We start from the raw sequence: 56,807 nt of genomic DNA, 5'->3' as shown, positions 1-56,807 counted from the left end.
TGCGGGCTATGAAGGCGGCCACTGGGATCACGGCAATTTCTTCTACAATCGCACCGTGAACAATCTCGGGGGTGCGCGGATCACCAACGTCTACGAGAAGAACGTCACGGTCAATCAGACCACGATCAACAACGTCAGCTACAATGGCGGCCGCGGCGGCATCGAGGTGCGGCCGACCCCGGCCGAGCGCGCGGTCGCCAAGGAGCAGCACTTCGCGCCGACGCCGTTGCAGCGCAAGCAGGTCGAGACCGCGAGCCAGGATCCGAGCCTGTTCAAGCGTGCCAATAACGGCGTGCCGGCCGTCGGCGCGACGGCGCGGCCCGGCGAGTTGAAGGGACCAGGCGTGGTCCGCGCGCGGCCGGCCGGCGAGGCGGTGCCTGCCACCGCTGCAAAGCCGGCTCCCGCAGAGCCGGCGCGGCCGGGCGCTCCAGGTGCACCGGCACCGGCTGAATCGCACGCGCTTCCGGTCCCCGGGAAGGAGGCTCCGGCGGTGCACCCGCAAGCTCAGGAGAACAAACCGGCGGTCGAGGAGAAGCGCGCAGCGCCTGCGCCCGAGACCAAGGTCGAGCCGCGGTCTGCGCCGACTGAGTCCCATGCGCTACCGGTTCCCGGCAAGGAAGTTCCGGCGGCGCATCCTTCAGCTCAGGAGAACAGGCCAGTCGAGGAAAAGCGCGCAGCTCCTGCCGCCGAGCCGAAGGCCGAGCCGCGTCCCGCAACGGAAGCGGCGCATCCCGCCGTGCAGGAGAAGCGACCCGAGGAGGTCCGCAAGGAAGAGCCGCGGGCCGAGCCCCGACCGGAGCCTGCCGCAAGGTCGGCAGCGCGGCCGGAAACGGCTGCACGCCCTGAGCCACATCCGCAGCCGGCGGCACGGCCGGAGCCGCACGTTCAGGCCGCACCGCATGTCCAGGCGCCGCCGCATGCCGCTCCTCATCCCGCAGAGGAGAAGCGGCCGGAGCATTAGGGTCGGATCGCGCTCCGCTGGCCCGTTCCGGCGGAGCGCGGTATCTTCTCTGCCCGCGCGCAAGCGATTATCGCTGGAGGTCGGTCATGGCACAGAGTCACGGTGGCAGCGGACAACTTGACGATGGAAAGCCTCGCCTCAGCGAGGATGATATGCAGCGCGCCCTGCTAGGTCCGCGGGGTGTGCCCGGCAAGGCGGATACCGCCAAGATGACGCCGCAGCAGCAAAAGAACATGCCGAACTATCTGGATCCCGGACATACGTCTTAACGCGGCAGTGACATGTGCGTGCTGCGCCGCCCAGCGCCGGGCGGCGCGTCAGCGCACTTGCAAATCGCCTGCTTTTGCGCCCTCATGACTGCAGGTGCACTCACGGTGTTGCGGAGCAGGTTGTGAGAAATCCGTACGAGATTCTTGGCGTTGCGCCCGCGGCATCTGCGGCCGATATCCAGAAGGCCTATCGCAAGCTCGCGAAGAAACTGCATCCGGATCTCAATCCGGGTGACAAGGCGGCCGAAGAGAAATTCAAGGAAGTCGCCGCGGCGAACGATCTGCTCTCGGATCCCGACAAGCGCAAGCGCTTCGACGCCGGCGAGATCGACGCTGATGGCACCGAGCGGCCGCAGCATCGCTACTATCGCGATTTCGCCACCGCGGGCGAGGGCCATCCCTATGCCGACAGTTCCGGCTACGCCGACTATATGGACCAGGACGACGCATTCGCCGAGCTGCTCCGGCGCAGCGAGCAGGCGCGTGCCAACCGGCGCGGCCGCGATCTGCATTACAGCCTTGCGATCGACTTCGCGGAATCGATCACCGGCGCAAGCAAGCGCCTGACGCTGCCCGATGGCGGCACGCTCGACGTGACGATCCCGGCGGGCCTCGTCGACGGACAAATCATTCGCCTGCGCGGCAAGGGCATGCCGGGCAGCGGCAAGGGCGGTCCCGGCGATGCGCTGATCGAGGTCGAGGTGCGCCCCGATCCGCGCTTCACCCGCGACGGTGACGACATCTCGCTGGAGTTGCCGATCTCGCTGTCCGAGGCCGTGCTCGGCGGCAAGGTCAACGTTCCGACGCCGACCGGCGCCGTGACCATGACGGTGCCGAAGGGCTCCAACACCGGCACCACGATGCGGTTGCGCGGCAAGGGCGCGCCCAAGGTCGGCGGCGGACACGGCGATGAGTTCGTCAAGCTCAAAGTGGTCCTGCCCAAGGGACCCGATCCGGCGCTCGAGGCCTTTGTGTCGAACTGGGATCGCAAGGCGTTCAATCCGCGCGACGATGGTGCATCATGAACAAGCAGCAATTCCTCATCGATGCGGGTCTCGAGGTGCAGACCCTGGAGTTCTGGATCGAGCAGCAATGGCTGGTTCCGGAGGAGACCGCGCAGGAGATCAGCTTCTCCGCCGCCGACGTGGCGCGTGCGCATCTGATCCGGGATCTAAAGGGCGATTTCGGCGTCAACGACGAGGGGATCGACGTCATCCTGCATCTGGTGGATCAGTTGCACGGGCTGCGCCGTGCGTTCGAAGAGTTGCACAGGGATATCGCGTCACCGCCGCGCTAGCTGTCTCGCGAACTGGGAGACCATCATGACGGACAAGCCGATGCCGCTGGCCCATGGCGAGATCGACGTTCTGATCTTGCAGGCACTGGTGCGCAAGCTGATCGCGAAGGGCGTGCTGACACAAGACGACGTCCGCTCGATGCTGTTCGAGGCTGCCAAGAATCTCGATCTGGTCGGCAGCGAGCTGACAACGGAAGCGGCCAACATCATCGTGCAGGAAGATCTGGCGCCGGCGTTCCTTGGCGGCTAGAGCATGATCCGGAAAAGTGGAAGCCGGTTTTCCGAAAAGATCATGCTCAAACAAAGAGTCTCTCAGGTCTGACCGCCGCGGGTGGATACCAGCCGGATCTGCGTGATCTGGTCGGCATTGCCGGCGAGATAGGCCTGCGCGTCGCGCACCAGCCGCTCCACTGCGGCGGCGTCGTAGCCCGGATGGCGGGTGTTCAGATGCAAGTCGGTCTCGATCTGCATCGCATTGGTGGTGCCGTCCTTGCCGATCTCGATCGAGAACGACACCAGCGAAACGTGCGGGCTCTTGAATGCCATGTCCTGATCTCCATTGATCCCGCGCACGGCGCGGGCCCACCCCTTCGACCGGTCCTTATGTCAGGCTGCCGAATCTTCCCGGGTCGCCTGCGCATGATGCGGGGCAACAGCCGGATGTCTCCGGTCGAGCTCCTCGATCATGCCTCGAGCGATCTCGCGCTCGCCCATGATGACGATGTCGGCCCCGAGCCCTTTCAGGTGATCGACTTCCGCGTCGGAATGCGCGCGCGCGATGATCTGGATCGCGGGATTGGCGGCGCGCGCCTGCTCGACGATCTGTCCGGCCTCGAACGCTTCGGGGATCGCGATCACCAGCGATCGCGCGCCGGCCGGATTGGTCGCACGCAGTACGCTGGCGCGCACGGCGTTGCCCATCAGGGCTTCGATGCCGCGCTGCTTGAGCTTTGCGACCATGTCGTCGGACGCCTCGACCGCGAGGAACGGCGCGTTGCGCTGATGCAGGGCGTCGCCGACGATGCTGCCGACCCGGCCGTAGCCGACCAGGATGGTGTGATTCTGCAAGTTGGTGACCGGGATCGGCTCGGCGGTTGCGGCGGTCGGCGAGGCGGCCTGCGGCTGCTCCAGCCGCGACGTCAGCCAGTCGACCACCGCGAACACCAGCGGGTTGAGCATGATCGAGAAGATCGCGCCCGCCAGGATCAGATCGCGGCCCGCCTTCGGCAGCAGGTTGAGCGCGACGCCGAGCTCAGCGAGGATGAAGGAGAATTCGCCGATCTGGGCGAGGCTCGCCGAGATCATCAGGGCGGTTGCCATCGGGTGACGGAACAGCACGACGATCAACAGGGCGGCGAGCGACTTGCCGACCACGATGACGAACAGCGTCGCGACGAACGGCCAGGGCTCGCGCACCACGCTGAGCGGATCGAACAGCATGCCGACGGAGACGAAGAACAGCACCGCGAAGGCGTCGCGCAGCGGCAAGGTCTCCTGGGCGGCGCGCTGGCTCAGCGGCGATTCGCGCAGCATCATGCCGGCGAAGAACGCGCCTAGCGCCAACGAGACCCCGAACAGCTTGGTCGCGCCGAACGCGATGCAGAGCGCGATCGCGAGCACCGTCAGCCGGAACAGCTCACGCGAGCCGGTATGCGCGATGTAGTGCAGCACCCATGGGATCAGTCGGCGTCCGACCACCAGCATCAGCGCGATGAACAAGGCGATCTTGATCAGCGTCAGCACCAGAACGCCGGTCAGGCCGAGTCCGAAGCGGGCGGCAAGCGGGTCGGAGGTGACCGCCGCACCATCGCCGCCGCCCTGGAAGCTCGCCACCGCCGGGAACAGCACCAGCGCCAGCACCATCGCGAGGTCCTCGACGATCAGCCAGCCGACCGCGATCTTGCCGCGCTCGGTGTCCATCAGTCGGCGCTCCTGCAGCGCGCGCAACAGCACGACGGTACTTGCGACCGACAATGCCAATCCGAACACCAGGCCGGCGCCGACGGTCCAGCCCATCAGCAAGGCGAGAGCGAGGCCCATCAGCGTCGCGACCGTGATCTGCGCGACCGCGCCGGGCACCGCGATCTTGCGCACCGACAGCAGGTCGTTCAGCGAGAAATGCAGGCCGACGCCGAACATCAGCAGGATGATACCGAGCTCCGCGAGCTCGGTTGCCAGCGCCTGATCGGCGACGAAGCCGGGCGTGAATGGCCCGACGGCGACGCCCGCGAGCAGATAACCGACCAGTGGCGGAACCCGGAAGCGCTGGGCGATGGTCCCGAAGACGAAAGCCAATCCGAGGCCCGCGACGACAGTCGCGATCAGAGGTGTGTCATGCGGCATTTCGCCTTGTCGCACAGCGTGGTTGGCGGTGCACCGCGACCATTTGAGGCGCGGCATCGCACCACGGAACTGTGATCTATTGCTCATGACGTGAGCATATGATCTCATGCCGGGATGGATCCGCGGCTCCCGGACACCGATCTGGTCATCTTCGACTGCGACGGCGTGCTCGTCGACAGCGAGGCATTGAGCTGCCGCTGTCTCGCCGAGGCGATGGTCCGGGCCGGCATCGCGATGACCACCGAGCGGGCGCTAGAACTCTTTCTCGGGCGCAGCACCTCCGCCCTGCTTGAGTATTGCCGTGACGTGGGCGAGCCGTTGCCGGCGAATTTCCTACCCGATCTGGCGGTCCAGGTCCGCGAGACGTTCAGCTCCCAGCTCAAGCCGATCGCGGGCGTCGCGGCGGTGCTCGCACAACTGCGGCTGCCGTATTGCGTCGCCTCGTCGAGTGACCTCGCGCGGGTGAAATACTCGCTGGAGCTGACTGGTCTTGCCGCAAGCTTTGGGCCGCGGCTCTACACAGCGCAGATGGTCAGGCACGGCAAGCCGGCGCCGGATCTGTTCCTGCATGCGGCGAGCGCAATGGGCGCCGACCCCGGCCGCACGCTTGTGATCGAGGACAGCGTCAGCGGGGTGACCGCGGCGAAGGCCGCGGGCATGAAAGTGTGGGGATTCGTCGGCGGCACCCACTATCGGTCGGCGGACGGCAATGCTCTGCTGCGGCAGGCCGGAGCGGATCGAATCTTCGCCGCGATGACGGATTTCTGGATCAAAGGCTGACACGGACGATGGCTGCGCCCGACAACGAAAAGTCTCGCCTCGACGACGCGGCGCGCGCCGGCTGGCTGTATTTCATCGCCGGCCACACCCAGGATGAAATTGCAAAGATGCTTCAGGTGTCGCGTGCCTCGGCGCAGCGCCTGGTGTCGCTGTGTTTGGCCGAGCGGCTGATCACGTTTCGTCTCGAACATCCCATTGCGGCCTGCATGGAGCTCGCCTCGCGGCTGAAGGCGCGGTTCGACCTAGTGCATTGCGACGTGGTGCCGACCGACCCGGCGGCGCCGCTGTCGAATGCGGGGATTGCTGAGCGCAGCGCCAATCTGCTGGAGACGACGCTGCGCTCGGTGACGCCGGTCATCGTTGCGCTCGGCACCGGCCGCGCGGTGCGCGCCGCGGTCGAGCGGGTCTCGCCGATCGAGCGGCCCGACCACCAGATCGTCTCGCTGGTGGGCAACATCTCCGCCGACGGCTCGGCGAGCTTTTACGACACGGTGGGTCGGCTTGCCGACCGCACCGGCGCACGACATTACCCGATGCCGCTGCCGTTCCTGATGTCGAGCGAGGACGAGCGCAACCGCATGGTGCGCATCGACCCGATCGCGCGGGTGAGGGCGGTCGCCGCCAAGGCCGATCTCAGGCTGATCGGGATAGGCCAGATGGACCAGAAGGCCCAGGTCCATGTCGACGGCTTCGTCACCCGCGAGGAGCTCTTGGAGATGATGCGGCTCGGCGCGGTCGGTGAGGTGACCGGCTGGGCCTATGACGCCAAGGGCCGCCTGATCAAGGGTGGCACCAACAAGCGGCTGACCAGCATTCCGCCGCAGATCCCTGCGGTCTCGACCACGATCGCGGCCGCCGTCGGCATCGCCAAGGTGCCGTCGATCAAGGCCGCACTGGCGGGCCGGGTGATCAACGGCCTGATCACCGATGAGGCCACGGCGCGCGCGGTGCTGGATCGCTAGGGCTGGATAGTTCGAGTCGAGCAGCGCGCCGCTTCACCTCGCCCCGCTTGCGGTCGGAATGCATCGCCAGATGGCATTCCGGGTGAGGGGGACTCTCCACGTACTCGTCTGCTTTCGTATGCGCGGAGAAAGCCCCTCACCCCAGCCCTCTCCCCGTAAGAACGGGGCGAGGGGGCGCAGTCCCGTCGCGGTCACCAATCGCTCTCTTCGCTCCTGCAAAAACTCCATTCCAGCGTGCCGCGGAACCCGCAATCGTGCGGGACGGCGCAGCCGCGCGCTTGACAAAATTTGGCGACAGGATGAACATACGCTCAACACGTGGGCATATGCTCAACGTGGCATAAGGGAGGTCACCTTGAAAAACGTCCTTTGCGCCGTTGCGGGCGCGGCCAGTCTTTTGATCTCTGCCCCCTCGATCGCCCAGACCACGCTGACGGTTGCGACCGTCAACAATGGCGACATGATCCGCATGCAGGGGCTCACCAGCGAATTCACCGCGAAGAATCCCGACATCACCGTGAAATGGGTGACGCTCGAGGAAAACGTGCTGCGCCAGCGCGTGACCACCGATATCGCCACCAAGGGCGGCCAGTTCGACGTGCTCACCATCGGCACCTATGAGGTGCCGATCTGGGCCAAGAAGAGCTGGCTGGTGCCGCTCGACAAGCTCGGCGCCGATTACGACGTCAATGACCTGCTGCCGAAGATCAGGGACGCGGTCTCGGTCGACGGCAAGCTCTATGCCGCGCCGTTCTACGGCGAGAGCTCGATGGTGATGTACCGCACCGACCTGTTCGACAAGGTCGGCCTGAAGATGCCGGAGAGCCCGACCTGGGACTTCGTCATCGACGCCGCCAAGAAGCTGACCGACAAGTCGGCCGGCGTCTATGGCATCTGCCTGCGCGGCAAGGCCGGCTGGGGCGAGAACATGGCGTTCCTGACCGCGATGTCCAATTCGTTCGGCGCGCGCTGGTTCGACGAGAAGTGGGAGCCGCAGTTCAATTCGCCGGAATGGAAGAAGACGCTCACGACCTATGTCGACCTGATGAAGCAGGCCGGCCCTCCCGGCGCCTCCTCGAACGGCTTCAACGAGAACCTCGCTTTGTTCAACGCCGGCAAATGCGCGATGTGGATCGACGCCACGGTGGCGGCGTCGTTCGTGACCAACCCGGCGCAGTCCACGGTCGCTGGCAAGGTCGGCTTTGCGCTGGCGCCGAACACCGGTCTTGGCAAGAACGCCAATTGGCTGTGGGCGTGGAGCCTGGCGATCCCCGCCGGCTCGAAGAAGGTTGAAGCGGCCGAGAAGTTCATCGCCTGGGCGACCAGCAAGGATTATTCCAAGCTCGTCGCGTCCAAGGAAGGCTGGTCCAACGTGCCTCCGGGAACACGGACCTCGCTGTACCAGAATCCCGAATATCTGAAGGCGGCGCCGTTCGCCAAGATGACCTTGGCCTCAATCGATGCGGCTGATCCGAGCCACCCGACCGTGAAGCCGGTGCCCTATGTCGGCGTGCAGTATGCGGCGATCCCCGAATTCCAGGGCATCGGCACCCAGGTCGGCCAGCAATTCTCGGCCGCGCTGTCCGGCTCGACCACAGTCGATGCTGCGCTGTCAGCTGCGCAGTCCGCCACCGAGCGCGAGATGAAGCGCGCAGGCTACATCAAGTAGTCCACGCGATCCGATCGCCAGGGCGTGTCAAAACGCCCTGGCCGCCGACCAGCTTAGACCTCCCGAGCTGGATCACTTGCGACCATCCTGTCCCGCAGCGGGATGGTCGCTCCTTTCCTTAGAGAAGGAGGCGGGGATGGCGACCCAGCAGACCCAACTGCTCGCACGCACGCTGCTCACGCCCGCGGTGGCGCTGCTGTTCATCTGGATGATCGTGCCGCTGGCGCTCACGATCTATTTCGCGACCCTGCATTACAATCTGCTCGATCCGGGCTCCGAATCCTTCGTCGGGCTGGAGAACTTCCGCTACTTCCTGACCGATCCGGCGTTCCTCGCCTCGCTGCAGAACACGCTGGTGCTGGTCGGCTCGGTGCTCGCGATCACGATCGTCTTCGGCGTGCCGCTGGCGCTATTGCTCGACCAGCAGGTGGTCGGGCTCTCGATCGTCCGCCTGATGGTGATCGCGCCGTTCTTCGTGATGCCGACGGTGAGCGCGCTGGTCTGGAAGAACCTGCTGATGCATCCGGTGTCCGGCCTGTTCGCCTGGATCGCGCATCTGTTCGGCCTGCCGGCGATCGACTGGTTCAACGACGCGCCGCTGTTCTCGGTGATCCTGATCATCTCCTGGCAGTGGCTGCCGTTCGCGACCCTGATCCTCCTGACCGCGCTGCAATCGCTCGACGAGGAGCAGAAGGAGGCGGCCGAGATGGACGGCGCAAGCGCGATCTCGACCTTCATCTACATCACACTGCCGCACCTGGCGCGCCCGATCACCGTGGTGATCCTGATCGAGACCATCTTCCTGCTCACGGTGTTCGCGGAGATATTCGTCACCACCGGCGGCGGCCCCGGCCTGCAGACCACCAACATCGCCTTCCTGATCTATTCGCAGGCGCTGATCCAGTACGACGTCGGCAGCGCCTCGGCGGGCGGTCTGGTTGCGGTGGTGCTCGCCAACATCGTCGCGTTCTTCCTCGTTCGTATCGTCGGCCGGAATCTGGAGGCGTAACGTCATGGCACGGATGGTCACGACACGACGCAAGGTGATCTCGACGGCGGCGGCCTGGCTGGTCGGCTTCCTGATCTTCTTCCCGATCCTCTGGATGGTGCTGGCGAGCTTCAAGACCGAGCTCGAGGCGTTTGCGATCCCGCCGTCATTCCTGTTCTTCCACTGGACCACGGAGAACTACGTCACCGTGCAGGAGCGCAGCGATTATTTCCACCACGCGCTCAACTCGATCATCATCGCCGGCGGTTCGACCTTGATCGCGATGCTGATCGCGATCCCGGCGGCGTGGTCGATGGCGTTCTCGCCGACCAAGCGCACCAAGGACGTGCTGCTCTGGATGCTCTCCACCAAGATGATGCCGCCGGTCGGCGTGCTGGTGCCGATCTACCTGATCTTCCGCTCCGTCGGCCTGCTCGACACCCGCACCGGCCTGGTCTTCATCCTGTGCCTCGGCAACCTGCCGATCGTGATCTGGATGCTGTTCACCTATTTCAAGGAGATCCCGAAGGACATCCTCGAGGCGGCGCGGATGGACGGCGCCACGATCGGGCGCGAGCTGATCTACGTGCTGACGCCGATGGCCGTGCCGGGCCTGGCCTCGACGCTGCTGCTCAACCTGATCCTGGCCTGGAACGAGGCGTTCTGGACCCTCAATCTGTCGACGCTCGAGGCCGCGCCGCTCACCGTGTTCATCGCATCCTATTCGAGCCCCGAAGGATTGTTCTGGGCGAAACTGTCGGCGGCGTCGACGCTCGCGATCGCGCCCATTCTCGTGCTCGGCTGGTTCAGTCAGCGGCAGCTCGTCCGCGGCCTGACCTTCGGCGCGGTCAAGTAGCAGAAAGGCTTTTCCATGGGTCAGATTACGCTGCAGGGTGTGCAAAAATCATTCGGGCCGGTCCACATCATCAAGGGCGCCGACCTTGACATCGCCGACGGCTCCTTCGTCGTGTTCGTCGGTCCGTCCGGCTGCGGCAAGACAACGTTGCTGCGGCTGATCGCGGGGCTGGAGGACGTCACCGGCGGCGCCATCCTGATCGACGGCCGCAATGTGGTCGACGTGCCGCCGGCCAAGCGCGGGCTGTCGATGGTGTTCCAGTCCTACGCGCTCTATCCGCATATGAGCGTGCGCGGCAACATCGCATTCGGCCTGAAGATGGCGGGCATCGCCAAGGACGAGATCAACCGCAAGGTCGAGGCCGCCGCGGCCACGCTCAACCTGACGCCCTATCTCGAGCGCAAGCCGCGTGAACTGTCCGGCGGCCAGCGCCAGCGCGTCGCGATCGGGCGCGCGATCGTGCGCGAGCCGAAGGCGTTCCTGTTCGACGAGCCGCTGTCGAACCTCGACGCCGCGCTGCGGGTGCAGATGCGGCTCGAGGTGACGCGCTTGCAGAAACAGCTCGGCACCACGGCGATCTACGTCACCCACGACCAGGTCGAGGCGATGACCATGGCCGACAAGATCGTGGTGCTGAACGGCGGCAAGATCGAGCAATACGGCTCGCCGCTTGAGCTCTATGAGAAGCCGGCAAATTTATTTGTCGCCGGTTTCATCGGCTCGCCGAAGATGAACTTCGTCACCGGCGACCTCGCCAAGCAGCAGGGCGCGACCACCATTGGCGTGCGGCCCGAGCATCTGAAGGTCGAGCGCGACGGGCAGGGCGGCTGGCACGGCACCGTCTCGGTCGCCGAGCATCTCGGCAGCGACACCTTCCTCTATGTCGATGCCGGGCCGCAGGGCATGCTGACCGCGCGCTATGTCGGCGAGCTCGACCTGCATCCGGGCGACAAGGTGTCGCTGATCCCGGATCCGGCGCGCATCCATCGTTTCGACGACAGCGGTAAATCGATCCGCGCCTAGGGCATGATCCGGACCCGGAGGGCCGCGTCAGCGAAAAATATGAAGCGGTTTTCCGAACAGATCATGCCCAAAAAAAGAAGCACGGACGATCTCCGCCGTCGATCTCGCTCTGGCCGGGGCGGCACACCCGCGACATGCGGGCTCTAGGCAAAGGAAGAAGAAAATGTATCTCGAGAAATTCAAGCTCGGCGGCAAGACCGCCATCATCACCGGCGCCGGTCAGGGCATCGGGCTCGCCTGCGCCGAAGCACTGGCGGAAGCCGGCGCCAAGGTCATCATCGGCGACCGCGACGCCAAGGTTGCCAATGACGCGCAGGCGGCGCTGAAGGCGAAGGGTTTTGACGCCGATATCGCGCTGATGGATGTGACGGATTCCGGCCGCGTCGCCGCGGTCGCCGACGAACTGGTGCGCAAATATGGCAAGGTCGACATCCTGGTCAACAATGCCGGCATCGCCCGCAGCGAGACGCCGGCCGAGACCGTAACCGACGAGCACTGGCTCAACGTCATCGACGTGAACCTCAACGGCACCTTCTGGTGCTGCCGCGCCTTCGGCAATCACATGCTGAAGGCCAAATCCGGCACCATCGTCAATGTCGGCTCGATGTCCGGCTTCATCGTCAACAAGCCGCAGGAGCAGTGCTTCTACAATGCCTCCAAGGCCGCGGTGCACCATCTCACCAAATCGCTCGCGGCCGAATGGGGCGCCCGCGGGGTCCGCGTCAACGCGGTGGCGCCGACCTATATCGAGACGCCGCTGAATGCCTTTGTGAAGAACAGCCCCAAAATGTACGACGCCTGGATCGGTGGAACTCCGATGGCCCGGATGGGGCAGGTCGACGAGATCGCCTCCGTGGTCCTGTTCCTGGCCTCCGAGGCGGCGAGCCTGATGACCGGAAGCATCGTCCTGGTCGATGGCGGTTACACTTGCTGGTAGGCTCGCGCCGACGCATGATCCGGAAAAGTGGGGACCGGTTTTCCGGATCATGCTGACACAGAAGTAAGGGCGCGATGACGTTTCGAAGACACGTCGTCACGCTCCGACGGAGCGGACATGCGGCAAGCTTATATCGGGGTGGACGTCGGAAGCACCAGCGCCCGCGCCGGCGTCTTCGACGAGGCCGGCAAGCTGTTGGGCTCGGCCCGGCATCCGATCCGGGTCTGGCACGAGGGTGGCGATATCGTCGAGCAATCCTCCGATGACATCTGGGTGGCCTGCGTCGCCTCCGTCCGTAGTGCGATGCAGGAGGCCGCGGTTGCAGCCGAACACGTCAAGGGCATCGGATTTGACGCGACCTGCTCGCTGGTCGTGCTCGATCGGGCAGGCCGGCCGCTGACCGTCAGCCCGTCCGGCGATCCCGCGCGCAATGTCGTGGTCTGGATGGATCACCGCGCGATGGACGAGACCGAATTCGTCAACGCGACCGGCGACAAGGTGTTGCGCTATGTCGGCGGCGCCATCTCGCCGGAGATGGAGATCCCGAAGATCCTCTGGCTGAAGCGGCATCTGCCGGCGACCTTCGACGCCGCTGGGCACTTCTTTGATCTCGCCGACTATCTCTCGTTCCGCGCCAGTGGCTCGCTGGCGCGCTCGACCTGCACGGTCACCTGCAAATGGACCTATGTCGCGGGCGATGGCGGCTGGAGCGAGCCCTTCCTCCAGCGCGTCGGGCTCGATGCGCTCGCCGCTGATCGCTTTGCCCGCATCGGCAACGAGATCGTGCCGCCCGGCTCGCCACTCGGCCGCGGGCTGTCCGAGGATGCCGCGCGCGATCTCGCCCTGATGCCGGGGACAGCGGTCGGCGCCTCGCTGATCGATGCCCATGCCGGCGGCGTCGGCGCGATCGGCGGGCGTGATGGTTCGGGCGCCGAGGTCGATGTCTGCCAGCGGCTGGCCTACATCATGGGAACGTCGGCCTGCATCATGGCGACCACCGTCGAGCCCTGCTTCGTGCCCGGCGTCTGGGGCCCGTATTTCGAAGGCATGGTGCCGGGCTTCTGGCTGAACGAGGGCGGCCAGTCCGCCGCCGGCGCCGCGATCGATCATCTGCTCAAGTCGCACCCGGCGCATGCCGAGGTCTCGGCCGCGGCCAAGACCGATGGCGTCGACGTCATCGAATACCTCGAGAAGCGCATTCTGGCGCGCAGCGGCAGCGCCGGCGCGGCCGCGCTGCTCGCGCGCAACGTTCACGTGCTGCCGGAATTCCTCGGCAACCGCTCGCCCTATGCCGATCCGGGCTCGCGCGCGGTGATCGCGGGGCTCGATCTCGACGCCGACGTGTCGGCGCTGGAGCGGCTGTTCGTCGCCGGCCTGTGCGGGCTGGCCTATGGCCTTGCCGACGTCATCGAGGCCTTGCAGGCCCATGGCGTCGACGGCAAGACCATCGTGATCGGCGGCGGCGCCAGCCGCAGTCCATTGGTCCGCCAGATCATGGCCGACACGACGGGCTACACGGTGGCGTTGCCGCAAACCCAAGAACCCGTATTGCTCGGCGCCGCGATGCTGGGCGCGGTCGCCAGCGGCGCGCATAATTCGATCAACGCGGCGATGGCCGGCATGTCGGCGCTCGGGCGGCTGAGCGAACCGACCAAGCCCGAGCTTGCCGATTTCCACCGCCGGAAGCGCGGCGTGCACAGGATGCTGCGGCAGCTCGATCACGACAGCCGCGAGGCGATGAAGCAGGCGCCCGGCGAGGCGCCGACTTAAGGTGTTTGTTCTATGCTGCTGAGTTGCGGAGATGCGCTGATCGATTTCCTGCCGTCGCGGACGGCGGATGGACGCGAGGCCCTGACGCCCGCGGTCGGCGGATCCTGCCTCAACATCGCAATCGGCAGCGCCCGGCTCGACGTTCCCACCGGCTTTGTCGGCGGCATCTCGACCGACACGTTCGGCCGGATGATCGCCGATCACGCCACGGCGTCAGGTGTCGATCTCGACCGCGCGGTACGCAGTGATCAACAGGCGACGCTGGCATTTGCTCGTGTGACAGGAACCGAGACGCAATACGCCTTCTATGATGCTGACACCGCATCCCGGAACTGGACCTACCGGCGCGAGACGGTCGCGCTTGACGGCGTGACGTGCGTCCACACCGGCTCGACCACGCTGGTCCATGACAAGGGAGCGGCCGAGACGCTGGCCTTCATCGACGACGCGCATTCCAATGTGACGATTGCGCTCGATCCGAACTGCCGGCCGAATTTGGTCAAGGATAAGGGCGCCTATCGCACACGCATGCTGGCGTTCTGCGGCAAGGCGGACATCGTGAAAATGTCCGACGTCGATTTTGCGTACCTCTTCAGTGATGAGACCTATGCGGCACGGGCCGAGGCGCTGCTGTCGGGTGGCGCATCGCTCGTCGTCATCACGCGCGGCAATGATGGCGCCTTGGCTTGGCATCGCGAGGCAGGATCGCTTGAGGTCAAGGCACCGGTGGTGACGGTCGTGGATACGATCGGTGCCGGGGACAGCTTTCAGGCGGCGCTGCTCGCAGCGTTGCATCGGCTGGACCGGATCGCGCGGCAGCGGCTGCGCGAGGTCTCCGCGGCCGAGCTCACCCGCGCGCTGTCCTTCGCCTGCACATGCGCCGCCTTCACCTGCACCCGCGCCGGCGCCGATCCGCCGCGCAGCCGGGAGTTGCCCGCAGGCACCTGGTAAGCCATGCGCCCGGAGCGATGGACTTGCTCCACGAGGCACGGCACGATGTCGTCATCGAAGACCGATGCGAGCCCGTGCCGGAATGAGCGACGACCTGTGCCTGCTATCAGCCGTTGAACTTCGCGCCCGGATCGCCCGCAAGGACGTGTCTCCCGTCGAGGTCACGGCTGCGGTGCTGGCCCGTGCCGAGCGGCTGCAGCCCGAACTGAACTGCTTCATCACGCTGTGCGGCGACGAAGCGATGGCGCAAGCCAAAATCGCCGAGCGTCAGGTCATGGCCGGCGAGCCACTCGGTCTGCTGCACGGCATCCCCTTCACCGTGAAGGACATCGTCAGCACCAGCGGCGTGCGCACGACGTTCGGCGCGGTGCCGTACAAGGACAACGTGCCGGACCATGATGCCGTGGCGGTGGCCAGGCTTCGTGCGCAGGGCGGCATATTGATCGGCAAGACCACGACGCCGGAGTTCGGCAGCAAGTGCCTGACCGACTCGCCGCTGTTCGGCCGCACCCGCAATGCGTGGAGCGCCGAGCGCTCGAGCGGCGGCTCCAGCGGCGGCGCGGCGGTCGCGGTCGCAAGCGGCATCGCGCCGCTGGCGGTTGCGACCGACGGCGGCGGCTCGACCCGGATTCCCGCGGCCTGCAATGGCGTGGTCGGGATCAAGCAGAGCAACGGCGTGATTCCGCACAGCCAGGTGCAGGATGCCTTCGGCAACCAGACCTATGTCACGCCGACCACGCGCACCGTCGCCGACACCGCGCTGATGATGCAGGCGATGGCGGGCGAGGATCCGTCCGATCCCTGGTCGATCGGCGTGTCGGTGCCCGCCTATCTCGCCGTTGCCGCGCCGCGCGGCGATCTCCGCGGCAGGCGGGTGCTGTTCTGCCTGTCGCCGCCGGGGCGGCCGGTGACCGCGGATGTCGCAGCAGCGTTCCGGTCGAGCCTCGACCGGCTGGCCGGCCTCGGCGCCGAGCTCGAGGAGTTCTCCGGCGAGGGCTTTGACATCGAGCCGATCTGGCGCGCCATCAATCACACCGTCTGGCGCACCCGGTTCGAGACACTGGCGGCCGATCATCCCAACGATCTCAGCCCAACCTTCCTGAAACAGCTCGCGCTTGCCGCCAAGGTGAGCGGTGTCGATTACCAGCAGGCAATGTTCGACCGCACCGCGCTGTTTCGCCGGGTGCAGTCGCTGCTCGCGCGCGGCGACCTCCTGGCGATGCCGACCCTGACCCGCACGGCGCTGCCGATCGACCAGGATCTGTTCGGCAGCATCGATATCGATGGGCAGAGCTTCGACAGCGTGCGGCCGCACTGGTTTCCCTGGACCATGCTGTTCAACATGACCGGACATCCCGCAGTCAGTATCCCCGCAGGCTTCGGCCGCGACGGCCTGCCGATCGGCCTGCATCTGGTCGGCCGCTTCCGGGCCGATGCGGAACTGCTGCGTGTCGCGGCGCTGTTCGAAGAAGCGAGCGATTTGCTGGGCCGTTGGCCGGCTGTCGCGTCGTGAACGGCGCGGCGAAGGGCTTGCATTCGCGCGCGAACATGGTGAAACCTGCGCTTCGTTCCTTACTCCTCGGGCGCGCATGAGCGTATTCTTCCTGCGGCGGATCCTGACCCTGGTGGCGACGCTGTTCGCGGCCTCGCTGATCATTTTCCTGGTGCTCGACGCGCTGCCCGGCAATGCCGCCCAGATGCTGATGGGTGCCGACGCCTCGCCGGATGCGGTGCGCGCGCTCACCGTGAAGCTCGGGCTCGACCAGCCGTTGACGGTCCGCTATCTGCTCTGGCTCAAGGGCATGGCAATCGGTGACCTCGGCAACAGCTATGTCTACGGTACGCCGGTCGCCGGCCTGATCGCGGAGCGGCTGGTGCTGACGATCCCGCTCGCGATCATGTCGATGCTGATTACGGTGGTGCTGGCGCTTGCCGCGGGCATCTACACCGCCGCCAACCACAACAAGCTCGGCGACGTCGGCGTGATGTCGCTCACCCAGATCGGCATCGCGCTGCCGAACTTCTGGTTCGCGATCCTCCTGATCCTGCTGTTCTCGGTGAAGCTGCAATTGCTGTCGGCCGGCGGCTTCGCCGGCTGGGATGACGGCATCTGGCCGGGGATCCGCTCGCTGCTGCTGCCGGCGATCTCGCTTGCCGTGGTGCAGGCCGCGATCCTTGCCCGCGTCACGCGCTCGGCGGTCCTTGAGGTGCTGCGCGAAGACTTCGTGCGTACCGCACGCGCCAAAGGGCTCGGCAAGCGCGAGGTGCTGTGGCGCCACGTGCTGCGCAACGCCATGATCCCGGTGATGACGGTGATGGGCCTGCAATTCGCCAACCTGTTGGCCGGCACCATCGTGATCGAGAACGTGTTCTACCTGCCGGGTCTTGGCCGGTTGATCTTCCAATCGATCGCCAACCGCGACTTGATCGTGGTACGCAACTGCGTGATGCTGCTGGCGGCGATGGTCGTGATCGTCAATTTCGTGGTCGATGTGCTCTACGCCTTGATCGATCCGCGCATCAAGGTGTCCAACCTGTGAGCGCGCCGCTGACCGCATCCGCCGGCACGCCGGCCATCGTGCCGGGCGCGAGGCCCGCGACCGGGTTCTGGCGCCGCGCGCTGCGCCATCGCAGCTTCGTGCTCGGCGCGGTGCTCAGCCTGCTGGTGCTCGGTGCGGCGATGTTGTCGCTGGTCTGGACGCCGTGGTCGGCTTACGACATCGATGTCGCCTCGAAACTGCATCCGCCGTCGGCGGCGCACTGGCTCGGCACCGATGCACTCGGCCGCGATATCGTCTCGCTGCTTTTGGTCGGCGCGCGCTCCACCATCCTGGTCGGCGTCATCGCCGTTGGCATCGGCCTCACCTTCGGTGTCTGCCTCGGCCTGATCGCAGCAGCCCGCAAGGGCTGGACCGAGGAGCTCATCATGCGGCTGAGCGACTTCACCTTCGCGTTTCCCGCGGTGCTGTCGGCGATCATGCTGGCCGCCGTCGCCGGTCCCGGCATGCTGACCTCGATCACTGCGATCGGCATCTTCCAGATCCCGACCTTCATCCGCGTTACCCGCGGCTCGGCCAATGCGATCTGGGCTCGCGAATTCGTGCTGGCAGCGCGCGCCGCGGGCAAGGGCTCGTTCCGGATCACCGTCGAGCACGTGCTGCCGAACATCCTGTCGATCCTGATCGTGCAGGCGACGATCCAGTTCGCGCTCGCGATCCTCGCCGAGGCCGCTCTGTCCTATCTCGGGCTCGGCACCCAGCCGCCGCAGCCTTCCTGGGGCCGCATGCTCAACGATGCGCAGACGCTGCTGTTCCAGTCGCCGATGCTCGCGGTCTATCCCGGTGCTGCGATCGCGATCGCGGTGCTCGGGCTCAATCTGCTCGGCGATGGCTTGCGCGATCTGCTCGATCCGCGCCTGGCGCGGGAGCGTTGAGCATGAGCGAGGCCCCGCTGATCGAGGTGAAGGATTTGGGCGTTCGGCTCAACACCAGCCGCGGCCCGGCGCAGGCGGTACGCGGCGTCAGCTTTGCGCTGCGCCGCGGCGAGACACTGGGGCTGGTCGGCGAATCCGGCTGCGGCAAGTCGGTCACCGCGCTGGCCCTGATGGGGCTGCTGCCGGACAGTGCCGTGATCAGCGGCAGCATCCGGCTCGATGGCTCGGAGCTGGTCGGCTTGCCGGATAAGGCCTATTGCAAGCTGCGCGGCAACCGCATCAGCATGATCTTCCAGGAACCGATGACCGCGCTCAATCCGATGCACACGATCGGGCATCAGGTCGCCGAGCCCTTGCTGCGCCACACCGGCGTCTCGGCCGCGCAAGCGCGGCAAGAGGCGATGGCCTTGCTCGATCGCGTCGGGTTGCCTGATGCAGCCAAGCGTATCGATGCCTATCCGCACCAGTTTTCCGGCGGCCAGCGCCAACGCATCACGATCGCGATGGCGCTGGCCTGCCAGCCCGATGTGCTGATCGCGGACGAACCGACCACCGCCCTCGACGTCACGATCCAGGGCCAGATCCTCGATCTGATCGCCGGCCTGGTCGAGGAGCGCGGCATGGCGATGATCCTGATCTCGCACGATCTCGGCGTGATCGCCGAGAATGTCGCGCGCATGATGGTGATGTATGGCGGCACCGTCGTCGAAAGCGGCGAGACCAACACCGTATTCACGCGGATGGGCCATCCCTATACGCAGGGCTTGTTCCGCGCCCGCCCACGGCTCGGCGCGCGCAAGGGGACGCGGCTCAAGACCATCGCCGGCACGGTGCCGGAGCTTGCCGATCTGCCGGCTGGGTGCACCTTCGCCGATCGCTGCGCGATCGTGGAGCGCCGTTGCCGCGCGGCTCTGCCGGCCGTGGTCGATGTCGGCGCCGGCCATGGCGTGCGCTGCATCCGGACCGATATCTCGATGGCTGCCGGAGGCGTCGGCGCATGACGGCAGCAACCGTATCCGCAGTGCCGCTGCTCGAGGTCATCGATCTCGCGCAACGCTACACGCTGCCGCGTGAGAGCCTGTTCAAGCCCGCAACACAGGTGCATGCGCTCAACGGCGTCACGGCGCGGGTGATGCCGGGCAAGAGCCTCGGCGTCGTCGGCGAATCCGGCTCGGGCAAATCGACCTTTGCGCGGCTGGTGATGGCGCTGGAGCGGCCGTCGTCGGGGCAGGTCGTCATGCTGGGCAGCGACCTCAACCAGCTGCCGCCCGATGAGCTGCGCCGCGCCCGCCGCCATTTCCAGATGGTGTTCCAGGATCCCTATGGCTCGCTCGATCCGCGACAGACCATTGCGCGGATCGTCGCCGAGCCGCTGACGGCGCTCGGGCGCATCGATCGCGCCGGCCTGCGCGAGCGCGTCGCCATTGTGCTGCGCCAGGTCGGGCTGCGCGATGCCGACATGGACAAGTTCCCGCACGAGTTCTCCGGCGGCCAGCGCCAGCGCATCGCTATTGCGCGCGCGCTGATCACGCAGCCGAAGCTGATCGTCGCCGACGAGCCGGTCTCGGCACTCGACGTCTCCGTGCAGGCGCAGGTGCTCAACCTGATGCAGGACCTGCAGGACGAGTTCGGCCTGAGCTACATCCTGATCAGCCACGACCTCGCGGTGGTCGATCTGCTCTGCGACGAGATCGCGGTGATTTATCTCGGGCGGATCGTCGAGCAGGCGCGGGCTGCCGATCTGTTCGCGCACGCTGCCCATCCCTATACGCGCGCGCTGCTCGATGCGGTCCCGCGAGCGCGCCCCGGTGGCGGCAGGCGTCGCCGCGGCGCCCAGGCGATCGGCTCGCAGGCGTCGGTGACGGCTGGCTGCCCTTATGCGCCGCGCTGCCCGCTCGCCGATCGGCATTGTCGCGAAACCGCGCCTGCGCTACGCACGATAGGAGACGGCCATCTCGCGGCCTGCCATCACGCGGAAGCTGTGATGGCGCTGCCGCCAGTGGTCGCGGAGGCCGGTTAGTGTTTTGTGTCGGGCTGGCCTAGATTGAGCAAAGAACACGTCCGGGGAGCAGAGCAATGTTGAGGAAATTGTGCGTTATCGCGGCGGTTGCCGCGCTCGCCGCAGCGCCGCTGCCGAGCTTCGCGCAAGGCAAGAAGGACAGCGTCGTGATGGGCATGACGCTGGAGCCGCCGGGGCTCGATCCGACCAACGCGGCGGCCGCGGCCATCGCCGAGGTCACGCTCTACAACGTCTACGAGACGCTGACCAAGATCAACGAAGATGGCTCGGTGTCGCCGCTGCTCGCCGAGAGCTGGCAGGCCTCGCCCGATCTCAAGACCTACACGTTCAAGCTGCGCAAGGGCGTCAAATTCCACAATGGCGAGCCATTCGATTCCGCGGCGGTGAAGTTCTCCTACGAGCGCGCCGCAGCGCCGGCCTCGACCAACAAGGACCGCAGCCTGTATCAGGCGTTCGCGTCGGTGACGGCGCCCGATGCGGACACCATCGTCATTGCACTCAAATATTCCGAGCCGAACCTGCCGTTCCTGCTCGGCCAGGCGTCGGGTTCGATCGTCGAACCGAAGAGCGCGCCGACCGATGTGACGCAGCCGGTCGGCACCGGGCCCTATACGCTCGGCAGCTGGACCAAGGGCTCGTCGATCACGCTGGTGAAATGGCCTGATTATCGCAACGCCGCCGCGATCAAGCTTGCCAAGGTGACGATTCGTTTCATCGGCGATCCCGCAGCCCAGGTTGCGGCGCTGCTGTCGGGCGATGTCGATGCGTTTCCCAGGGTGGGCGCGGCGCGCAGCCTGGCGCAGTTCAAGGCCGATCCGCGCTTCAGCGTCCTGATCGGCGGCTCCAAGGCCAAGACCATCGTCGGCATCAACGAGCGCAAGAAACCGCTCGACGATGTGCGGGTTCGCCGCGCCATCCTGGCCGCGATCGACCGCAAGGCGATGATCGACGGCGCGGTCGACGGTTTCGGCACGCCGATCGGCAGCTTCTACACCCCGGGCTCGCTCGGCTATGTCGATACCACCGGCATCAATCCCTACGATCCGGAGCTCGCCAAGAAGCTGCTGACGGAGGCCGGCGTCAAGACGCCACTCGAGCTCAGTCTGAGGCTGCCGCCGCCGGCCTACGCCCGGCAGGGCGGCGAGATCCTCGCCGCGCAACTCGCCAAGGTCGGCATCATTGCCAGGATCGAGAACGTGGAATGGGCGCAGTGGCTGTCGCAGGTCTTCACCGGCCCGCACAACTACGACCTCACTATCGTCTCGCATGTCGAGCCGTTCGATCTCGTGAAGCTGACCGAACCGGACTACTATCTCGGCTACAAGTCCGAGGCATTCAACGCGCTGTACCAGCAGATCATGGCGACGCCCGACGAGGCTGGCCGCGCAAAACTGCTCGGCGACGCACAGCGCATGCTGGCGACCGACGCGGTGGCCGGCTTCCTGTTCCAGCCGCAATGGATCACGATCGCCAGCAAGAAGCTGAAGGGCGTGTGGAAGGACGTCCCGCAATTCGAGAACGACTTTTCGGCCTTGTCCTGGGAGTAGACGGTCGCCGGCGGAGGTCGATGGCCTCTGCCGGCGCTGCTCCACGCGCGATGTCGTCGCTTGACGCTTAGTCTCATTTTGCTTGCTGCGCCTGCGAAGGCGAATGTCGCCCGCGATGCGTGAAAGCTGCGGAAGCGCCCGATATCGCTTGGATTGATGCCAGCCCGCGTTTGCCGCATTGGGCCGCGCGGCCGCCTCCGGTTGCGGCTTCGCATTCAGCGCATCGGTTGTCTTTGTGAAAGACGGCGCTAACATGGAACCCATCCATCGATACCTGTCGTTGTTCTTTTTTTGATCATCTATTGCAGCGCAACCAAGCCACGCGACGGTTGCGCGCTCGCTACGGCGGCCAGGCCTCGAAGGGGAAGTAGCAAACACCCATCCCTGACATCGCAACCAAGAAATAACGGGGGAAGACATGTATGTGAAAGGGCTTGCGGCATTTGCCGCCGCGGTCGGCGTGGGCCTGTTGTCGGGCGCCGCCATCGCACAGGAAGTCAAGCAGGAGAAGCAGTCGGTCCTCGGTAACGCCAATGTATCGCCGGTGACCCAGGAGCAGCTCAACGCCGCCGACAAGAACAGCAAGGACTTTCTGCTCACCAACGGCAATTACGCGCAGACCCGGTTTTATCCAGGCAAGCAGATCAGCCGCGACAATGTGAAGAACCTGCACGTCGCCTGGATCTTCCAGACCGACGTCAAGGAGTCGCTCGAGACATCGCCGATCGTCGTCGACGGCGTGATGTATGTCACGACCTCGTTCAGCCATGTCTATGCGCTCGACGCCAAGACCGGCCAGCAGCTCTGGCACTACGCCCACAAGATGGGCCCGATCACCGTCTATTGCTGCGGTCCGAACAATCGCGGCGTTCAGGTGCTCGGCGACCGGGTCTATCTGGCGACGCTGGATTCCAAGCTGCTGGCACTGAATGCCAAGACCGGAGAGGTGGTGTGGACCACCAACATCGCCGATCCCGAGCTCGGCTACAGCGAGACGATGGCGCCGACCGTGGTCAAGGACAAGGTGCTGATCGGCACCAATGGCGGCGAATACGGCATCCGCGGCTTCGTACGTGCCTATGACGCCAAGACCGGCAAGCAGCTGTGGAATTTCAACACCATTCCGGAGAATTCGGTCGGCGTCTGGGCGACCAAGGACGCCACCGGCCGCGACATGCATCGCAATATCCAGGCCGAGAAGGATATGCTCGCCAAGATCGGCGATCCCTATGCCAAGCTCGGCGGCGGCGTGTGGCAGAACCCGTCGATCGATCTCGCGACCAACCGGATCTACTTCGTGGTCGGCAATCCGTCGCCCGACCTCGACGGTTCGAACCGGCCCGGCGACAATCTCTACACCAACTCGTTGGTCTCGCTCGATCTCGACACCGGCAAGTATGTCTGCCACTTCCAGTACATCGCCCATGACGTCTGGGATCTCGACGCGGTCAGCCCGACGGTGCTGGTCGACGTCAAGGACAAGGGCGGCAAGACGATCCCCGGCGTCATCCATGCCGGCAAGACCGGGCACATCTATGTGCACGATCGCAAGGACTGCAGCCTGATCCGCTTCTCCGAGGCGATGGTGCCGCAGGAGAACATGTGGGTGCTGCCGACCAAGGAAGGCGCGCGCATGCTGCCCGGCGCCAATGGCGGCGTCGAATGGTCGCCGATCGCGACCGATCCGGGACAGGAGCTGGCCTACGCCATCAACCTGCACCAGCCGATGACCTACCACGTCGAAAGCTCGGCCTATCCAAACGGCAAGCTGTGGCTGGGCGGCGCCTTCAAGGTGATCCCGAGCGAGAAGCAGTCGGGCAACATCACCGCGGTGAACTACAACAACGGCAAGATCAAATGGCAGGTCAATACGCCCGAGCCGATGATCGGTGGCATCCTCGCCACCGCCGGCGGCCTCGTGTTCACCGGCGAAGGCAACGGCAAGTTCGCGGCTTACAACTCGTCGAACGGCAAGGAATTGTGGAGCTTCCGCGCCGGCGCCGGCGTCAACGCGCCGCCGTCGAGCTACATGATCGGCGGCAAGCAATATGTCGTGGTCGGTGCGGGCGGCAATACCCAGCTCGACTACAAACGCGGCAACAACATCATCGCCTTCACGCTCGACTGAGCGAGAGACAAATAAAGGTGGGGAAGCGGGACCGGTATGGTCCCGCTTCTGTTTCTTCGGATGAGCGATCAGGCCGCGTCACTGCGAGCGCAGCGAAGCAATCCATCGCGCCGCATATGTGGAAGGATGGATTGCTGCGTCGCTGTCGCTCCTCGCAATGACGATTGCGCTTCAGGATGAGTGGATGTCTTGTAAATTATTGATCTGCGCTACCGCGCTGCTGCTGTTGCTCGCGGCCGAGGCGTGCGCCGAGACGATCGAGGACAAGGTTGCGGTCTGCGCCGGCTGTCACGGTGCGGACGGCAAGCCGGTCGACAAGACCATTCCGACGATCTGGGGGCAGCAGGCCGGCTATCTCTACATCCAGCTCCGCGATTTCAAGCGCGGCGATCGAAAGAGCGACATCATGCAGCCGATCGCGACGCAGTTCGAGCGCGACGACATGCTGGCGATCGCCGAATATTTTTCGCAGAAGCCGTGGCCCGACCTCGGCCAGCCGCGCGCGCCGAAGGACGTCGCGGCGAAGGCGATGACGGCCAGCGCGTCGGTCGGCTGCCCGGCCTGCCATCTCGATCGCTTTCAGGGTGACGGCACGGTGCCGCGGCTCGCCGGGATGGGACGCGACTACCTCGCCAAGACCATCGCCGATTTCCGCAGCCGCGCGCGCGGCAACAATCCCGGCATGTCCGATCTGATGCTGGCGACGTCGCCCGACGACCTCGCCGCGCTGGTGGAGTATCTGGCGGGGCTGTGAGCGGCGTCCTAACGTCGCCCCGCGTGCGGGGAGAGGTCGGATCGCATCGTGAGATGCGATCCCGGTGAGGGGGAGTCTCCGCAAACGCATCTCCTGCTGAGTGCGCGGTGACAGCCCCTCACCCCAGCGCTCTCCCCGTAAGAACGGGGCGAGGGAGCGCAGCACCGCCGCTGTTCAAACCGGTTCTATTGTTTCTCACCGCGGCGACAGCTCTTCGCGCAGCGCCGACAGGATGGTGAGGTCGGCGGCATGCTTGCCGGTCTTGTCGGCCAGCGAAGCATCGGCGCCATGGGCCAGCAGGGTCTTTGCGATCGCCGGATGATTGCCTTCCGCGGCGATCATCAGCGCGGTGCGGCCGCGCGCGTCGCGATCGTCGATGCTGGCGCCGGAGTCCAGCAGATACGAGACCACCTCGAGCGCTTGCGTCTCCGGCACGGCCTCGTCCGGCCCGGCGGCCCACATCAACAGCGTCAGATCGTTGGCGTAGCGCGTGTTGACGTCGATCTCGCGCGCGAGCAGCTGCTTGACGATGCCGAGCTGGCCGGCGGCGGCGGCATACACGATAGGCGGCTTGCCGGTGTCGTCAGCCTTGCGGCCGTCGGCGCCGTGCGCCAGCAGCAGGCGCACCACCATGTCCCGGCCGGCATACGCGGCGGCCGCAATGGGGGAGGCACCGCTGCGCCCGGTGAGGTTGACGTCGGCGCCGCGGTCGATCAGCCGCTGCACGATCGCGACATGGCCGCGCTCGGCGGCAAGATACAGCGCGGTCGATCCCGCGAGGTTGCGGGCATCGACCGGCGCGCCGCGCGCCAGCAGCAGATCGACCATGTCGAGATGGCCGGAGCGGGCGGCGTGACTCAGCGGCTTGGCGCCGAGCCGGTCCCGCGCGTCGACCGAGGCGCCGTGGTCGAGCAGATCGGTGGCGAGGTTGACGCAGTCGGCATTGGCGGCCGCGAACAAGGTCAGCGAGATCTCGATTGCGCTGAGCTGGGCCTTGTCGGTCTCATACTTGCGGATCAGCTCGCGGCACCGCGCCGGGTCGGGCGCGGCAAAGCTGCCGTGGACGTGGCCTGCGACAAGCAGCGCGGCGAGGGCGATGCGACGAACCAAGACAAGTCCTCCGGATGGCCTGCCGAGCGCATCGCCATTCGGATCGAGCCTCGCATGAACCTTTGTTATTGCCAAGCCGCGCGGGGTAGTCCTGCCGCTAGCCACTCTGTCCGGTGCTGGCATTGGCAACGGCGCGCGCGACGTTGGCGATCACCTCGTTGCACGTCTCCATCGGCGCGCTGGCCCCGGTCAAGTAGACCGTCACAATGATCGGCTTGCGGCCGGGCGGCCAGAACACGCCGATATCGTTATAGGTGCCGCGCTCGCCGGTGCCGGTCTTGTCGCCGACCCGCCAGCCGCGCGGCAAGCCGGCGCGCAACCGCGTGTCGCCGGTCTTGTTGGCGACCATCCAGTCCAGGAGCCGCTCACGCGAGGCTGCCTGCAACACATCGCCGAGCACCACGCGTTGCAGATCCTTCAGCATCGCGACCGGGCTCGTGGTGTCGCGCGGATCGCCGGGCACGGCTTCGTTCAACGCGACTTCCCAGCGGTCCAGCCGGCTGACATTGTCGCCGATGGTGCGGAAGAAGCTGGTGAAGCCGGCCGGTCCGCCGATCTCGCGCAGCAGCAAATTGGCGGCGGTATTGTCGCTGAGCGTGATGGCGGCCTCGCAGAGTTCGGACAGCGTCATGCTCGATCCGACGTGTTGTTTGGCCACGGGCGCGTAGGCCAAGATGTCCTTGGCCTCAACCTGAACGCGCTGATCGAGGCTGGATTCGCCACGGTCGACCCGGTGCAGCACGGCGGCCGAGGCCAGCGCCTTGAAGGTGCTGCACATCGGGAACCGTTCGTCGCCGCGCTGGCTTACGCGCAACCCCGTCTCCGTGTCGAGCACAGCGATGCCGAGCCGGCCGGTGGTCGCCAGCTCGATGCGCGCAAATTCCTGCTGCAGCCCTCGCGCCGCCCCGCTTGCTCCCGCCGCGGCGCTCTGTTCTGCCGCAGCGCTTGGCCGCGGCAGGGTGCACGATGCCGCAAGGCCCAGCGCGCGCCATCCAAATGTCCGTCTCGTCAGCATGTCTAACCTCCCGTTGGCGGCGCGAACCTGCCGAACCGCGTGACGGCCGACAAACAATCATTTATACAACGAGGCATGAGAAAAACTTGGTCATGATGCCGTGCGCCGGCATCTCCCGCTGAACGCGTTGCGCGCCTTCGAGGCCTCCGCGCGGCTGCTCAGCTTCACTCGCGCGGGGATGGAGCTGCGCGTGACGCAGACCGCGATCAGCCATCAGGTCAAGCAGCTCGAGGATACGCTCGGCGCAAGCTTGTTTCGCCGGCTGCCGCGCGGATTGGTGCTGACCGACGAGGGGCTGGCGCTGCTGCCGGTGCTGACCGACGCGCTCGATCGGATCGGCGCTGCCATCGACCGCATCGAGGCCAAGGGTACGCGCGAGGTCGTCACCGTCGGCTGCGTCACGACGTTCGCGACCGGATGGCTGCTGCAACGGGTCGATCGCTTCAAGCGCGCGTATCCCTATATCGACCTGCGCCTGCTCACCAACAACAACCGCGTCGACATCGCGGGCGACGGGCTCGATCTCGCGCTGCGGTTCGGCGACGGCTCCTGGCACGGCACCGAGGCGATCCATCTGCTGTCGGCGCCGCTGTCGCCGGTGTGCTGCCCCGATGTCGCGGGCCGGCTGCGCAAGCCCTCCGATCTCGCGCAGGAATTCCTGCTGCGCTCCTACCGCGCCGAGGAATGGCCGTTGTGGTTTGCGGTCGCCGGCGCGCCGTGTCCGAAGATCCAGGGTCCGATCTTCGACAGTTCGGTGGCGATGGCCGAGGCCGCCGCACGCGGCGTCGGCGTTGGATTAGTGCCGATCGCGATGTTCAACAACGAACTCGTGTCCGGCCGGCTGATGCGGCCGTTCGCGGCCGAGGTCCCGGCGGGCTCGTACTGGTTGACCTGGCTGAAGTCGCGCGAGGTGACGCCGGGCATGCGTGCGTTTCGCGACTGGCTGCTCGAGACGTTGCGGGCGGAGGCGAGTGAGGGGGAGGAGGTAGGAGGTGAACTTCCTTCACGACCGAAGGCAAACACCAAGGCCAAACCGAAGGCCACGACGAAGGCCGCGAAGAAGCGGAGGCGTTAGCCTTCCGAGTAATGCTCTCTAACACCGTCATCCTGAGGAGCCGCGAAGCGGCGTCTCGAAGGATGCACGGCCCGGCCGGTTGCCGTCGACCCTTCGAGGCGCTGCGCGCTCCTCAGGGTGACGGTGAGGAAGTGGAATGCACGGCAAATCGATGCAGTGCTCGCCGTTGTCCTGCAGTGCGATCCATCCTACGCCAGATGGCACGCCACAAAATGCCCGTTGCTGCCTTCGCGCAGCTCCGGCGCGGATTGGCGGCAGCGCTCTTCGGCGATCGGGCAGCGGGTGTGGAAGTGGCAGCCCTTGGGTGGATTCATCGGGCTCGGCACGTCGCCCTTCAGGCGGATGCGGTCGCGCTTCGCCTTGGGGTCGGCCACCGGCACCGCCGAAAGCAGCGCCTTGGTGTAGGGATGCTGCGGGTTGCGGTAAAGATCGCTGGCCTTGGCGAGCTCGACGATGCGGCCGAGATACATCACCGCGACGCGGTCGGAGATGTGCTCGACGACCGAGAGATCGTGAGCGACGAAAAGATAGGTGAGGTTCAACTCCGCCTGCAGGTCTTCCAGCAGGTTGATCACCTGGGCCTGGATCGAGACGTCGAGCGCCGAGACCGGCTCGTCGCACACGATCAGCTTCGGCTCCAGCGTCAGTGCGCGAGCGATCGCGATGCGCTGGCGCTGGCCGCCGGAGAATTCGTGCGGGTAGCGCCGCATGTGCTCGGCCTTCAGCCCGACCTTGACGAGCAGGCTTGCGACGCGGTCTTCGCGCTCGCTGGCCGAACTCACGAGATTATGGATGATGAAGGGCTCGCCGAGGATCGCGCCGACCGTCATGCGCGGGTTGAGCGAGGCGAACGGGTCCTGGAACACCAGCTGCATGTTGCGCCGCATGGCGCGCAAATCGCCGCCGCCGAGACCCGTCACGCTCTGGCCGTCGAATACGACATCGCCGGAGGTCGGCTCGATCAGCCGCAGCACGCAGCGGCCGGTGGTCGACTTGCCGCAGCCGGATTCGCCAACCAGCCCCAGCGTCTCGCCGCGGTTGACCGAGAACGACACGCCATCGACCGCATAGACCTGGCCGACCTCGCGCGACAGCAGGCCGCCCAGCACCGGAAAGTGCTTCTTCAGATTGGACACGCGCAGTAGCGGTTCGCTCATGACGCGTCTCCGAGGTGGCAGGCGATGCGATGGCCGGGCGCAATCTCGCGCAGTCGCGGCTCCTCTTCGGTGCAGATGCTCATGGCGTGCTTGCAGCGGGGCGCAAACCGGCAGCCGGGCGGCGGGTTGATCAGGATCGGCACCGAGCCGCCGATCGCCTCCAGCCTCGTCTTGTGCTCGGCATCGAGATCGATGCGCGGGATCGAGCGGATCAGGCCCCGGGTGTAAGGATGGCCGGGATTGCCGAACAGCTCGTCGACCGGCGCCTCTTCCACCACCTTGCCGGCATACATCACGACGACACGTTGCGCGGTCTCGGCGACCACGCCCATTGCGTGCGTGATCAGCATCACCGCCATGCCGAAGCGTTCCTTCATGTCCTGCAAGAGGTCGAGGATCTGCGCCTGGATGGTGACGTCGAGCGCGGTGGTCGGCTCGTCCGCGATCACGAGCTTGGGCCGGCAGGCCAGCGCCATCGCGATCATCACGCGCTGGCGCATGCCGCCGGAGAACTGGTGCGGATAATGATGCACGCGGCCCGCAGCATTGGGGATCTGCACCAGCTTCAGCATCTCGATGGTGCGTTCCAGCGCCTGCTTCTTGGTCACCGCCTCGTGGCGGCGCAGGCTCTCGGAGATCTGCTCGCCGATCGTCAGCACCGGGTTGAGCGAGGTCATCGGCTCCTGGAAGATGAAGCCGATCTCCTTGGCCCTGATGTCGTCGAGCTCGTGGCTGGTCAGCGGCACCAGGTCGCGGCCTTCGAAGATGATCTCGCCTGCGACGATCCTGCCCGGCGGCATCGCGATCAGCTTCAGGATCGACATCGCGGTCACGGTCTTGCCGCAGCCGGATTCGCCGACCACGCACAGCGTCTCGCCGCGGTTGATGCTGATGTCGACGCCGTCGACCGCCTGGAGGATGCCGTCGTCGGTCGAGAAATGGGTCTTCAGGCCCTTGATGTCGAGCAGCGCCATCAGATCACCTTGCGCGCGTCGAGCGCGTCGCGCAGCCCGTCGCCGATGAAGTTGATGGCGACCACCGCGATGAAGATCGCGCCACCGGGAAACAGCGCCCAATGCGGGCCGATGTCGAGGAAGTCCTTGGCGTCATAGAGGATGCGGCCCCAGGTCGGCGTATCCGGCGGGAAGCCGAGGCCGAGGAACGAGAGCGTCGATTCGGCGATGATCGCGGCGGCGACGTCGATCGTGCCGGCGATGATCACCGGGCCCAGCGCGTTGGGCAGGATGTGGCGCACGACCTGGCGCACCGGGCTTGCGCCGAGCGCGCGGGCCGCCTCGACGAACTCCTTCTCGCGCAGCGACAGGAACTGGGCGCGCACCAGGCGGGCGACCGGCATCCAGCGCAGGCCGCCGATCACCAGCACGATCAGGATGAAGATGCCGCCCTCGGGGCCGAACACCGCCTTCAGCCCGTCGCGGAACAGATAGATCAGCATCAAGAGCAGCGGCAGCTGCGGCAGCGACAGGAACAGGTCGGTCAGCCACATCAGCGCATAGCCGAGCGCGCCGCGCGACATGCCCGCGAGCGCGCCGATCAGCGTGCCGACGAACACCGAGACCAGCATCGCGGCAAGGCCGACCGCAAGCGAGATACGGCCGCCATAGATCATGCGGGCGAGCAGGTCCTGGCCGAGATCGTCGGTGCCGAACGGATGCGCCAGCGACGGTCCCTGCATGCCGGCCAGCACGTCGATGTCGCTGATCGAGACGCGCCAGACGAACGGCCCGATCACGACGGCCGCGATCAGCAGCAACAGCAGCACGGCGCTGACCACTGCCGGCTTGTGCCGGCGGTAGCGCCGCCAGGTTTCGCGCAGGGGCGAATAGCCGCGCCGCTCAGCGGAAGGAGATGCGAGGGTCAAGCCAGCCATAGAGGACATCTGCGATCAGGTTGAACAGCACCACGAGACACGCGAACACGAAGGTCACGGCCATCACGACCGGCGTATCGTTGGCGAGGATGGAGGAGATCAGGAGCGAGCCGATGCCGGGAATCCGGAAGATCTGCTCGGTGACGATGGCGCCGCCGAACACGGCGGGCACTTGGAGCGCAACGAGCGTGACCACCGGGATCATCGCATTGCGCATCACATGCTTGACGATCACCTTGGCCTGCCCGAGCCCCTTGGCGCGGGCGGTGGTGACATAGTCGAGCCGGATCACGTCGAGCATCGCCGAGCGCACGAACCGCGTCATCGACGCCGCCTGGAACAGGCCGAGCACCATCACCGGCATGATGGCCTGCCGGATCATCTCGAGCGCCCATTTGATGCCGCTGCCCGGCACCTCGGTGTAGACGAACGGCAGCCAGTCGAGCTTCACCGAGAATACCAGGATGAACAGGATGCCGGTGAAGAAGGTCGGTAGCGAGAAGCCGATGAAGGCGAAGGTGTTGGCAAGCTGGTCGAAGATCGAATAGGGCCGGGTGGCGGCATAGACGCCGACCGGGATCGCGATCAGCAGCGCCAGCAGCTGCGACGAGCCGACGACGTAAAGCGTGGTCGGCAGCCGCTGCAGGATCAACGTGTCGACATCGACCCGGCTGACAAAGGAGAAGCCCCAGTCGCCCTGCGCCATCGCCGCGAGCCAGTGCAGATAGCGGAGATAGATCGGATCATCGAGGCCGAACTTGGCGCGCAGCGCCGCCTGCACCTCGGGCGGCACGTTCGGATTGGTCGCGAGCTCGCTGAACGGATCGCCCGGCGCGAGCGCCAGCACGACGAACAGGACGAGCGAGATGCCGAGCAGGCTCGGGATCGCGATCATCAGGCGGCGCAGGATATATTGACTCATCTGGAGGTCATTTGACTAACGCTCGCACAGAGCATGATGATTATGCTTCCCATCGAGAGGCGAGCCTCACCTCGCCCCGCGTGCGGGCCGGAATTCAAGCGCAACTTGAATTCCGGGTGAGGGGGACTCTCCACGAACTCATCTCTCACGGTATTTGCGGTTAAAGCCCTCGCCCCAACCCTCCCCGCAAGGACGAGGAGAGGGAGGAGCAAAGCTCAAGCCTCTCGCGGCTCAGGTTTCACGATACCAGTCTTGCAGATTATCGGTTTGGTTGGCCCAACCGGAGAGTGCGGGCCGCACCGTGTTGGAGCAGGCCTCCACCGCGAGGCGATGCATCACAGGGATCACCACCGTGTCCTGCCACATCAGATCGTTGCACTTGATGTAGAGGTCGGCGCGCTTGATCGGGTCGATCTCGGTATCGGCGGCGTCGATCGCGGCGTCGAAATCCTTGTTGACCCAGCGCGGGAAGTTCTGGCCCTGCCACTTATTCTCCTTGGTGGCGACGTTGCGCGAATGGTAGCGGCGCATGTGCAGGGCCGGGTCGGGTTGCGTCATCGGGATCTGGAACATCTCGATGTCGGCGTAGAACTTGGAATAGGTGTCGGGGTTGGCGACGTCGGAGGAGAAGAACACCGAGGCCACCACCGATTTCAGCTCGACGTCGATGCCGGCCTTCTGACAGGCCTGCTTGACGATCGCCTGGGTCTTCTGGCGCGGTCCGTTGATCGAGGTCTGGTACAGGAGCTTCAGCTTCTTGCCGTCCTTCTCGCGGATGCCGTCGGAGCCTGCCTTCCAGCCCGCCTGTTCGAGCAGCGCGCTCGCCTTCTCGACCGAGAATTCCCATTTGGTGTTCTTGGAGACGAACTCCTCTGGGCCGTTGAGATAGTTGGCGGTGGTGCGGCCGGCACGGCCGTAGATCGCCTTCTTGACGGACTCGCGGTCGACCAGCAGCGCCAGCGCCTTGCGCACCGCCGGATCCGACAGGATCGGATGCTTGGTCTTCATCGACGAGCGTTCGCCGTCGATTTCGGTGTTCGGGTCGGTGAAATTGATGGCGATGAATTCGATATCGCCGCCGACGGCGTAGAGCGTCTTGCCCTTGCCGCCCTTTTCCAGCCGCAGCAGCACCTCGTCCTCGACCTGGATGTTCCAGGCGAAATCATATTCGCCGGTCTGGATCACGGCGCGCGCCGCCGACACGGCATCGCCGCCGCCCTTCATCTCGATCGTGTCGAAATAGGGCCGGTTCGGCATGTGATAGTCTTGATTGATTTCGCCGCGGATCAGGTCACCCGGCTTGAACTCGACGAACTTGTAGGGGCCGGTGCCGACCGGCTTGAGGTTGTTGGGCGCCTCGCGCGACTTGCTGCCCTTGTACTCGGCGAACAGATGCTTCGGGATGATGCAGCCATAGGCGCCGACGAACGCGTTGGCCCAGAACGGCGTCGGCTCCTTGAACTTGATGCGGACCGTGAGCTCGTCGACCTTCTCCACGGTCATGCCGGAATAGGTGCCGCTCGAGACGGCTGCGGTTGCCGGATCACTGGCATATTCCCAGTTGAACACGACGTCGTCAGCGGTGAACGGTTTGCCGTCATGCCATTTGACGCCGGGCTTGAGTTTCCAGACCACCGTTTTGGCGTCGGCGGAGAGCCCGCCGTTCTGGATCGAAGGGATTTCCGCGGCGAGGATCGGATTGAGATGGCCATCGACGTCCCAGCTGGCGAGCGGCTCGTAGAACAGCCGCGAACCGTCCTGGTCCTTGGTTCCGGTTGCGAAATGCGGATTGAGCAGGGTCGGGCCCTGCCACCACAGCAGCTTCAGCGGGCCGCCGCCGCCGCGCTTGGTCGGCTTGTAGGGATTGGGGCTCTGCGCCATCGCGACGCCGCCGATCGCCAGAATCTGGTTTGCCATCGGCGCGGTGAGGCCGACCGCAATCATTCGCTTGACGAAAGCGCGGCGATCCATCCGCCCGTCCTTCACGTCGTCGATCATGCCTCGCAGATTGTTGTCGAACATAGTCCCCTCGGTCCGGCTCACGTGTGATTGCGGCGGGCCGTGGAACCGGCCGCCGTGCTGGCGGGAGATGGCACACCGAATGACCGCGAAGGTCAACGCCTCCCGGGGGCCAACGCCTAGGTCTTTTGGCTATCGCTTGTGCAGAAGTTGTCCCGGTCGCACAGGAGTTCGGCATTTCGGCGCCAAACCGCGGCATACGTCCCTCGCAGCTGCGGAAAATTTGTTCGTTATCCTTTGTTCTGAGATGCTTTTTTGCCACGCAACCGCGTTTTCACGCGAAGGGACTGCGCCCTTCGCGTGATGCAAACGCCTCAAAAATCCAGAGCCTGGTTCCGATCTGATCGGACCGAGGCTGCCGCCGGATTTCGCGTCGACGAGGAGACGCCGCCCTCAGGCCACCGACATATCCAACGGCGGTGCAACATTCGCCGGCAGCGGGCTGACATAGGGCGTTCGTGCGGTCCGCTTCTTGAGGTCGGCCTTGGCGGCCGCGATCAGCTCCGGCTCCAGCAGCGCCTTGACGCCGAGACCGGCCATCGCCTTGGCGGCCTGCACCATCGCCTTGTGCGCGGCAGGGGTCTTGCCCTGCGCCACAACCTGCCAGGTGTGGAACGGCGTACCGATTGCAACCGTCGGTGCGTGAACCTGCACCGTCGGCACCACCCAGCTGACGTCGCCGACATCGGTCGAGCCGATCAGCGGATTGCGCTTGGCATCCATCGGCACCAGGAAATCGGCCAGCGGCCGGTCGGTCGGCTCCATGCCGATCGCGTAATATACCGAGGCGATGTCCTTGTCGGTCAGGGTGGCGCGGATCTTGCCGGCGAAGTCCTTGTCGGCATCGTCGAAATGCGGCGGTCCGAGTTCTTCCATGATCCGGTGCAGCGTCGCTTCCAGCGGCGTGTTGGGCAGGATGTTGGAGACCGCGGAGATGATCTTCATCTCGACCTTGGTCTCGGTCATCAGCGCTGCGCCCTGCGCGATCTTGTGCACGCGCTCGACCAGTTCGTTCATGCCGGGCAGGTCACGGGCGCGGATCGAGTAGCGGACGCGGGCATGGGCCTGCACCACGTTCGGGGCGATGCCGCCGGTGTCGAGCAGCGCGTAATGCACCCGCGCATCGCTCGGCATGTGCTCGCGCATGTAGTTGACGCCGACATTCATCAATTCCACCGCATCGAGCGCGCTGCGGCCGAGATGCGGCGAGGCCGCGGCATGCGAGGTCCGCCCGGTGAAGATGAAATCGGCGCGGGTGTTGGCGAGCGACGGCGTCACCGCCACCTCCCAGAAGCTGTGCGGATGCCAGGTGATGGCGATATCGGCATCCTCGAACGCGCCACAGCGCACCATAAAGGCCTTGGCCGCGCCGCCTTCCTCGGCGGGACAGCCATAGTAACGCACCCGGCCCGGCACCTTGTTGGCGGCGAGCCAGTCCTTCACCGCGGTGGCGGCGAGCAGCGCCGAGGAGCCGAGCAGATTATGGCCGCAGCCATGGCCGTGGCCGCCGCTCTCGACCGGGCGGTGCTCGGCGATGCCGGCCTCCTGGCTGAGGCCGGGCAGGGCGTCGTATTCGCCGAGGAACGCGATCACCGGGCCGCCTTCGCCCCATTCGCCCATCACCGCGGTCGGAATGTCGGCGACGTTCTCGGTGATGCGGAAGCCCTGATGGCGCAGTTCGGCCAGATGTTCGGCGGATGAGCGCGCCTCGGTGTAGCAAACCTCGGGCATCGCCCAGACGCGGTCGCTCAATTCGATGAAACGCGGCTTGATCGCGTCGACGCCGCGCCAAACATCACTACGGTTGTCCATTTGCTCCGATCCTCGAGTAAGGCAATCTGAAGCGCGAAACGCTAGCAGCTTGCCGCGACCTCGCCTAGCGCCTGGCGGCAGACCTGCTTTTCCGAAAGTCACGACTTGGTGTGCAGAAATATCTCTGCGTCAGGCGGCGTTGAGCCGCTCCAGGCCCTTCCAGTCGAAGGCGATGCCGTGTCCCGACCGATCCGGCGCAATCGCCATGCCCTGATCCAGAACTAGTGGATGCTCAATGTAACGATCAAGGCCGAAACCGTGCGCCTCGAGATACGATCGATTCGGGCACGCAGCCAGCAGATGCACGGTGATGTCATGCGCGCCATGGCTGGTCACCGGGATGTTGAAGGCCTCGGCGAGCCGCGCGATCTTCATGAAGCTGGTCACGCCGCCGCAATTGGTGACATCCGGTTCGGCATAGGACAGCGCGCCGCCGGCGATATAAGGCTTGAACTCCCACAGGCTACGCAGATTTTCGCCCGCCGCGATCGGCACGCCGCCGGCCTGCAGGATGCGGGCGTGGCCTGCGACGTCGTCAGGAATGGTCGGCTCCTCGAGCCAGGTCAGGTCGAATGGTTGCAGGGCGCGCGCGGCGCGGATCGCTTCCTCGACGCTCCATTTCATGTTGGCGTCGGCCATCAGCGGAAACTCGTCGCCGAGATGGCCGCGCATCGCCTTCACGCGCGCGACGTCGGACGCCAGGCTCGGGCGGCCGACCTTCATCTTGATGGCGCGAAAACCCTTGGCCAGATTGTCGTCGGTCTGCTTCAGCAAGCCATCCAGCGGCAGATCGAGATCGATGCCGCCGGCATAGCAGGGCACGCGACGGTCGAAGCCGCCGAGCAGCCGCCACAGCGGCAGCGACGCCCGGCGCGCCTTGAGGTCCCACAGCGCGATATCGAGCGCGGACAGCGCAAGCACCGCCGGCCCGCCGCGGCCGCCGTAGTGCAACGCCCACCACACTTTGTGCCAAAGCTGCTCGGTGTCGTCCGCCTCCATCTCGCGCGCGATGCCGGGGATTTCGCGGCGCAGGATGTCGGCGACGGCACCGCCATTGCGGCCGACCGTATAGGTGTAGCCGGTGCCCTCCGCGCCGTCGGCGTCGCGGGCGCGGATCGTGACGAGCTCGAACGCCGTGATCTCGCCATGCGTGCTGTCGCTCAATACGACCGGAAGCGGGATCTTGTAGAATCCGATGCTGAAGTCCTTGAGGATGGCCACGCCGGAACTCCTTGTCACAGGATGAATGCAATGCGCGGCACACGATCCCAAAAGTGTCCGCCCTCCGCAACCTTGCGCACGCGAATGTCTGCCTTGAGCGATCGGCGTGCCTGCCCCTATGATGTGGTTCGCGGGACGTGGTTCGATCAATGCATGATGCAATTCCGTCGCTATTGCCGAGAAGTCCGGGCCACCGGTTCGTGATCTATGCCGACGCCTGCTCGGGCGTTGCCGGCGCGCCGCATGAGCGCAGCTTCGCGTCGGTGAACAATGTGGTCCGCCGGCTGCATCCGGCGCCCGAATTCATTCTGTTCCCCGGGGACGAGATCATCGGCCTCACCGCTGACGCCGACGCGTTGCGCGCGCAATGGCGGCATTGGTTCGAGGTCGAGATGAGCTGGCTCGATCGGCGCGCGGTGCCGCTGTGGCACACGACCGGCAACCACACTGCCTATGACGAGATGAGCGAGGCGGTGTTTCGCGAGGAGCTGAAGTTGCCGCGCAACGGCCCGCCCGGTCAGGACGGGCTGTCCTACTGGGTGCGCCGCGACGATCTCGTGATGGTGTTCGTGCACACGCTGTGGAGCGGGCTCGGCGGCGAGGGGCATGTCGAGACCGACTGGCTGCAAGCGGTGCTCGAACAGCACAAGGATGCCAGGCACAAGCTCGTGCTCGGCCATCATCCCGTGTACCCGATCAACGGCTTCAGCGGCAGCTATCAGCGCGAGATCGGCCACGAATACAGCGCGCGATTCTGGGATATCCTCGTGCGCGCGGATGTCACTGCCTATCTATGCAGCCACATTCTCGCCTTTGACGTCCAGGTCCATCGCGGCGTGCTGCAGATCTGCACCGCAGGCGCTGGCACCGCGCACCGGATGCCCGAAGGCGTCGAGTATCTGCATTGCGTGCAGGCGACGCTCGATCAGCGTGGCCTCCGCTATCAGGTGCTCGATACCGAGGGTGCCGTGCGCGAGCAACTCGCATGGCCGCTGCCACCCTTGGACAGCGCCGCGTAGTCGCCGCTGCCGCGCGGCACCAGCCCTGCACCGCTGTCCGGGATGCCGGCGCCCGCGACGGTGGTCGCCCTGAAATTGTCGGGCCGCACCGCCGCCGGCGTCGCCGCGCCGCAAACGCTGCTGTGCACGCCGGTGCCTGACATGATCGCACCGCTGTGGCTCGGCTTGCGCGGACCGAACCAGACGCTGACCCTGATCCTCGGGCGCGAGCGCGGGCGCAGTCCGCATTACTGGATCGGTCCCGATCTCGGCGCCGACAGCGATTTCGGCCTCGATGTCGCCCTTTATCCGGACATGGGTCCGGGCGGCGTGCTGTGGCGACACAGCGGTGAGGCGCGCTGGACGTCGTGCACGGCGATCTCGGCGACCGGGCTCGAACGGTTTTCATGGCCGGCCGACTGGCGCGTCGGCCACGGCGAGGGCGGGCCGGATCACAAACGCTATGCCGGCCCACGGCTGGATGTCGCGGCGGCGGTCATCGCATTGTCTTGAACGAAGGCAACGTCTGCGCCGTCGAGCAACAGCGCTGCATCTCCGTGTGCGCTTCAATCAGGCGCTTTCGGCTTGGTCCGTCCCGCGCGCTTCAATTCGCGATCGATCAGCGTGCAGACCCGGCGCTGCGCCAGCAGGTCGAGCCGCGCGCGCGTGACGCCCTGCCTGGTCTTGCCGTCGATCTCGAATGACCAACTCCAGAGGTCGGGTTCGATGTTGGTGAGTGAGTATTCAATGTCCCGGTGACGATAGATCAGCTTCTTCATGCCGTTTCTTTTTGTGAGCTGAGCTTGCATAGCCAGATCGGTAACGCGTCAGTATCCGGTCGACTACTTACGCATTTGGTCTAAGCGAGGTCCGCAAGGCGGAATTTTCGCAGAGCTCGCGCAGATCATGGCGCGAAATGCGAGTTGTGCTCACACACTCATTGTCGTCCCGGGCTTGACCCGGGATAACCACAGGGTGCAATTGTTGTGCGATGCTGTGGCCCCAGCGAAATCCGCTTACACAACGCGGTGGTTATGGGTCCCTGCTTTCGCAGTGACGACGCGACCATCGACGACCGCGGCCACCCTTCACAGGTTGATCACCCCGCGCCGCGCCGCATGCGCGACCGCGTCGGTGCGGCCGGTGGCGTCGAGCTTGTCGAGCAGGGAGCCGACGTGAAACTTGGCGGTGTGGACGGAAATCCCGAGCCGCTGCGCGATCATCTTGTTGGATGCACCTTCGGCCAGCAGCGCCAGCACGTCGAGCTCGCGCGGCGTCAGCTCGAAATCGCCGGCGCCCGCGGCCTCCCGGTTGCGGGCGACGATTGCCGCCGTGGTCGGCTCGCCCGGCGCGGCAAGCCGCAGGCCGGCGACGCTGCCGAGCAGGGTCGCCAGCCGGTCGGCGAGCACAGGATCGTCGATCTCGAGCGCGATGACGATATCGGGGGCAGGCTCGCTGCTCACGTCTCGGGCCTCTCGCCGACCGTCACCTTGAAGCTCAACGGTTCGCCGCCGCGATGCACCGTCAGCTCGACGACGCTGCCGAGGCTCTGCGGCCCGAGGCCGCGCGACAGCGCCCGCACGCCCGACAGTTTCTCGCCGTTGACGGCAACGATCACGTCGCCCTGGCGGATGCCGGCGGCGGCCGAGGGCCCGGCCTTGTCGACATTCATCACCATCGCGCCGAGACCGTCGTCGAGACGGACCGGCTGCAACCCGACGCCGAGATATCCGCGCGCGATGCGGCCGCTCTTTTCGAGCTGGGCTGCGACCCGCTCGATGGTGGCAGACGGAATCGTCAGCACGCGGCGGGGGCCGAGCACGGCCATGCCGAACGGCTCGCCCGCGGCATTCAGCGCCAGCCCGCCCTGCTGGCTGTGGCGCAGGCGGACGTCAAGCTCGATCCGCGCCTCGATCTCGCCGCCGCGCAGGCTGCGCCAGGCCGGCCCCGACAGCGCGACCATGCCGAGCCGCGCGCTCGCCGCGCCGCGGTCGGCCGCGGCGATCACCGCGAGCGATCCGAGCGGCGGGATGTCGCTCGACAGCTTGACCGGTGCGATATCGCTATCGACACGCAGCAAAGCGATGTCGGTGGTGTGGTCGCGTCCGGCGACGACGGCCGGCTTGCGGCTGCCGTCGGGGAGCTGGATCTCGATCTCGCCCTCATCGGCGAGCGCCTCGTCGGCGGTAACGACAAGGCCCGTCTTCCAGATGAAGCCGGATGCGCGGGCGCGATGCGAATGTACGGAGACGATCGCGGGGGCGGCACGCGCGATGGTGTCCGCAAGGGCTGATGACAGCGAGGAAAGGATGTTCGGTTCGGTCATGGGAAACTCCGTTGGCTTCCCTCAATCTGGGATGTTGCGCCTGGAGACGAAACTGGCCGGATGGGCAGGGCCGGGACCAGGACCGTCCGTGCACCTCAGCCGCGGTCCCGGGTCCGCCAGCCGAGCAAGCCGAACACCGCCACCAGTGCGGGCACGATCAGCATCCAGTTCTGACCCTCGAAGCCGAGGAAGTGAAATGGTTGAATCAGGAACTGCACCACGTGCCCCTTTTGCGGGCACGCTAAGGCTTTCCGGAGCGAAAATATATTATTTTTGTATATATGCCGGTCGGCAGGCGACCGATCTTCAATCGGCGACGCTGGTCTCCAGCCGGTTCTCCAGCCGATAGCCGACCCCGGACTCCGTTACCAGCAGCCGCGGCTGGTTCGGATCGGCTTCGATCTTCTGGCGCAGCTTGCGCACCAGGATGCGCAGATACTGGATGTTGTCGCGCTGGTTGCCGGTCCAGATCTCCTTCAGCAGCTGATCGTGCGTCACCACCAGTCCGACATGGACCGCAAGCACGTGCAGCAGGCGGTACTCCTTCCGCGTCAGCTTGATCCTGGCCTGGTTGAGCGAGACGGCGCGGCTGACCAGATCGACCGACAGCGAGCCGACCACGACGACCGGATTTTCGGTCGGGCTCTTGAAATAGCGGCGCAGCGCGGCGTCACTGCGCGCCAGCAGCTCGGCCATGCCGAACGGCTTGACGACATAGTCATCGGCACCCGCCTGCAGCAGGCGCACCTTCTCGTCCTCGTTGGATTCGACGGAGAGCACGATCACCGGGACATTGGACCAGGAACGCAGCCGCTCCAGCGTCTCGCTGCCGTGCAGGTCCGGCAAGCCGAGGTCGAGGATCACGAGGTCGGGCGCATTGAAAGTCGCGATCTTCAGGCCTTCGGCGGCATTCTCGGCCTCGACGACGGAGAAGCCGTGAATTTCAAACCCGGCGCGCAGGAAGCGGCGGATCTTCGGCTCATCGTCGATCAGCAGGACAAGGTTACGCGGCTTACTCATCGTCGCAGGTCACCAGTTCCGAATCTGTAGGTAGCTGCGCCGGTAGCAAGATCGATGCCGTCGTGCCGAGGCCGTGGCCGCGGCTCGCTATCTCCACGGTGCCGTCATGTGCCCTGATGAAGGTCGATGCGATCCAGAAGCCGAGCCCCGAGCCGGGAACGCTCGCCTGGTGGCGCGGGCTGCGGAACGACTTGCGGCCGAGGTGGCGCTGCTCGTCCGGCGTGACGCCGACGCCCTGATCGATGATCGACATCACGACGCGTCCGTTGTCGTGGCGGGTCTGCACGGATATCGTCGACCCGGATGGCGAGTATTTGGCGGCATTCTCCAGCAGTTGGCCGCAGGCTTCCTCGATCAGGCCGCAATCGACCTTGAGCAGCGGGAGATCGTCGTCGAACCCGATCTCGAGGCGGTGCGCTGCGAGCCGCCGCGCCCGCGCCTTGACCGCGGCATTGACGATGTCGCGCGGGTCGGACCATTCGAGACGGGGCGTTAATCCGCCGGCCGTGACCCGCGTCGCGTTCAGGAGATTGCGGATGTGGCCGTCGAGCCGGACCACCTCGTCGGTGACTGCCTCGATCAGCGAGCGCAGTCGGTCGTCGGCCGCGACCGCCGGCATCTCCCGCATCACACTCACCGATCCCTGGATGGCGGCGAGCGGCGAGCACAGTTCGTGCGACAGCGTGCCGTGGAAGGCGTCGCGTAACAGCTCGGCCTGCAAATGCAGACGGGCATCGTCCATCGCCTTGCCGATGTCGAGCCGTTGCAGAGTCAGCGAGACCTCCTCGAGCACGGCCTCGATCCGGCGCGCGCGCAATTTGAGCGCATCGCGCGTACCGCGCCCGACGTTGATGGCGATGACGCCGTGCACCGCGGTTTTCGAAGCCACGGCGCGCAACAGCCAAACATCCTGGGTGGTCTCATCGACGACGCTGCGATCGGTCGCGCCGACCGCGGCCGTCATCGCCGCCGCGCTGTCCCGGACGGCGGGCGGAGCCACGGCCGATTCGGGCGCGGACTCGAAATGACCGCCGGCAGATGCGACGAACAATGCGGCGCGATGGCCGAGTGTGTGCGCCAGATAGTGCCTGACCGCGCCGATCAGATCCGCGATCGTGAAACAGGCGGCGAGACGCTTGGAGAATTCGTAGAGGTGCTGCATCTCGCGTTCGCGACGCCGCAACCGCTCGGTCTCCTGACGCAGGCGCGACGCCAGGTTGCTGCTCGCCAGCGCGACGATGAGGAACACGAGGAGGTCGATCGCCTCCTGCGGGCTGTCGACCCGCAGGCTGTAGAGCGGCGTGAAAAAGAAGAAATCGGCGGCTGCGATCGCCGCCAGCGACGCCAGAGTGCCCGACCAGATGCCCCATCTCGTGGCGGCAAAGATGACGGGGATCAGGTAGGCGATCGGCACCAGGTTTGCGGCGATCGGCTCGTCGAGCGCGAACAGGATCGCAGTGATGGCGGCGATCGATCCGACCGATCCCAGCAGGGGCAGCACGTTGCTCCAGATCAGCGGTCTCTGCTTCTCGTCGAAACCGGACGCGACGATGTGCTCCGCTTCGGTGCGGCGCGCGCGGACATCAGCGAGCCGTTGAAACAGGGGCAGGGAGTAGATCAAGGATTTTGCCTTCGTAGAGAACGACACCGGATGATCCTCGTCACGGCCATTGCGGCCCGCACGAAATCCGCCCCGGCAACATCCAATGGGAGCGCTGAAGACGCGGGCGCAGTGCCGTCAGAACGGCGCATGTCCTCGCGAATGGTTCAACGTTCGACCGTCGGTTGCTGCTCCGATGTCACCAACTACCCAGCGATCCGAGCATTCCCCAGGAACGGATAGAAAATCCATGTTGTTGCGGCGGGCGAGAAATATAAAAGAAATAGTCGAATCCCGGACTCCGGCCTTGCCGAGTGGATCGATGGGCTGCTCGCCATGGCGCGGCGAGGCGCCTTCAGCGTTGCTCGAGCAGGGCGGCATCATCCGATTTCTGCAGCATTTCGCTGACGTAGCTCAGCGCCAACCGTTCTCCGGCGAGCTCCGGCTTCGAGGTGCCGTAGAGGCCGAATTCGCCGGTCTGGCTCGCCCGCGGCGGAGTGAGCTTGGCGATCGCGGCGGCGCTGAAATATTTCGGCGGATAGAGATAGAAGTCCATCAGCGGGGTCTGTGAACCGCCCGCTTGCCGCTTCAGCACGGCAGCCGCTCTCGCGCCTTGCTCCGGATAGAGCGCAGCCCAGCCCGCAAAGCTGCTGGCCAATATCTCCAGCGACAGGATCGCGGTTGCGATCTCGACGAAGCCGCGATTCGACTTCTTGGCGCTTCGCGTCGTCGAGGCCTTGCGCAGCTGCTGCCTGAATTCGTCGTGCCGCTCGATAAACGGCCCGAGCCGCGCCCGCCACAACATGTCGGGCAGACAGGCATAGCCATGGATGTCGTGATAGCTCTCGATCAGGTTGCGGCACTGCGCCGTGAGATTGGCCGGCAGAAAGTTCAGATCGATGTCGCCGATCTCATCGCCGCTCGCACAGTTCATCACGTTGACCACGATGCGCGGCGCTCCGTTGCTACCGCGGCGAAGGATTCGCCGGATGAAGTGAGCTTAGCCGCTGCGCGCGTATATCTTCGATGCGGATTCACTGCGATCTGCGTAGCAATAAAATAGCGTCCGCGTTGACGATGATCGCGAGACCGATCGAGCTATGGCAGAAATGGCACAGGTCGCGCGGATTCTCTCGCATCGCAACGCGCGGCTGTCACAAAACCTTACGGTTCTTGCCGGGTTCTTCAGCAATCGCCGATGCAAATGACGCTTATCTGCGCAAGCCGGGCGAAGCCTGTCGTTCCGGCTATTTTATCTTAATGAAAGCGCGGCGAGACCCGTATCGCCTTTTTCTCGAGCCCCCACGAAAGATTACGCAGACGTTACACGCGAGAGCGCTCGAAGCGTCGGTAGCAATAGCTTGGGGCAAAATCATGAAGAGACTGTTTCTGGCGGGCGTATCGTTGGCGGCGGTGGGCCTGGTCAACGCGGCACACGCTGCCGACGCCAATCCGCCGCTGCTGAAGGCGCCGGCGGCGAACTGCGATCCATACAAGAATTACGCCTGCCTCGACGGCTATCTCGGCAGCGACTTCTTCACGCGTTTCATCAATTACTACCGGCTCGAATGGGGGCATGACTCCGCGCCATCGGATCCGAAAGCGCCGCCGTCCCGCCGCGACTATTGGCCGGCGACGCCGCAGAGCACGCCGCCGATGCCGTTCACGGAATGGCCGTATGGCGGCACGACCAGCATCGGCGTGACGCGGCCGAGCTCGGTCGACAGCCCGCTGATGGCGGCGCTCGGCACCACGCCCGCCGGACAGTGGATGAACGATGCGCATATCCAGGTCTATGGCTGGATCAACGCCGGCGGCAATCTGAGCTCCAACTCGGTTCGCGGCGGCAACGCGCCGGCCGCCTACGATTACAATCCGAATACGGTGCAGCTCGACCAGGCGGTGCTCTATATCGAGCGGCTGCCCGACACGGTCCAGAAGGATCACGTCGACTGGGGCTTCCGCATCGCGCCGATCTACGGCGAGAACTATCGCTATACGACTGCCTACGGCCTGTGGAGCAACCAGCTCCTGAATCAGAACAAGAACTACGGCTACGACCTGCCGATGGCTTACGGCGAGGTGTTCATCCCGCAGATCGCCGAAGGTCTGCTGCTGCGGTTCGGCCGCTTCATCTCGATCCCCGACATCGAGGCGCAGCTCGCGCCCAACAACTACATGTATACGCACTCGATGACGTATACGTTCGACAACTACACCAACACGGGTCTGCAGAGCACGCTGGCAGTCACCAAGAACTGGATGCTGCAACTGGGCGTCTCGGTCGGCAGCGACACCATGCCGTGGAATGCCGGCGCCAAGATCGCCAACCCGTTCCCCAATCCGCTGTTTCCCGGCACCACCATGCTGAAGGATCCCGGCGCGATCCCGAGCGTCACCGGTGGTGTGCGCTGGACCAGCGACTCCGGCAACGACAGCGTCTACGTCGTCGCCGACGCGATCAACAGCGGCACCTGGGGTTACAACAACCTGCAATGGTACGGCCTGACGGCGTACCACAAGTTCAACGACCAGTGGCACATCTCGTTCGAGACCTACAATCTGCATCAGAACAATGTGCTGAACGCCAACAATCCGGCGGCGATGGCTGCCTATGCCGCGGGCGGCACGCCGTTCTCGCCGCAATATCTGCCGTTCAATGCGCCGGGCCTCGCCCAGTGCAGCAGCGCGACGGTGTTCGCCTGCACCGCGTCGGTGCAGACCTATCTGGCCTACCTGAATTACAAGGCCTCGCCGCTCGACAACATTTCGTATCGCATCGAGTTCTACGACGACAAGCAGGGACAGCGCACCGGCGTCAAGACGCGCTACGTCGAGACCGGCATCGGCTGGCAGCACTGGTTCTCGCCGCAGATCGAGATCCGGCCCGAGGTCTCCTACTACAGGTCGCTGGATGCGAATGCGTTCAACGGCAATTCCAATCTCGGCATCGCCCCGACCAAGAATTTCGCTCTGATCGGTTCGGCGGACATCATCATTCACTTCTGATCGTGAGCGCGCCCGGCATGCCCGCCGGGCGCTTCGTCAGAACAAGGGACAGGGGAACAACATGAAGCGAATTCTTCTCACATCCGCAGCGCTCACGCTGCTGGCTGCAGCCTCGCCGGCGCTCGGCGCCGACCTTCCGATGTACACCAAGGCGCCCGCGATCGCGGCGCCGGCCTACGACTGGTCCGGCTTCTATGTCGGCGTGTTCGGCGGCGGCGGTTACGGCAACCACAATCTCAACAACGCGCTCGGCCCGGCGGGCTTCGCCGACTACACCATCAACTACTCGTCGACCGGCGGAATCGCGGGCGGCGAAATCGGCTACAACGTGCAGAGCGGGAGCATCGTGGTCGGCGTGGAGGCCGACGGGTTCTGGTCCGGCATCAAGGGCAGCGATGTCGATCAATTCAACGCCGGCACCTTGCCGATCGCCTCGGTTGACGCGACCAGCCTGCGCGACGGCTTCACGCTGCGCGCCCGCGGCGGTATCGCGCTCGACCGCCTGCTGCTGTTCTTCACCGGCGGCTGGGCCTATGGCGACTTCCAGCATACCAACAGCGATCCGGTGTTCGGCGTCGATCAGTTCAGCGCCAACAGGAGCGGCCTGACCGCAGGCGGTGGCATCGCCTATGCGCTGACCAACAACCTGATCGGCAAGTTCGAATATCGCTACTACGACTTCGGCCGCTACGAGCGCGCCGCGCCGCTCAATGGCCAGATTCCCTACACCGTCGATAACACCTACTCGGTCGTGACGCTCGGCCTCGACTACAAGTTCGGCGGTCCGGTGGTCGCGAAATACTGATCGGTCAAAGCACAGGTGCAACGCAGGAAGGAGGACAGCATGGGGATCTCGACATTGAGGCAAGCATTGTTGCGCATCGTCATGATCGCGGGGCTCTGTGCCACGGCTGCCGGCTGCATCAGCGACGCGGCGGCACCGACGGCGGATGGCGCCACGCCGATGCGCTACTACGGGGGCCCGAAATCCCCGATGTGGGCGAGCCAGTAGGCCCGCCGATGCGACGGCTTCGCTTTCACGCGAAAGGGCGCGCCGGCATCAGGCTCGCCATTCATGTCGGCGTGCTGCTCGCTGTCGGGGCGGGGAGCGAGGCGATAGCAAAGTCCAGGCGCTACTGCCATGCCCACCGGCCGCACCGCCATTCGATGCACACGGCAGCAGTGCCGACGCCGGTGCAGCCGGCGCTGCATCTTGGGCCGATGCGCTACTACGGCGGTCCGAAGTCGCCGATGTGGCGCGCGCCGTTGGAGTTTTGAACCGATGGCCGGACGCGTCGCGGTCCGCGAGCAGGGAGCGGTGCTGACGATCGTGCTGCTGCAAGCGGACGGCACGAACGCGGCCGGCGATGGGCTGTATCTCGCCATGACAGGCGCGATCGAGGCGGCACAGTGCAATCCCGCTATCCGTTGCATCGTTGTGATCGGCGGGTTCGATGTGCTCGCGGCCGGCAGCGACCCTGCCGATCATCATGCTGCCGGGGGCGCAGCGACGGAAGCAAGCTCTCCGCAGACGGTAGGCAGGTTTCTGCAGGCGCTCGCCAACAACACGAAGCCGATCGTTGCCGCCGTCGAAGGTGCGGCGACGGGCATCGGCACATCCCTCGTCTTCAGTTGCGACCTTGTCATGGCAGCCGCATCCGCGACGTTTGCCTCGCCGCTGGAGTCTCATGATCTGGTCCCGGATGGTGCGATCGGCTTGTTGATACCCCGGCGCCTGGCTCACCACCGCGCCCTCTCGATGCTCGTTTCCGGACGGCCGATGCGGGCGGAGCGAGCCTGTGATGCGGGTCTGATCGACGTGACCGTTGCGCCGGGACAAGCGGCGATCGAAGCGGAGCGGATCGCGCAGCAGCTCTGTCGGTTGCCGGCCGGCGAAATCTCGGGAATCCACACCCTGCCGAAGTCGTCGGCGCAGGATGTGCTGCGGCGGATGGCGGCGGACGACGATCATCGCAGCATGGCGTTGGAAGCGACCGCAGCGCGGCGTAGGTGACGCGAGTGGCACGGGCTGTCCCGTCCGCGACTTGTGCGGCGCCGCAATCGGCTGGGCCTCGTCGCATTCGGCTTTCCTGATCGACGCGGCGGCTTGCCCAAAAAATCAGCAGCTGATGATTATTGTTGCGATTCATAGGAATCGGGACCAGCATTCCTCATCGTCAACAAGACGCCGGGCAGAGGCGTCGATTGGAAACGCCTATCGCTGTTCGGATGTGTCTCAGCCTCCTGGAGGGTGCGATGCTGAAGTCCCTTGCTATCCTGATTAGTGCCGTCGCGATTGCCGCCTTGATGGCGCCCGCCGCCCATGCCGGTGCATCAGCCAGTGCGCCGACAAAATACGCACAGCATTCACAGCAGGTGACGAGCGTGCGCATGGTCAGGCAGACCAAGCGGATCGACACGCCGGTCACGGATTTTTCGGCCCAGGCGAAGACGGCGCCATTTCACCGCTAGACTAGCGGCGGATCGTTGCCCAGATCGGCTCAACTCAGCCGCTGCAACGTCGCCTTCGGCGTCTCGCCGAACTTGGCGCGATAGGCGCTCGCCATCCGGCTCAGATGGGTGAAGCCGAGGTCGAATGCGATATCGACGATGCGTTCGCCCGGCCGCGCCGTCTTGAGCCGGGCGTTGAGATGGGCGAGGCGGATCTCGAGCAGCATCTCGGAGACCGTGGTGCCGAAGTGGCGGCGGAACCCGAGTTGCAGCGCCCGGACACCGGTGCCCGCGATCTCGGCAAGCTCGGCGAGATCCAGCGGCTCAGTCGCGCGGCTCTCCAGATACGCGCGCACCCGCTTCAGCGCCGCAGGCTGCGCCTCGGTGCGGCCGTTGAAGACGTCGATCGCCGTACTCAGGCTGTGGCGCTGCTCGTTGAGCAGGGCGTTGAGAAACTGCTCGCGCCAGTCGGCTGCCGCAAGCGCAGACAGCGTGCGGCGTGGCCCGAGCTGCTCGGCTGCCATCACGAGATGTTCGATCCTAGCCGAGAGCGTTTGCCCGAGCGGTCCGTTCAGCGCGACGGCAGGATCGAACTCGACCGGCCGGACCGCCACGCCGCCCAGCGCGGCGGCGCGATGCTCCACCAGCTTGCGGTCGAGCAGCACGATGAGCTGGGCGCAGTCATCGCGCCAGGTCATCTCGGTCGGAATGGTCGGCGACAGCAGCGAGGCGCAGTGTTGCGGCCCGGTGGTCAGCTCGCGCGCCGCGGTCCGCACCGAAGCCGAGCCGGACAGCGGCATCTGCAACAGGAAGAAGCGGTCGAGGCAACCGGGATTGATCGCGACCGATCCGCCATAGGCGACATAGTTGACGGAGAAGCCGTCGAAATTAGCGCAATTGTGGTGTGCGGAGAAATCGCGCTCGGAATGATCGACCGGCGTCAGATCGTGCGGACAGAAGATGCGGCCGATCGCTTCGGCCGCGTCATCGACCCGTGCGGTCGCAACGCGCGCGAAATCCTTCAGCCTTGCCTTTGCAGGATTTGCCTTGCCAGGATTTACCTTGGCAGGATTGGCCCTTGCCGTAACCTCGTTGCCAACAGCAGTCACGCCGGCCGTCCGAGTTGTTTGAGGTCTAAAATATCTGATAGCGTAATCCATTCGTCGGCAAAGGGGAACGCTGTTTTGTCGCGCAAACTGCCCGATCGGCGCGCAGGCCGATGCGACGGCCTTGGGCAGAATTTGCTCCCGCATTGCAGCATGAGCGTGCCGGCTGCGGATTCGTTTAGCGGCTAGACAGTCCCACCCGCTGGCGACAGGCTCCGTGTCCGCAAGACGCATCAACACTGGAGAGGCTGACATGGGCACGCTCGAAAAAGGCATTACCCGCACCGGCACCGGCTACGGCGGCAAGACCTGGAATATCCTGGGCCAGGTCTATTACCCGAAGGCGGTCACCGACTCGACCTTCGCGTTCGAGACCAACAGCGATCCCGGCCAGTTCGTGCCGGTGCACATCCACCCGACCCAGGACGAGTTCATCCTGGTGCAGGAAGGCGTGCTCGATCTCAAGCTCGACGGCGTCTGGGTGCAGGCCAAGGCCGGCGACCTCGTGCGCATGCCGCGCGGCATTCCGCACGGCTATTTCAACAAGTCCGACAAGCCGGCGCGAGCGCTGTTCTGGGTGTCGCCGATGCAGAAGCTCGAGGCGCTGTTCGAGAAGCTCGACAATCTGACGGACCCTGCCGAAGTGGTTCGGATCTCCGCCGAGCACGAGGTGGATTTCCTGCCGCCGGACGCCAACGACTAGAGCATGATCCGGACCCGGAGGGCAGCGTTAGTGCAAAGTGCGAAGTGGCTTTCCGAAAAGATCATGCTCAAACAAGAGAGCTAAAGCGAGCTGACACTACGCATGCGAGGCGGCAATCGCCGGAGGAGGCTCCGGCGATGACGGGGAGGCGTGCGCCTTAGCGAAATTGGATCTGTTCATTCATCGCGGAGACGTTTCATGGTCAAGCAGAAGCATGTGTGCGTCATCGGCGCCGGCATTTTCAGGGCTCGCCGCCGGCAAGGCCTTTGCCGGTCGTGGCCACCGGGTGACGATCATCGAGCGCAGCGGCGATCTCGGCGGGGTCTGGGAGCCGGCGCGTTCCTATCCCGATGTGCAGACCCAGAGCCCGAAGGAGCTCTATCGCTACACCGATAAGGCGATGCCGGAATCCTATCCGGAATGGCCGAAGGGCCCGCAGGTCCATGCTTACTTGCGCGACTATGCGCGCAGCCATGGGCTCGAGGGCGCGATGCGGTTCAATACAAAGGTCGAGGGCATGACGCGCCGGGCCGACGGCAAGCCGGGCTGGACACTGGCGCTACGCTCGACCGATGGTGCCACCGGCCACGAGGATTTCGACTTCGTCGCGGTCTGCACCGGGCAATTCAACGAGCCGCAGTCGCTGCCGCTTCCCGGCGAGGATAGTTTCAAGGCGCAGGGCGGCCAGATTCTGCACTCGTCGCAATATGGTGACCCCGATCTTGCCAAGGGCCGTAAGGTCGTGGTGCTCGGCGGCTCCAAATCGGCGACCGATATCGCGGTGAACGCGGTCAATTCCGGCGCCAGCGAAGTCACCATCGTGTTTCGCGAGCCGGTGTGGCGGATTCCCTATTTCATCGGCGGCCTCGTCAACTTCAAACGCATCCTCTACATCCGCGCCCAGGAGCAGATGTTCGCGAGCTGGGGCATCGGGCCGATGGCGCGCCTCGCGCATGCCGTCGCTAAGCCGTTCGTCTGGGCGAACTGGCGCGGGCTCGAGAGCATGCTGAAGGTGCAGCTCAAGCTGAAGCAGTGCGGCATGGTGCCGAAGGAGCGGATCGAGGACGGCGTCAATTGCTCGGTGCCGATCGCAACCCCCGGCTTCTATCCGATGGTGGCCGATGGCCGGATCAAGGCGGTGCTCGGCACCTTCGATCATTATGACGGCAACACCATCGTGATGCGCGGCGGTCAGCGTGTCGCGGCCGACATCGCGGTGCTCGCGATCGGCTACAAGCTCGGTGTGCCGTTCCTGCCCGCGGAGTATCAGAACAAGCTGGTCGAGCCCGACGGGCAGTACCGGCTCTACCGGCTGATCGCCAATCCCGATCTGCCCGACATGGGCTTTGTCGGCTTCAATTCGAGCTTCTGCACCGTGCTGTGCGCGGATCTCGCCGCGAACTGGCTGGTGCGCTATGCCGACGGCCAGCTCGCGCGGCAGCCGAGCGCGGCCGAGATGCAGGACAACATCGCGCTGATGCTCAACTTCAGGCGGGTCGAACGTCCGGCGGCGGGCGTCTATGGCGGGCTGTGCGTCGCGCCCTACCACTTCAAGCATTTCGACGAGCTGCTGGCCGACATCGGCACCACGGCGTCGCGCCGCAACCCGCTCGTCGAGAAGTTCACGCCGCCCGACGCGGACGCCTATGCACGCTTTCTCGCGACCGCGCCCGCGTACAAGGCGGTCGCATAGAGCATGATGTCGTTCAGTCCCGGCCGGCGTCGAGGAAGGCCTGCGCCAGGCGCTCCGGGTTGGAGAAGCACAGCTCGTGGCTGCCCGGCACCTGGATCAGGCGGAACAGGCCGAGCTTCTCCGACAACCGCGGATGCCAGGGCAGGCCGTGCGGCAGCGCGGTGTCCTCGGTGCAGTTGACGTAGGATTTTGCGATCGGCATCTCGGCCGGATTGGTCCGCAGCACGATCTTGTCCTGAAACGTCTTCAGCGGGTGCGGATTGAGCACGTCATAGGCGCGCTGCGCGGTATCGAGATCGGCGTCGTTGATGAAGGCCTCCCGCCAGATCGGGAACGGCAGCACCACCGAGCCGTCGCCGCGCTCGGCATGGATGGCGTCGAACAGGCCGACATAGTGCGGCGGCACCATGTCGTTCAGGGACTCGCCATTGTTCGGCACGAACGCGTTCCAGTAGACGAGGCGGCGGATGCGATTTGCGGCGGCATCGGCAACGCCGGTGATGACCATGCCGCCATAGCTGTGACCGACCAGCACGACGTCCTTCAGATCGTGCTCGCTCAGATAATCCACGATCGACTGGATCGCCTCGGCAAGGCCTGAGTCCTTGCGATCGCCGGGCCGGTTGCCCTTGATCGTCGGGGTGTGGACGACATGGCCAGCCTTGCGGATCGCAGCCGCAACCGGTTCGAACTCGGCGCCGGTATGCCAGGCGCCATGGACGAGAACATAGGTCGACATGCTGTGCTTCTCCAATTGTGCTTCGTCAAGCGGTTTGGTTAGATCGACGCTCGCTTCCTGTGATGGCGCGACGTTCGTGCGGCGGTTTGTCGGATATTGCGGTAGCCGGACCGGGCGCGCTTGGCTGAGACTGCACTGGACTAGGCTCGGAGTGCACTGATGCAACAAATTGCTCGCCCTGACCGCGCGCCGAGTCTCGCCTGGAATACCGAGGATGTGCGGCCTGCCGAGCAGTTCGCCTACTACCGGGAGGCGATCTGCCAGGTGTTCATGAAGCTGACGCCCGAGCCGACGGACAGGTCCAGCTTTCCGGCACGGATCGAACGCATCGGACTGGGCGCGGGCGCCATCAATCGCGTCACGTTTCCCGGTCACCTGGTGCGCCGTTCGGCGAGCGATATCGCGGCCTCGAGCAGCAGCTGCTTCTACCTCAATCTGAAGCTTGCCGGACGCTGCCGGATCGACCAGGACGGACGCGCCGTCGAACTGTCGCCGGGACAGGTCGGCATCTTCGACAGCGCGCGGCTGTTCGCGCTGCATCACAGCCAGGGCCCTGCGCTGCAGGTCGCATCGTTCTGGGTCCCGACGCAATTGCTGCGCGATCGTCTGCCGCCATCGTTCGAATTCGGGCCGGCGCGGGTGTCCGACGATCCCCTGGTCGGTCATCTCATCGTGGAGACCGCGCAGGCGCTCAACTCGGCGGCGTCCGGCATGCCGGAAGCGGAAAGCGCACGGCTGTTCGGCGTGCTGCTCGACCTCGTGGCGCTGAGCCTGTCGCGCGACGGCCGGCGCGGCGCGGACCCGATGAGCCTGGTGGAGGCAACCTGGATCGCGCTGCGCCGAGCGGTGGATAGCCGGCTGCGCGAGCCCGGGCTCGGCGTTGCCGCCATCGCGGCCGCGATCGGCATCAGTGAGCGCTATGTCCACAAGCTGTTCGAGCGCGCCGGCACCACATTCGCCAGCTACGTGATGGACCGTCGGCTCGACGGCGCGGCGCGCGATTTGAAGGATCCGGCGATCGCCGGGCGCGCGATCGGCGAGATCGCATTCGACTGGGGCTTCTCCGATCTGTCGCATTTCACCCGGCGCTTCCGGCATCGTTTCGGCTGCACGCCGCGTGACTGGCGCCGCGGGTAAAACAACGGTTTCGGACATCGCCATGCCGCAGTCGTTCACCTATCAGGTCAGCCCGATGCGCGTCGTGTTCGGCGTCGGCACGGTCGCGCAGCTGGCGGACGAGCTCGACCGGCTCGGCATCGGCCGCGCGCTGGTGCTGGCGAGCCGGCGGCAGCAGGCCGAGCTCGGCGATCTCGCAGCCTTGACCGGTGGCCGCATGGCCGGCGTGTTCGATGGCGCGGTGGTGCATACGCCGGTCGCGGTGACCGAGCGTGCGATGGCGGTGGTCGGTGAGCTGAAGCCCGACGGCGTGGTCGCGATCGGCGCCGGCGCTGCGACCGGCCTGAGCAAGGCGATCGCGCTGCGCACCGACCTGCCGCAGCTGATCGTGCCGACCAGCTATGCCGGCTCCGAGATGACGCCGGTGCTCGGCGAGACCGTGGACGCGGTCAAGACCACGCAGTCGTCGCCGAAGATATTGCCCGAGGCCGTGATCTACGATGTCAACCTGACGCTCTCGATGCCGGTGAAATTCTCCGCGATATCGGGCCTCAACGCGATCGCGCATGCGGCCGAGGCGCTGTATGCCCGCGACGGCAACCCGATCACCTCGTTGATGGCGGAGGAGGCGATCGCAAAGCTCGCGTTGTCGCTGCAGGAGGTGATCGCGCGGCCGCGCGACCTCGACGCGCGGTCCGATGCGCTCTATGGCGCCTGGCTATGCGCGGTCTGCCTCGGCACCGTCGGCATGGCGCTGCATCACAAGCTCTGCCACACCGTCGGCGCGCTGTTCGATCTGCCGCACGCCGAGACCCACGCGGTGCTGCTGCCGCACACCATCGCCTACAACATGCCGGCGGCGCGCGATGCCATCGGCCGCGCCGCGCGGGCGCTCGGCACATCCGACGCAGCCGACGGCCTGTTCGATCTATCGGCCAAGCTCGGCGCGCCGCGCTCGCTCGCCGAGATCGGCATGCCCGAGGACGGCATCGCAAAGGCGGCGGCGCTCGCGACCAGGAATCCTTACTGGAATCCACGGCCGATCGAGGAGAGCGGCATCAGCGACCTGCTCCGGCGCGCCTGGTCCGGCGCGCGGCCGCAGCCCGGATAACTACACCCCGATCGCGTTGCGCGCGATTACGTCGCGATAGAACGCCGCGCTCAGTTTCGGCACGCGGGCCTGGGTCTCGAAGTCGACGCGGTACAGACCAAAACGCTTCTCATAGCCGAAGATCCATTCGAAATTGTCCATCAGGCTCCAGAGGAAATAGCCGTGGACCGGGACACCGTCGGCAGTCGCGCGCTGCAGTTGCGCGAGGTAGTTGCGCAGGAACATGATGCGGTCGAGGTCGTAGATCTGGCCGTCCGGCTGCAGCTTGTCCTCGCCGGACGTGCCGTTCTCGCTGATATAGATGCTCTTGATGTTCCAGAGCTTGGCGGCGATCCGTGGCGCCCAGTAGATCGTCTCCGGCGCGATCCGCAGCCAATCCGAATTCATGTGCGGGAACGAGGCCGGCATCGGCAGCGGCTTCCAGCCGGGCGCGCTGTCGGTGGCGACGACATAGCAGTGCGGCGCGTAGATGTTCAGCCCAACGAAATCGTTGGGCTGGGCGATGATCTTCAGCTCCTCGGCGGTGAATTTGGGCGCGTCGGCGCCGGCATATTGCAGGAAGCCCTCGGTGTACCGGCCTTCGAGCAGAACGCCGAGAAAGCCCGCGTTGAGCTCGCGCGTCGCGATCTCGGTGGCGCGGATGTGCTCCGGCGTGTTGATCGCTGGCACGCAGGCGGTGATGTTTTCGGCCGGGCCGACCCGCGTGCCGGGGCGGGCCTTGGCGCGGATCGCCTGCACCGCAAGGCCGTGCGCCAGAGCGACATGGTGGCGCGCCTGGTTGACCTCGCCCGGCGGCAGTTTCAGCCCCGGCGCGTCGACGCCGAGCGCATAGCCGAACGGCAGGAAACGGCCGACTTCGTTGAGGGTGAAGATATTCTTGACCCGGTCGGTCAACCGCTGCGCCACATAGCCGGCATAGTCGCCGAACGCCTTTGACGTGTCGCGCGAGCGCCAGCCGCCGACCCGGTCCTGCAGCGCCTGCGGCAGGTCCCAGTGATAGAGCGTGGCGTAGGGCTCGATGCCATTCGCCAGCAACTCGTCGACCAGGCGGTTGTAGAAGTCGAGGCCCTTCGGGTTCGGCGTGCCGGTGCCGTCGGGAAACACCCGCGGCCATGCGATCGAGAAACGATAGGCCCTGGCGCCGAGATCCTTGATGAGGCGGACATCCTCCTTGTAGCGGTGATAATGCTCGTTGGCGCGGTCGCCGGTCGAGCCGTCCTCGATCTTGCCCGAGGTGTGGGTGAAGGTGTCCCAGATCGACGGGCCACGGCCGTCTTCATTGACGGCGCCCTCGACCTGGTAGGACGAGGTCGCGGTGCCCCAGACGAAGCCGGCGGGGAAGTTCGCGCCATCCGGCCGCGGGGCTCGGTTCGCGGCCTCGGCGGGAGCCGAGAGGCCAAGCGCCGAGAGGCCCGCAAGGCCCGCAAATTGCCGGCGCGAGAATTTTCCGTACATTGCTATCTCCCGTCGCCGGTCGTTGCGGCTGGAATGCCGGCCGCAGGTTAGCCTTGCACCGCGCCGTTGAGCAACAAGGGGGCCGGCGGACCGCGTGGCGCGTGCGTGTCAATCGCCGCAAGCCGCTGCGACGTCAATGTCGCGGAGTTGTCAGTTTTGTGGCGACATTTTCTCTACTAGATTGCCTGCCAGGTGTTTCCTGAATGCCCTCCGAAAATCTCATCGATCCCCGTGAGCCGCGCGATGAACAAGCCTGCAACTCATGTCCGACCCGCGCTGCTGCATCGTCTTGCCACGGCGATCGGGATGCTGTTGGTGACGGCCGCTGCCGCGCAGGCCGAGCAGACATTCTCATTTAACAGCACGCCGGGAAAGCTGCCGAAGACGGTCATCCCGCTGCGCTACGCGATCGAGCTGACGCCCGATTTCACCAGCCTTGCGTTGCCTGGTGTGGAGACCATCGACATCGAGGTGCGCGAGGCCACCGCGCAGCTAACGCTGAACGCGATCAACACCACCTTCACTGAAACCACGATCGATGACGGCGCACAGCGCGCGGAGGTCGTGACC

Annotated in this window: 56 protein-coding genes and 1 pseudogene (2 of these 57 running past the window's edge); 36 read left to right on the top strand and 21 right to left on the bottom strand. The window is 65.5% G+C overall.

The window, feature by feature from the left end; genetic code table 11:
• From ACVINW_RS03475 to ACVINW_RS03455, 5 genes are all read left to right on the top strand, one after another.
• A protein-coding gene (locus ACVINW_RS03475) for a hypothetical protein (RefSeq protein ID WP_456750019.1) crosses the window boundary here: on the top strand, nt 1–961 show its 3' portion. It extends 386 nt beyond the left edge of the window; the window shows 961 of its 1,347 coding nt (coding positions 387–1,347); its start codon lies off the left edge, out of view; the stop codon is at nt 959–961.
• An 86-nt stretch (nt 962–1,047) separates the two neighbouring features.
• Nucleotides 1,048–1,230 (top strand): hypothetical protein, encoded by a 183-nt coding sequence (locus tag ACVINW_RS03470; protein ID WP_456750018.1) that lies wholly within the window; start codon nt 1,048–1,050, stop codon nt 1,228–1,230.
• 122 nt (nt 1,231–1,352) lie between these two features.
• Nucleotides 1,353–2,255, top strand: a complete 903-nt coding sequence (locus ACVINW_RS03465) for a DnaJ C-terminal domain-containing protein (RefSeq protein ID WP_456750017.1) — start codon at nt 1,353–1,355, stop codon at nt 2,253–2,255.
• Complete coding sequence (locus ACVINW_RS03460) at nt 2,252–2,527, top strand: chaperone modulator CbpM (protein ID WP_456750016.1); 276 nt, start codon at nt 2,252–2,254, stop codon at nt 2,525–2,527. Before ACVINW_RS03465 ends, ACVINW_RS03460 begins: the two co-directional genes overlap by 4 nt.
• Nucleotides 2,528–2,552: 25 nt before the next feature.
• Nucleotides 2,553–2,777: a hypothetical protein gene (locus ACVINW_RS03455; protein ID WP_456750015.1), complete on the top strand. Its 225-nt coding sequence runs from the start codon at nt 2,553–2,555 to the stop codon at nt 2,775–2,777.
• 62 nt (nt 2,778–2,839) lie between these two features.
• Here the strand turns inward: ACVINW_RS03455 and ACVINW_RS03450 are convergent, their stop codons facing one another.
• Together ACVINW_RS03450 and ybaL are read right to left on the bottom strand one after the other, a co-directional pair.
• Complete coding sequence (locus ACVINW_RS03450) at nt 2,840–3,073, bottom strand: hypothetical protein (protein WP_456750014.1); 234 nt, start codon at nt 3,071–3,073, stop codon at nt 2,840–2,842.
• A 60-nt stretch (nt 3,074–3,133) separates the two neighbouring features.
• A complete protein-coding gene (ybaL, locus tag ACVINW_RS03445; RefSeq protein WP_456750013.1) occupies nt 3,134–4,870 on the bottom strand; it encodes a YbaL family putative K(+) efflux transporter in 1,737 nt (578 codons plus the stop codon).
• Between the two features lie 114 nt (nt 4,871–4,984).
• On the opposite strand from ybaL, the gene ACVINW_RS03440 reads away from it, so the two are divergent.
• From ACVINW_RS03440 to ACVINW_RS03360, 17 genes are all read left to right on the top strand, one after another.
• A complete protein-coding gene (locus ACVINW_RS03440) occupies nt 4,985–5,650 on the top strand; it encodes an HAD family hydrolase (RefSeq protein WP_456750012.1) in 666 nt (221 codons plus the stop codon).
• Between the two features lie 8 nt (nt 5,651–5,658).
• Nucleotides 5,659–6,612, top strand: a complete 954-nt coding sequence (locus ACVINW_RS03435; protein WP_456750011.1) for a sugar-binding transcriptional regulator — start codon at nt 5,659–5,661, stop codon at nt 6,610–6,612.
• Between the two features lie 355 nt (nt 6,613–6,967).
• The gene (locus ACVINW_RS03430) at nt 6,968–8,281 is read left to right on the top strand and encodes an ABC transporter substrate-binding protein (RefSeq protein ID WP_456750010.1); all 1,314 of its coding nucleotides are present in this window, start codon (nt 6,968–6,970) and stop codon (nt 8,279–8,281) included.
• A gap of 136 nt (nt 8,282–8,417) precedes the next feature.
• Nucleotides 8,418–9,290, top strand: coding sequence for a carbohydrate ABC transporter permease (locus ACVINW_RS03425; protein WP_456750009.1), 873 nt, complete (start codon nt 8,418–8,420; stop codon nt 9,288–9,290).
• 4 nt (nt 9,291–9,294) lie between these two features.
• Nucleotides 9,295–10,125, top strand: a complete 831-nt coding sequence (locus ACVINW_RS03420) for a carbohydrate ABC transporter permease (protein WP_456750008.1) — start codon at nt 9,295–9,297, stop codon at nt 10,123–10,125.
• 15 nt (nt 10,126–10,140) lie between these two features.
• Nucleotides 10,141–11,148 carry an ABC transporter ATP-binding protein gene (locus ACVINW_RS03415; RefSeq protein ID WP_456750007.1) on the top strand — a complete coding sequence of 336 codons (1,008 nt, stop codon included), beginning with the start codon at nt 10,141–10,143 and terminating at the stop codon, nt 11,146–11,148.
• Between the two features lie 163 nt (nt 11,149–11,311).
• Nucleotides 11,312–12,085, top strand: coding sequence for an SDR family NAD(P)-dependent oxidoreductase (locus tag ACVINW_RS03410; RefSeq protein ID WP_456750006.1), 774 nt, complete (start codon nt 11,312–11,314; stop codon nt 12,083–12,085).
• Nucleotides 12,086–12,202: 117 nt separating this feature from the next.
• Nucleotides 12,203–13,855, top strand: a complete 1,653-nt coding sequence (locus tag ACVINW_RS03405) for an FGGY-family carbohydrate kinase (RefSeq protein ID WP_456750005.1) — start codon at nt 12,203–12,205, stop codon at nt 13,853–13,855.
• A 12-nt stretch (nt 13,856–13,867) separates the two neighbouring features.
• Nucleotides 13,868–14,806: a carbohydrate kinase family protein gene (locus tag ACVINW_RS03400; protein WP_456750004.1), complete on the top strand. Its 939-nt coding sequence runs from the start codon at nt 13,868–13,870 to the stop codon at nt 14,804–14,806.
• Nucleotides 14,807–14,888: 82 nt separating this feature from the next.
• The gene (locus ACVINW_RS03395) at nt 14,889–16,319 is read left to right on the top strand and encodes an amidase (protein ID WP_456750003.1); all 1,431 of its coding nucleotides are present in this window, start codon (nt 14,889–14,891) and stop codon (nt 16,317–16,319) included.
• A gap of 76 nt (nt 16,320–16,395) precedes the next feature.
• Nucleotides 16,396–17,346, top strand: a complete 951-nt coding sequence (locus tag ACVINW_RS03390) for an ABC transporter permease (protein WP_456750002.1) — start codon at nt 16,396–16,398, stop codon at nt 17,344–17,346.
• Nucleotides 17,343–18,239, top strand: coding sequence for an ABC transporter permease (locus tag ACVINW_RS03385; protein WP_456750001.1), 897 nt, complete (start codon nt 17,343–17,345; stop codon nt 18,237–18,239). Before ACVINW_RS03390 ends, ACVINW_RS03385 begins: the two co-directional genes overlap by 4 nt.
• 2 nt (nt 18,240–18,241) lie before the next feature.
• On the top strand, nt 18,242–19,240 hold the full coding sequence (locus ACVINW_RS03380) for an ABC transporter ATP-binding protein (RefSeq protein WP_456750000.1): 999 nt from the start codon (nt 18,242–18,244) through the stop codon (nt 19,238–19,240).
• Nucleotides 19,237–20,259 (top strand): ABC transporter ATP-binding protein, encoded by a 1,023-nt coding sequence (locus ACVINW_RS03375; protein WP_456749999.1) that lies wholly within the window; start codon nt 19,237–19,239, stop codon nt 20,257–20,259. Before ACVINW_RS03380 ends, ACVINW_RS03375 begins: the two co-directional genes overlap by 4 nt.
• Nucleotides 20,260–20,315: 56 nt before the next feature.
• Nucleotides 20,316–21,806 (top strand): ABC transporter substrate-binding protein, encoded by a 1,491-nt coding sequence (locus tag ACVINW_RS03370; RefSeq protein ID WP_456749998.1) that lies wholly within the window; start codon nt 20,316–20,318, stop codon nt 21,804–21,806.
• A 418-nt stretch (nt 21,807–22,224) separates the two neighbouring features.
• Nucleotides 22,225–23,934 (top strand): outer membrane protein assembly factor BamB family protein, encoded by a 1,710-nt coding sequence (locus ACVINW_RS03365; protein ID WP_456749997.1) that lies wholly within the window; start codon nt 22,225–22,227, stop codon nt 23,932–23,934.
• A 184-nt stretch (nt 23,935–24,118) separates the two neighbouring features.
• Complete coding sequence (locus ACVINW_RS03360; RefSeq protein WP_456749996.1) at nt 24,119–24,688, top strand: c-type cytochrome; 570 nt, start codon at nt 24,119–24,121, stop codon at nt 24,686–24,688.
• A 195-nt stretch (nt 24,689–24,883) separates the two neighbouring features.
• Here the strand turns inward: ACVINW_RS03360 and ACVINW_RS03355 are convergent, their stop codons facing one another.
• Nucleotides 24,884–25,798, bottom strand: a complete 915-nt coding sequence (locus tag ACVINW_RS03355) for an ankyrin repeat domain-containing protein (RefSeq protein WP_456749995.1) — start codon at nt 25,796–25,798, stop codon at nt 24,884–24,886.
• Nucleotides 25,799–25,895: 97 nt separating this feature from the next.
• A complete protein-coding gene (bla, locus tag ACVINW_RS03350; protein ID WP_456749994.1) occupies nt 25,896–26,813 on the bottom strand; it encodes a class A beta-lactamase in 918 nt (305 codons plus the stop codon).
• A gap of 100 nt (nt 26,814–26,913) precedes the next feature.
• On the opposite strand from bla, the gene ACVINW_RS03345 reads away from it, so the two are divergent.
• Nucleotides 26,914–27,888: a LysR substrate-binding domain-containing protein gene (locus ACVINW_RS03345; protein ID WP_456749993.1), complete on the top strand. Its 975-nt coding sequence runs from the start codon at nt 26,914–26,916 to the stop codon at nt 27,886–27,888.
• Between the two features lie 188 nt (nt 27,889–28,076).
• On the opposite strand, the gene ACVINW_RS03340 is transcribed toward ACVINW_RS03345, so the two are convergent.
• The 7 genes from ACVINW_RS03340 to ACVINW_RS03310 form a co-directional block, all read right to left on the bottom strand.
• Nucleotides 28,077–29,045: an ABC transporter ATP-binding protein gene (locus ACVINW_RS03340; RefSeq protein ID WP_456749992.1), complete on the bottom strand. Its 969-nt coding sequence runs from the start codon at nt 29,043–29,045 to the stop codon at nt 28,077–28,079.
• Complete coding sequence (locus ACVINW_RS03335; RefSeq protein WP_456756283.1) at nt 29,042–30,022, bottom strand: ABC transporter ATP-binding protein; 981 nt, start codon at nt 30,020–30,022, stop codon at nt 29,042–29,044. Before ACVINW_RS03335 ends, ACVINW_RS03340 begins: the two co-directional genes overlap by 4 nt.
• Nucleotides 30,019–30,936: an ABC transporter permease gene (locus ACVINW_RS03330; protein WP_456730724.1), complete on the bottom strand. Its 918-nt coding sequence runs from the start codon at nt 30,934–30,936 to the stop codon at nt 30,019–30,021. Before ACVINW_RS03330 ends, ACVINW_RS03335 begins: the two co-directional genes overlap by 4 nt.
• Complete coding sequence (locus tag ACVINW_RS03325) at nt 30,902–31,858, bottom strand: ABC transporter permease (protein WP_456749991.1); 957 nt, start codon at nt 31,856–31,858, stop codon at nt 30,902–30,904. The genes ACVINW_RS03330 and ACVINW_RS03325 overlap by 35 nt, the downstream gene beginning before the upstream one ends.
• 231 nt (nt 31,859–32,089) lie before the next feature.
• Entirely contained in the window at nt 32,090–33,880 is a 1,791-nt protein-coding gene (locus tag ACVINW_RS03320) for a peptide ABC transporter substrate-binding protein (protein WP_456749990.1), read from the bottom strand.
• 390 nt (nt 33,881–34,270) lie between these two features.
• Nucleotides 34,271–35,689, bottom strand: a complete 1,419-nt coding sequence (locus ACVINW_RS03315; protein ID WP_456749989.1) for a M20 family metallopeptidase — start codon at nt 35,687–35,689, stop codon at nt 34,271–34,273.
• 129 nt (nt 35,690–35,818) lie between these two features.
• Nucleotides 35,819–36,910: a mandelate racemase/muconate lactonizing enzyme family protein gene (locus ACVINW_RS03310; protein WP_456749988.1), complete on the bottom strand. Its 1,092-nt coding sequence runs from the start codon at nt 36,908–36,910 to the stop codon at nt 35,819–35,821.
• Nucleotides 36,911–37,059: 149 nt separating this feature from the next.
• Here ACVINW_RS03310 and ACVINW_RS03305 point away from each other — a divergent pair, with 149 nt between their 5' ends.
• Together ACVINW_RS03305 and ACVINW_RS03300 are read left to right on the top strand one after the other, a co-directional pair.
• Nucleotides 37,060–37,929 carry a metallophosphoesterase family protein gene (locus ACVINW_RS03305; protein WP_456749987.1) on the top strand — a complete coding sequence of 290 codons (870 nt, stop codon included), beginning with the start codon at nt 37,060–37,062 and terminating at the stop codon, nt 37,927–37,929.
• A gap of 42 nt (nt 37,930–37,971) precedes the next feature.
• The gene (locus tag ACVINW_RS03300; RefSeq protein ID WP_456749986.1) at nt 37,972–38,421 is read left to right on the top strand and encodes a hypothetical protein; all 450 of its coding nucleotides are present in this window, start codon (nt 37,972–37,974) and stop codon (nt 38,419–38,421) included.
• Between the two features lie 53 nt (nt 38,422–38,474).
• Here the strand turns inward: ACVINW_RS03300 and ACVINW_RS03295 are convergent, their stop codons facing one another.
• The 7 genes from ACVINW_RS03295 to ACVINW_RS03265 form a co-directional block, all read right to left on the bottom strand.
• A complete protein-coding gene (locus ACVINW_RS03295) occupies nt 38,475–38,687 on the bottom strand; it encodes a hypothetical protein (protein WP_456749985.1) in 213 nt (70 codons plus the stop codon).
• A 309-nt stretch (nt 38,688–38,996) separates the two neighbouring features.
• On the bottom strand, nt 38,997–39,371 hold the full coding sequence (locus ACVINW_RS03290) for a response regulator transcription factor (protein ID WP_456749984.1): 375 nt from the start codon (nt 39,369–39,371) through the stop codon (nt 38,997–38,999).
• Entirely contained in the window at nt 39,368–40,234 is an 867-nt protein-coding gene (locus tag ACVINW_RS03285) for a S1C family serine protease (protein WP_456749983.1), read from the bottom strand. Before ACVINW_RS03285 ends, ACVINW_RS03290 begins: the two co-directional genes overlap by 4 nt.
• Nucleotides 40,235–40,329: 95 nt before the next feature.
• Entirely contained in the window at nt 40,330–40,452 is a 123-nt protein-coding gene (locus tag ACVINW_RS03280) for a hypothetical protein (protein WP_456749982.1), read from the bottom strand.
• Between the two features lie 88 nt (nt 40,453–40,540).
• Entirely contained in the window at nt 40,541–41,254 is a 714-nt protein-coding gene (locus tag ACVINW_RS03275) for a response regulator (protein ID WP_456749981.1), read from the bottom strand.
• A complete protein-coding gene (locus ACVINW_RS03270; protein ID WP_456749980.1) occupies nt 41,247–42,902 on the bottom strand; it encodes a sensor histidine kinase in 1,656 nt (551 codons plus the stop codon). Before ACVINW_RS03270 ends, ACVINW_RS03275 begins: the two co-directional genes overlap by 8 nt.
• A gap of 307 nt (nt 42,903–43,209) precedes the next feature.
• Nucleotides 43,210–43,788, bottom strand: coding sequence for a hypothetical protein (locus ACVINW_RS03265; protein ID WP_456749979.1), 579 nt, complete (start codon nt 43,786–43,788; stop codon nt 43,210–43,212).
• A gap of 440 nt (nt 43,789–44,228) precedes the next feature.
• On the opposite strand from ACVINW_RS03265, the gene ACVINW_RS03260 reads away from it, so the two are divergent.
• The 6 genes from ACVINW_RS03260 (at nt 44,229) to ACVINW_RS03235 (ending at nt 48,335) form a co-directional block, all read left to right on the top strand.
• Complete coding sequence (locus tag ACVINW_RS03260) at nt 44,229–45,863, top strand: outer membrane beta-barrel protein (RefSeq protein ID WP_456749978.1); 1,635 nt, start codon at nt 44,229–44,231, stop codon at nt 45,861–45,863.
• Between the two features lie 61 nt (nt 45,864–45,924).
• Nucleotides 45,925–46,668, top strand: coding sequence for an outer membrane protein (locus ACVINW_RS03255; RefSeq protein ID WP_456749977.1), 744 nt, complete (start codon nt 45,925–45,927; stop codon nt 46,666–46,668).
• A gap of 39 nt (nt 46,669–46,707) precedes the next feature.
• Complete coding sequence (locus tag ACVINW_RS03250) at nt 46,708–46,875, top strand: hypothetical protein (RefSeq protein WP_456749976.1); 168 nt, start codon at nt 46,708–46,710, stop codon at nt 46,873–46,875.
• Nucleotides 46,876–46,883: 8 nt separating this feature from the next.
• Entirely contained in the window at nt 46,884–47,141 is a 258-nt protein-coding gene (locus tag ACVINW_RS03245; protein ID WP_456749975.1) for a hypothetical protein, read from the top strand.
• Between the two features lie 4 nt (nt 47,142–47,145).
• Nucleotides 47,146–47,877 (top strand): enoyl-CoA hydratase-related protein, encoded by a 732-nt coding sequence (locus ACVINW_RS03240; protein WP_456749974.1) that lies wholly within the window; start codon nt 47,146–47,148, stop codon nt 47,875–47,877.
• A 242-nt stretch (nt 47,878–48,119) separates the two neighbouring features.
• Nucleotides 48,120–48,335: a hypothetical protein gene (locus ACVINW_RS03235; protein ID WP_456749973.1), complete on the top strand. Its 216-nt coding sequence runs from the start codon at nt 48,120–48,122 to the stop codon at nt 48,333–48,335.
• Nucleotides 48,336–48,364: 29 nt separating this feature from the next.
• Here ACVINW_RS03235 and ACVINW_RS03230 read toward each other — a convergent pair whose 3' ends face one another.
• Complete coding sequence (locus tag ACVINW_RS03230; protein WP_456749972.1) at nt 48,365–49,423, bottom strand: AraC family transcriptional regulator; 1,059 nt, start codon at nt 49,421–49,423, stop codon at nt 48,365–48,367.
• Between the two features lie 250 nt (nt 49,424–49,673).
• On the opposite strand from ACVINW_RS03230, the gene ACVINW_RS03225 reads away from it, so the two are divergent.
• Both ACVINW_RS03225 and ACVINW_RS03220 read left to right on the top strand, forming a co-directional pair.
• Nucleotides 49,674–50,123 carry a cupin domain-containing protein gene (locus ACVINW_RS03225; RefSeq protein WP_456749971.1) on the top strand — a complete coding sequence of 150 codons (450 nt, stop codon included), beginning with the start codon at nt 49,674–49,676 and terminating at the stop codon, nt 50,121–50,123.
• A 198-nt stretch (nt 50,124–50,321) separates the two neighbouring features.
• Nucleotides 50,322–51,816 (top strand): annotated as a pseudogene (locus tag ACVINW_RS03220) (flavin-containing monooxygenase).
• Nucleotides 51,817–51,829: 13 nt separating this feature from the next.
• Here ACVINW_RS03220 and ACVINW_RS03215 read toward each other — a convergent pair.
• Nucleotides 51,830–52,555: an alpha/beta hydrolase gene (locus ACVINW_RS03215; RefSeq protein WP_456749970.1), complete on the bottom strand. Its 726-nt coding sequence runs from the start codon at nt 52,553–52,555 to the stop codon at nt 51,830–51,832.
• A gap of 159 nt (nt 52,556–52,714) precedes the next feature.
• Between ACVINW_RS03215 and ACVINW_RS03210 the strand changes: the two genes are divergently transcribed.
• Nucleotides 52,715–53,692: a helix-turn-helix domain-containing protein gene (locus ACVINW_RS03210; RefSeq protein WP_456749969.1), complete on the top strand. Its 978-nt coding sequence runs from the start codon at nt 52,715–52,717 to the stop codon at nt 53,690–53,692.
• A 22-nt stretch (nt 53,693–53,714) separates the two neighbouring features.
• A complete protein-coding gene (locus ACVINW_RS03205; protein WP_456749968.1) occupies nt 53,715–54,782 on the top strand; it encodes a maleylacetate reductase in 1,068 nt (355 codons plus the stop codon).
• Here the strand turns inward: ACVINW_RS03205 and ACVINW_RS03200 are convergent, their stop codons facing one another.
• Nucleotides 54,783–56,237 carry a GH1 family beta-glucosidase gene (locus tag ACVINW_RS03200; RefSeq protein WP_456749967.1) on the bottom strand — a complete coding sequence of 485 codons (1,455 nt, stop codon included), beginning with the start codon at nt 56,235–56,237 and terminating at the stop codon, nt 54,783–54,785.
• Nucleotides 56,238–56,480: 243 nt separating this feature from the next.
• Here ACVINW_RS03200 and ACVINW_RS03195 point away from each other — a divergent pair, with 243 nt between their 5' ends.
• On the top strand, nt 56,481–56,807 hold the beginning of the coding sequence (locus tag ACVINW_RS03195; RefSeq protein WP_456749966.1) for a M1 family metallopeptidase. 2,340 nt of this gene lie beyond the right edge of the window; 327 of the gene's 2,667 nt are visible here — the first part of the coding sequence; it begins with the start codon at nt 56,481–56,483; the stop codon falls past the right edge of the window.

It is taken from the genome of Bradyrhizobium sp. USDA 4461 (genome assembly GCF_054055655.1).
The sequence above is the reverse complement of the archived record's forward strand: the minus strand, read 5'-3'. Positions and strand labels throughout refer to the sequence as shown.

Excerpts from the sequence above, each read along its gene's own strand:
- ACVINW_RS03470 (WP_456750018.1), top strand. The coding sequence starts at position 1,048 with ATGGCACAGAGTCACGGTGGCAGCGGACAACTTGACGATGGAAAGCCT.
- ACVINW_RS03460 (WP_456750016.1), top strand. The coding sequence starts at position 2,252 with ATGAACAAGCAGCAATTCCTCATCGATGCGGGTCTCGAGGTGCAGACC.
- ACVINW_RS03455 (WP_456750015.1), top strand. The coding sequence starts at position 2,553 with ATGACGGACAAGCCGATGCCGCTGGCCCATGGCGAGATCGACGTTCTG.
- ACVINW_RS03450 (WP_456750014.1), bottom strand. The coding sequence starts at position 3,073 with ATGGCATTCAAGAGCCCGCACGTTTCGCTGGTGTCGTTCTCGATCGAG.
- ybaL (WP_456750013.1), bottom strand. The coding sequence starts at position 4,870 with ATGCCGCATGACACACCTCTGATCGCGACTGTCGTCGCGGGCCTCGGA.
- ACVINW_RS03440 (WP_456750012.1), top strand. The coding sequence starts at position 4,985 with ATGGATCCGCGGCTCCCGGACACCGATCTGGTCATCTTCGACTGCGAC.
- ACVINW_RS03435 (WP_456750011.1), top strand. The coding sequence starts at position 5,659 with ATGGCTGCGCCCGACAACGAAAAGTCTCGCCTCGACGACGCGGCGCGC.
- ACVINW_RS03425 (WP_456750009.1), top strand. The coding sequence starts at position 8,418 with ATGGCGACCCAGCAGACCCAACTGCTCGCACGCACGCTGCTCACGCCC.
- ACVINW_RS03420 (WP_456750008.1), top strand. The coding sequence starts at position 9,295 with ATGGCACGGATGGTCACGACACGACGCAAGGTGATCTCGACGGCGGCG.
- ACVINW_RS03415 (WP_456750007.1), top strand. The coding sequence starts at position 10,141 with ATGGGTCAGATTACGCTGCAGGGTGTGCAAAAATCATTCGGGCCGGTC.
- ACVINW_RS03410 (WP_456750006.1), top strand. The coding sequence starts at position 11,312 with ATGTATCTCGAGAAATTCAAGCTCGGCGGCAAGACCGCCATCATCACC.
- ACVINW_RS03405 (WP_456750005.1), top strand. The coding sequence starts at position 12,203 with ATGCGGCAAGCTTATATCGGGGTGGACGTCGGAAGCACCAGCGCCCGC.
- ACVINW_RS03400 (WP_456750004.1), top strand. The coding sequence starts at position 13,868 with ATGCTGCTGAGTTGCGGAGATGCGCTGATCGATTTCCTGCCGTCGCGG.
- ACVINW_RS03395 (WP_456750003.1), top strand. The coding sequence starts at position 14,889 with ATGAGCGACGACCTGTGCCTGCTATCAGCCGTTGAACTTCGCGCCCGG.
- ACVINW_RS03390 (WP_456750002.1), top strand. The coding sequence starts at position 16,396 with ATGAGCGTATTCTTCCTGCGGCGGATCCTGACCCTGGTGGCGACGCTG.
- ACVINW_RS03380 (WP_456750000.1), top strand. The coding sequence starts at position 18,242 with ATGAGCGAGGCCCCGCTGATCGAGGTGAAGGATTTGGGCGTTCGGCTC.
- ACVINW_RS03375 (WP_456749999.1), top strand. The coding sequence starts at position 19,237 with ATGACGGCAGCAACCGTATCCGCAGTGCCGCTGCTCGAGGTCATCGAT.
- ACVINW_RS03370 (WP_456749998.1), top strand. The coding sequence starts at position 20,316 with ATGTTGAGGAAATTGTGCGTTATCGCGGCGGTTGCCGCGCTCGCCGCA.
- ACVINW_RS03365 (WP_456749997.1), top strand. The coding sequence starts at position 22,225 with ATGTATGTGAAAGGGCTTGCGGCATTTGCCGCCGCGGTCGGCGTGGGC.
- ACVINW_RS03360 (WP_456749996.1), top strand. The coding sequence starts at position 24,119 with ATGTCTTGTAAATTATTGATCTGCGCTACCGCGCTGCTGCTGTTGCTC.
- bla (WP_456749994.1), bottom strand. The coding sequence starts at position 26,813 with ATGCTGACGAGACGGACATTTGGATGGCGCGCGCTGGGCCTTGCGGCA.
- ACVINW_RS03340 (WP_456749992.1), bottom strand. The coding sequence starts at position 29,045 with ATGAGCGAACCGCTACTGCGCGTGTCCAATCTGAAGAAGCACTTTCCG.
- ACVINW_RS03330 (WP_456730724.1), bottom strand. The coding sequence starts at position 30,936 with ATGGCTGGCTTGACCCTCGCATCTCCTTCCGCTGAGCGGCGCGGCTAT.
- ACVINW_RS03325 (WP_456749991.1), bottom strand. The coding sequence starts at position 31,858 with ATGAGTCAATATATCCTGCGCCGCCTGATGATCGCGATCCCGAGCCTG.
- ACVINW_RS03320 (WP_456749990.1), bottom strand. The coding sequence starts at position 33,880 with ATGTTCGACAACAATCTGCGAGGCATGATCGACGACGTGAAGGACGGG.
- ACVINW_RS03315 (WP_456749989.1), bottom strand. The coding sequence starts at position 35,689 with ATGGACAACCGTAGTGATGTTTGGCGCGGCGTCGACGCGATCAAGCCG.
- ACVINW_RS03305 (WP_456749987.1), top strand. The coding sequence starts at position 37,060 with ATGCATGATGCAATTCCGTCGCTATTGCCGAGAAGTCCGGGCCACCGG.
- ACVINW_RS03300 (WP_456749986.1), top strand. The coding sequence starts at position 37,972 with ATGCCGGCGCCCGCGACGGTGGTCGCCCTGAAATTGTCGGGCCGCACC.
- ACVINW_RS03295 (WP_456749985.1), bottom strand. The coding sequence starts at position 38,687 with ATGAAGAAGCTGATCTATCGTCACCGGGACATTGAATACTCACTCACC.
- ACVINW_RS03285 (WP_456749983.1), bottom strand. The coding sequence starts at position 40,234 with ATGACCGAACCGAACATCCTTTCCTCGCTGTCATCAGCCCTTGCGGAC.
- ACVINW_RS03275 (WP_456749981.1), bottom strand. The coding sequence starts at position 41,254 with ATGAGTAAGCCGCGTAACCTTGTCCTGCTGATCGACGATGAGCCGAAG.
- ACVINW_RS03265 (WP_456749979.1), bottom strand. The coding sequence starts at position 43,788 with ATGAACTGTGCGAGCGGCGATGAGATCGGCGACATCGATCTGAACTTT.
- ACVINW_RS03260 (WP_456749978.1), top strand. The coding sequence starts at position 44,229 with ATGAAGAGACTGTTTCTGGCGGGCGTATCGTTGGCGGCGGTGGGCCTG.
- ACVINW_RS03255 (WP_456749977.1), top strand. The coding sequence starts at position 45,925 with ATGAAGCGAATTCTTCTCACATCCGCAGCGCTCACGCTGCTGGCTGCA.
- ACVINW_RS03250 (WP_456749976.1), top strand. The coding sequence starts at position 46,708 with ATGGGGATCTCGACATTGAGGCAAGCATTGTTGCGCATCGTCATGATC.
- ACVINW_RS03245 (WP_456749975.1), top strand. The coding sequence starts at position 46,884 with ATGCGACGGCTTCGCTTTCACGCGAAAGGGCGCGCCGGCATCAGGCTC.
- ACVINW_RS03240 (WP_456749974.1), top strand. The coding sequence starts at position 47,146 with ATGGCCGGACGCGTCGCGGTCCGCGAGCAGGGAGCGGTGCTGACGATC.
- ACVINW_RS03235 (WP_456749973.1), top strand. The coding sequence starts at position 48,120 with ATGCTGAAGTCCCTTGCTATCCTGATTAGTGCCGTCGCGATTGCCGCC.
- ACVINW_RS03225 (WP_456749971.1), top strand. The coding sequence starts at position 49,674 with ATGGGCACGCTCGAAAAAGGCATTACCCGCACCGGCACCGGCTACGGC.
- ACVINW_RS03215 (WP_456749970.1), bottom strand. The coding sequence starts at position 52,555 with ATGTCGACCTATGTTCTCGTCCATGGCGCCTGGCATACCGGCGCCGAG.
- ACVINW_RS03210 (WP_456749969.1), top strand. The coding sequence starts at position 52,715 with ATGCAACAAATTGCTCGCCCTGACCGCGCGCCGAGTCTCGCCTGGAAT.
- ACVINW_RS03205 (WP_456749968.1), top strand. The coding sequence starts at position 53,715 with ATGCCGCAGTCGTTCACCTATCAGGTCAGCCCGATGCGCGTCGTGTTC.
- ACVINW_RS03200 (WP_456749967.1), bottom strand. The coding sequence starts at position 56,237 with ATGTACGGAAAATTCTCGCGCCGGCAATTTGCGGGCCTTGCGGGCCTC.